The sequence below is a fragment of the Kitasatospora sp. A2-31 genome, from assembly GCF_022288725.1.
In the GTDB taxonomy this organism is placed as follows: Bacteria; Actinomycetota; Actinomycetes; order Streptomycetales; family Streptomycetaceae; genus Kitasatospora.
Genome location: NZ_JAKNTA010000013.1, coordinates 1 through 57671 on the forward strand (window position 1 = coordinate 1; position 57671 = coordinate 57671).

Here is a 57671-nt window from a genome sequence, read left to right on the forward strand (position 1 = left end):
CGGGTCGCCGCCGAGATCCACGTGCCGCCGTTGCTGCCGGGCAGTCCCGTCACCCGCTTCTGGTCGGACACCTGGGAGCGCAGCAGGGACGCGATGCTCGCCACCGGTCTGGTCGACGACGCGGCCCTCGACGCGGCCGTCCGGTACCTGGGCTCCGACGAGTGCGCCGACCTGTCGGCCGGCATGCTCACCGCCTGGGGATGGAAGCCCGGGGGAGCGGTGATGCGGCCCCCGACAGCCGAGGGGGCCGAGGGCGGTCCCCGCGGCCCGGCGTGACCGCCTCGGCGGCCGGGGACGGCCACCACCCCGTCCGGGTGGGCGACGGCGAACTCGAGAGCTGACCTCTGCTCACGGCCCGGCACGGCCCGGCCCGGCAGGGTGCAAGCAGTCCGGTGTTTGTATCGATCCCTTGACTGGCGTCAGCGGAGCGCCATACTGGCCTCACTCCCCGCTCGCCGAAGAGGTGCCGCCGCATGGAGCTCACACCCTCAGCGCATCTGGACACGTTCTGCCGCGACACCCTCCCGCCGCTCGACCAGTGGCCGGAACTTCTCTTCGAACTCCCCGAGCTGGCCTATCCGGACCGGCTCAACTGCGCGCACGTGCTGCTCGACGAGTCGATCGACCGCCTCGGCCCCGACCGGCGCTGCCTGCTCACTCCGACGGAGCAGTGGAGCTACGGCGACCTGCGGGAGAACGCGGATGCGGTGGCCCGGGTCCTGACCGACGACCTGGGCCTCGCCACCGGCAACCGGGTGCTGCTGCGCGGCCCCAACACCCCCTGGCTGGTCGCCTGCTGGCTCGGGGTGCTGAAGGCCGGCATGGTGGCGGTCACCACCATGCCGCTGCTGCGGGCACCCGAACTGACCGCGATGCACGAGATCAGCCTGCCGGCGGCGGCACTGTGCGACCACCGCAGCCTGGCCGAGCTGGAACGGGCCGCGCTGCGGGACCTGACCGTCCTGCCCTACGGCGGCCCCGGACCGGACGACCTGATCGCCCGCTGCGCCGCCCGGCGCGGCCGCTTCACCGCGGTGCCGACCGCCGCCGACGACGTGGCGCTGATCGCCTTCACCTCCGGCACCACCGGCCGTCCCAAGGCCACCCTCCACTTCCACCGCGACGTCCTCGCCAACGCCGACACCTTCTCCCGGCACGTGCTGCGGCCCACCCCGGAGGACCTCTTCGCCGGCACTCCGCCGCTCGGCTTCACCTTCGGCCTCGGCGGCCTCGTGGTCTTCCCGCTGCGGGCCGGCGCCGCCACCCTGCTGCTGGAGCAGGCCGGCCCGGAGGAGCTGACCGAGCAGGTCGCCCGGCACCGGGCCAGCGTGCTGTTCACGGCGCCGACCGCCTACCGGGCGATCCTGGCCGCCGGGCTGGCCGGCCGGCTGTCGGGCGTGCGGTGCTGCGTCTCGGCCGGCGAGCACCTGCCGGCCTCCGTCTGGGAGGCCTTCCACGCGGCCACCGGGCAGCGCCTGGTCGACGGGATCGGGGCCACCGAGCTGTTGCACGTGTTCATCTCGGCCGCCGACGGTGACATCCGCCCCGGCGCGACCGGCCGGCCCGTCCCCGGCTACCGGGCCGCCGTGCTCGACGCGGACGGGGTGCCGGTGCCCGACGGAAGTCCGGGGCTGCTCGCCGTCAAGGGCCCCACCGGGTGCCGCTACCTGCGGGACGAGCGCCAGCTCAGCTACGTGCGCAACGGCTGGAACCTCACCGGCGACACCTACGTGCGCGACCGCGACGGCTACTTCTGGTACCAGGCGCGCACGGACGACATGATCGTCTCGGCCGGCTACAACATCGCCGGGCCCGAGGTCGAACAGGTGCTGTCCGACCACCCGGACGTGCTGGACAGCGCGGTGGTCGGCGTGCCCGACGAGCGGCGTGGCAGCGTGGTCCGGGCGTACGTGGTGCTGCGCGAGGGCGTGCCGGCCGGGGCCGGGACCGTCCGGGCACTCCAGGAGCACGTCAAGCGGACGATCGCGCCGTACAAGTACCCGCGCGAGATCGAGTTCGTCACCGAACTGCCGCGCACCGCCACCGGCAAGCTGCACCGGGCGGAGCTGCGTCGTCGGGCGGCCGTGCACCCGGCCAGCGTGGCGGTGGAGCGGCGGGTGGAGTGGTCGGACACCGACGCGGCCGGGCACTACCACTTCTCGGCGGTGCAGCGCTGGGTCGAGGCGGCGGAGGCGGTGCTACTGCGCCGGCTCGGTCTGGCCGGGCTGTTCGGCCGGATCCCGCGGGTGCACTTCGAGGCCGACTACCGCGAGCGCCTCTGGTTCGGCGACCCGGTCCGCACCGAGCTGCGCGTCCTGCGGGTCGGCGGCTCCTCGCTGCACTACGCCTTCGAGGTGCACGGTCCGCTGGGGCTGGCCGCGACCGGGCGGATGTCGGTGGTGCACGCCGCCGCGCAGGCGAAGGGCGCCGAACCCTGGCCCCCCGAGGTGCGCCGGGCGCTCGCCGAGTCCGGGCCGCAACAGCCGGAGGGCTACCGGTGACCGGCGGGCGGCCGCCGGTCAGCGGCACGGTCGGCCCGGCGAGTGCCGGAGGGCCGCCGGTGAGCGGCGGGGGCGTGCCGGCCGGCTCCGCGGTGCGGCGGATCGCGGTGATCGGCGCCGGGCCCGGCGGGCTCTACTTCGCCGCGCTGGCCAAGAAGCTGGCGCCGCACCGGGAGATCACCGTGTGGGAGCGCGACGCCCGCGACGACGCCTACGGCTTCGGCGTGGTCTTCTCGGACGAGACGCTGGACGGCATCGCCGGGGCCGACCCGCCGGTCTTCGCCGCGCTGTCCGCCGAGTTCGCCCGCTGGAGCGACATCGACGTCCGCTACGCCGGCCAGGTGCGCACGTGCGGCGGGCACGGCTTCGCCGCACTGGACCGCAACCGGCTGCGCGCGATCCTGCAACAGCGCTGCGCCGACCTCGGTGTGGACGTGCGCTACCGCACGCCCGCGCCGCCGGTGACCCGACTGGCGGCCGGCTACGACCTGGTGGTGGCCGCCGACGGCGTGCGCTCGGCCACCAGGGCGGCGCTCGCGGAGGCCTTCCGGCCCGAACTGGACGAGCGGCACTGCCGCTACATCTGGCTCGCCACCGACAAGGTCTTCGAGGCCTTCACCTTCATCGTCGAGCAGCACGACTTCGGCGCACTCCAGGTGCACGCCTATCCGTACAGCCGGCGGCGCTCGACGTTCATCGTGGAGATGGCCGAGGAGGCGTGGCGCAAGGCGGGCTTCGAGGAGCCGGCCGGGCGGGAAACGGGGCGCGGGGAGAGCGACCTGCCGAGCGTGCTGCGGTGCGAGCGGTTGCTCGCCGCGCACCTGGACGGGCACCGGCTGATCCCCAACGCCTCGCGCTGGATCCGCTTCACCACCGTGCGCAATGCGAGCTGGCACCACCGCAACGTGGTGCTGCTCGGGGACGCCGCGCACACCGCCCACTTCTCGATCGGATCGGGCACCAAACTCGCGCTGGAGGACGGCCTGGCACTGGCCGCCGCACTGCATGAACACCCCTTGCTGGAAGGTGCGTTGGTGGCCTACGAGCGTGAGCGGCGTCCGGTGGTGGAGTCCGCGCAGCGGGCCGCGCAGGCGAGCCTGGAGTGGTTCGAGACCGTCGGCCGGCACACCGGCCAGGGCGCCGAGCAGTTCGCCTTCAACCTGCTCACCCGCAGCCGCCGCGTCACGTACGGCAACCTGCGCGCCCGGGACGCCGCCTTCGTGGACGCCGTCGACGCGGCCTTCGGCGGTGCTGCGGACGGCGGTGCGGCGGCCCGGGCCGGAACCGCCCACGGCGCGGCCTCCGCGGCCGGGAGCCCCGATGGCGGCGCGGCGGGCGTTCCGCCGATGTTCCGGCCGCTGCGGCTGGGCCGGCTGCGGCTGCGCAACCGGATCGTGGTGCCGCCGCTGGCCACCTTCACCGCCGTCGACGGGATGCCCAGCGGATTCGACCGGGCCCAACTCGGCGCGCAGGTCCTCGGCGGCGCCGGCCTGGTCTTCACCGGCATGACCGCGGTCAGCGCGCAGGGCCGGGCCACCGAGCGGTGTCCGGGGCTGTGGACGGACGCCCAGGAGGCCGCCTGGCGTTCGGTGGTGCGCGCGGCCCGGGAGCTCGGCGACACCCCGTTGGGAATCCAGCTGACCCACGCCGGACGGCGTGCGGCGAGCACCGTCCCCGGCCCGGACGGGATCGGGCACCCCCTCGCGGACGGTTGGCCGACGCTGGCGGCCTCGCCGCTGCCCTGGGAGCCGGGGGCCCCGCCGCCGCGCGCCGCCGGCGCGGCGGAACTGGCCGGTGTGGTGGCAGACTTCGCGGCGGCCGCGGCCCGCGCCGACCGGGCCGGATTCGACGTGCTGGGGCTGCAGTTCGGCCACGGGCACCTGGTCTCCGGGTTCCTGTCGCCGCTCACCAACCACCGCACCGACCGCTACGGCGGGCCGCTCGAGCACCGGTTGCGGCTGGCCCTGGAGGTCCTCACCGCCGTGCGGGCCGCCTGGCCGGCCGGCAAGCCGATCGTGGTCCGGATCTCGGCCGCCGACTGGGCGCCGGGCGGCACCACCGAGGCGGAGGCGGTGGCGATCTGCCGGGCACTGGCCGGCGCGGGCGCGGACGCCCTGGACGTCTCCACGGGCGAGGTGGTCGCGCACCAGGAAGTGCCCTACGGGCGGGGCTACCAGGTGCCGTTCGCCGACCTGGTCCGCAACGCGACCGGGATCCCGACCGTCGCGGTCGGCGCGATCTCCGGCCACGACGACGCCAACTCGGTGCTGCTGGCCGGCCGGGCGGACCTGGTAGCGGTCGGCCGGGCCCACCTGTACGACCCGCTGTGGACGCTGCACGCCGCGGCCGAGCAGGGCTACGCGGGCCCCGGGGCGCGCTGGCCGGAGCCCTGGCAGCCGGGCAGCAGTCGGCCGCCCGGGCCCGGCGCGGACCGCGTCGCGCCCCGGCTGCGACTGCTGCCGGAGGCGGCCGCGCCGGTGCACCGCCGCTGGCTGCCGGCGGACGGCCCGGCCGCCGGCAGCCGGGACGAGGACGCCGGCCGACGGGACGAGGACGCCGGCAGCCAGGACCAGGACGCCGGCAGCCAGGACCAGGACACCGGCCGGAAGCCCCGCACCGAGCCCGTGTCGGACTGAGGGAGGACCGGATGCCCCACCTGCCCCGCTTCACCGCCGCCGCCGTCCAGACCGCCCCCGTCTACCTGGACGCGGACGCCACCGTCGACAAGGCCGCGGCCCTGATCGCCGAGGCGGCCGCGCACGGCGCCGAACTGGTGGTCTTCCCCGAGGTCTTCGTGCCCGGCTACCCCTACTGGAACTGGACGATGAACCCGGTCCAGGGCTCGCCCTGGTTCGAACGCCTCTACCTGGCCTCGGTCGACGTCCCCGGCCCGCACGTGGAGCTGCTGTGCGCGGCCGCCCGCCGGGCCGGGGTGGTCCTGGTGATCGGCGTCAACGAGCGCGGCGGGCCCGGCCTGGGCACCCTCTACAACACGCTGCTCACCATCGGCCCGGACGGCAGGCTGCTCGGCGTGCACCGCAAGCTGGTCCCGACCTGGGCCGAGAAGCTGACCTGGGCCCCGGGCGACGGCAGCTCACTGGTGGTGCACCGCACGCCGATCGGCCCGCTCGGAGCGCTCGCCTGCGGCGAGAACACCAACCCGCTGGCCCGCTTCACCCTGCTCGCCCAGGGCGAACTGGTGCACGCCGCAAGCTACATCGCCCTGCCGGTCGCGCCCGACGACTACGACATGGCGGAGGCCGTCGCGCTGCGCGCGGCCGCGCACTGCTTCGAGGGCAAGGTGTTCACCGTGGTGTCCTGCTCGACGATCTCGCCCGAGATCGTCGACCTGGTGGCCGGTGAGGACCAGCGGGTCCGCAAGCAGCTCGCCCGCCCGCGCGCCGCGCTCTCCGGAGTCTTCGGCCCGGACGGGCGCCCGGTCACGGAGCCGCTGGTCGACGAGGAGGGCATCGTCTACGCCGAGATCGACCTCGCGCGCTGCCTCCAGCCCAAGCAGATGCACGACATCGTCGGCCACTACAACCGCTTCGACGTCTTCCGGCTGCACGTCGACACCGACCCGCACCGGCCCGTGCACCTCCACGAGGGCCACCGACCCGACGGATTCCGACCCGACGGATTCCGACCCGACGGACTCCGACCCGACGGACTCCGACCCGACGGACACCGACCCCCGGCGAGCCGGCCCCATCCCGAGCAGGAGAGCGGCACCCACCACCAGGAGGAAGCGTGAACGACTACGACGACACCCGGCTGGGCCGGGCCAGGGTCGGCGACAGCCCCGAACTCGCCGCCTACTACGAGGAGCTGGCCAAGCAGGAGGCCGGCGCGCTGTGGACGGTGGCGAACGAGATCGAGCCCTGGTACCCGCAGCCCAGGTCCGTCCCGGTGCTCTGGCGCTACGCCGACCTGGCACCGCTGGTCCGCAAGGCGCTGCCGCTGGTCCGGGCGGACGACGCCGGCCGCCGGGTGGTGATGCTGGTCAACCCCGGCCGGCGTGAACTGAGCGCTGCCGTCGGCCTGTTGTACACCGGCCTGCAGATCATGGGACCGGGTGAGGCGATGACCGCGCACCGCCACCAGGCAGCCGCGCTGCGCTTCGTCCACGAGGGCACCGGCGCCTGGACGATCGTGGACGGCCAGAAGCTCAAGGTCGGGCCGCGCGACTTCGCGATCACGCCCAACAACACCTGGCACGAGCACGGCAACGAGGCCTCGGACGAACCGGTGATCTGGCAGGACGGACTGGACATCCCGCTCGTCAACGCCCTCGACGCGGGCTTCTACGAAGTCCACCCCGAGCTCTACCAGCAGCCCGGCACGGTGGTGAACTCCTCGCTGCTCAGCTACGCCGGCACCCTGCTGCCGTACGGGGTCGAGAAGTGGAGCCGCCCGTACTCCCCGCTGCTCGGCTGGCCCTGGGAGCCCAGCTACGAGGCGCTCCGCCGGCTGGCCCGCGCGGGCGAGGGATCCCCGTACGACGGCGTGATCATGGAGTACGCCAACCCGGTCACCGGCGGTTCGGTGATGCCGACCATGAGCGCCCACCTGCAACTGCTGCGCCCGGGCCAGGCCACGCTGGCGCACCGGCACACCGGCTCGGTCGTCTACACGGCGGCCAAGGGGCGCGGCGTCTCGGTGATCGCCGGGCAGCGCTTCGCGTGGCAGCAGGGCGACGTCTTCGTGGTCCCGTCCTGGGCCTGGCACGAGCACGCGAACGCCGACCAGGGCGAGGACGCCTGCCTCTTCTCGTTCAACGACTTCCCGGTGATGCGCTCGCTCGGCATGTACCGCGAGGAGGCCCACCCGGACAACGGCGGCCACCAGGTCGTCCTCTCGTAAGGAGCCCTTCGATGCACCTGCTCAGCTTCCGTACGGGCGGCGGCGGCACGCCCCGCCTCGGCGCACGCAGCGGTGAGCGCGTGGCCGACCTGGTGGCGCTCGCCACCGCGGCCGGCGCCCACCTGCCCGGCGATCTGGCCGCGCTGATCCGGGCCGGCGAACCCGCCCTGGCCACCGCCCGAGCGCTGCTGGCCACTGCTCCGGCCGACGCCTGGCTACCGCTCTCCCGGGTCACACTCTGTGCGCCGCTGCGCCCCGGCAAGATCATCGGCGTCGGCCTCAACTACGTCGAGCACGTCGAGGAGTCGCACCGCTCGCTCGACACCGAGCGCGAACTGCCGGACCGGCCGGTGCTGTTCGGCAAACCGGCCACCGCCGTCACCGGCCCCGGCGGGCCGATCCTGCACAACGCCGACCTGACCAAGCAGCTCGACTGGGAGTGCGAACTGGCCGTGGTGATCGGCCGGACGGCTCGCCGGGTCACCGAGGCCGACGCGCTGCGGCACGTCTTCGGCTACAGCATCGTGAACGACGTCAGTGCGCGTGACCAGCGTCGCTCCGGGCAGTGGTTCTTCTCCAAGGGCCAGGACTCCTACTGCCCGTTCGGACCGGTCGTGGTCACCGCCGAGGAGATCCCGGACCCGCAGAACCTCGACCTCTCGCTCAAGGTCAACGGCGTGACCAAGCAGGACTCCAACACCCGCCACATGCTCTTCGGCGTCGCCCGGCTGATCGCCGACATCTCCTCCGGCATGACCCTGGAGCCCGGCGACGTGATCGCCACCGGTTCGCCGTCCGGCGTCGGGGCCGGCCTCGTCCCGCCGCAGTTCCTGCAGCCCGGCGACGTGGTCGAGGCCACCGTCGAACGGATCGGCACGCTCGCCAACCCGGTCGTCGACGCCCGTGACCACGACCCCCGTGACCACGGCGATGGGGCGGGTGCATGACCACCCACCGGGCCACCCACCGGACCACCCACCGGACCACCTACCGGATCGGCCAGATCGTCCCGAGCTCCAACGTCACCATGGAGACCGAGGTGCCGGCCCTGCTGCGGGCGAGGGAGCGGGTCGCCCCCGAGCGCTTCACCTTCCACTCCAGCCGGATGCGGATGACCAGGGTCACGCCCGAGCAACTGCGCACGATGGACGCCGACTCGGACCGCTGCGCGCTCGAACTCTCCGACGCCCGGGTCGACGTGCTCGGCTACGCCTGCCTGGTGGCCGTCATGAGCAACGGGCCCGGCTACCACCGGGAGTCCGAGCGGCGGCTGCACCGGCGCACCGTCGAGAACGGCGCACCGGCGCCGGTGGTGACCAGCGCGGGCGCCCTGGTGGCCGGGCTGCACGTCCTCGGGGCGAAGAAGGTCGCGCTGGTCGCGCCCTACCTGCGACCGCTCGCCCGGACGGTGGTGGACTACCTCGCGCACGAGGGCATCACGGTGACCGACCACGCTGCCCTGGAGATCCCCGACAACCTGGCGGTCGCCGCCCACGACCCGGCCCGGCTGCCCGGGATCGCCGCCCGCCTGGCGCACGCCGAGGCGGACGCCGTGGTGCTCTCCGCCTGCGTGCAGATGCCCTCGCTGGCGGCCGTCGAGGAGGCCGAGCAGCGGCTCGGCAAACCGGTGGTCTCCGCCGCGATCTGCACCGTCCACCAGCTGCTGCGCGCGCTCGGGCTGCCCGCCTTCGCCCCCGGCGCGGGGGCGCTGCTCTCCGGCGCCTACCAGGCGAGCACGTCACCGGCCCCGGCTCCGGCGCCCACCGCGCCGTTCCGGCCCCCACCGGCCGTACCGCAGCCGTCCGCCGTCCCGCCGTCCGGACCACCTGGCGGCGCTCCGACAGTATGATCACGCCGGACGGCCGCGGTCGCCGGCGCCGCCGCGCGCCCCGCGAGGCCACGACGGGAGGAGGGCCGCCATGCCGGAGAACACGCCACGCCCCAGCTCCCTGATCCACACGATCTACGGCGAGTTCGTGCGGCGGCTCGGCGGCTGGATCTCGATAGCCGACCTGATCGCGCTGATGGCCGAACTGGACGTCGACGCACCCGCCGTCCGGTCGGCGATCTCGCGGCTGAAGAAGGCCGGCACCCTGCTGCAGGAGCGGCGCGCGGGCACCGGCTACCGGCTGAGCCCGGCGATGGGCCCCGTCTTCGACGAGGGCGACCGCCGGATCTTCCACAGCCTGGCGCCCGCCGAGCTCGCCGACGGCTGGGTGGTCGCGGTCTTCTCCGTCCCCGAGTCGGAGCGGGCCAGCCGCCACCAGCTGCGGTCGCGGCTGGGCTGGCTCGGCTTCGGCAACGCCGCCCCCGGTGTCTGGCTGGCGCCCGCCCGGGTGCTGCCGGACGCCCGGCGGCTGCTGGAACGGCTCGGGCTGAGCGCGTACGTCCACCTCTTCCTGTCCGAGTACGCGGGGTTCGCCGAACTGCGTTCGGCGGTCGGCTCCTGGTGGGACTTCCCGGCGATCGAGGCGCAGTACGCCGAGTTCACCGCGGCCTGGGGGCAGGTGGCCGACGGCCTGCGCCACGCGCGGATCGAGCCGGTCGAGGCGTTCCGCGCGTACGTCCCGATGCTCACCCAGTGGCGCCGGCTGCCCTACCTCGACCCGGGGCTGCCGGCGCCGCTGCTGCCGCCGGAGTGGAACGCCGTCGCGGCCCGCGCGGTCTTCACCGAACTGCACGGGCTGCTCGCCGAACCCGGTCTCCGGCACGTCGAGCAGCTCACCGGCCTGTCGCGCCCGGCGCTCGACGCCCGGCCGTAGCGCCGCGTCCCCGCCCGCCGGCCCGATCCCGCTGCCCGACCAGACGCCGTGACCGAGGAACTGCCGCCGTGACCGACCACGCCCCCGCCGACCTGCTGATCCGGTCCGGCGCCGTCCACACGCTCGTCCCCGGCGAGGCGCCGCGCCGTGCGCTGGCCGTCACCGGCGACCGGATCACCGCGCTGTCCGCCTCGGCGGCCGGCCTGGACCACCTGATCGGCCCGGGGACGGAGGTGCTGGACCTGCCCGGCGCCACCGTGCTGCCCGCCTTCGACGACACCCACACCCACCTGATCCTGGCCGCGCACAGCGTCCACGACGTGCCGGTCCACCGGGCCGGGGACCTCGGCGAGTTCCTCGGCCTGATCCGTGAGCGGGCGGCCCGCACGCCCGCAGGTCAGTGGATCCGCACGACGATCAACTGGCAGGAGGTCAACCTCGCCGAACAGCGCCTGCCCCGCACCGAGGAGCTGGACGCGGCCACCGACCGGCACCCGGTGCTGGTGCGGCGCGGCGCCTACAACATGGTCCTCAACACGCCTGCGCTGCGGCTGGCCGGCATCACCGCCGCCACCGAACCCCCGCCCGGCGGCGTGATCGAGCGGGACGATCAGGGCCGGCTGACCGGCCGGCTGGTCGACAAGGCGGTCGCACTGGCCGAACGGGTCCTGCCGCGCCCCGCGCTCGCCGATCGCATCGACGGCCTGCGAGCCGCGTCCGCCGACTACGCCGCGACCGGGATCGGTACCGTCCGCGACTGCCTCGTCCCGGTGGAGGACCTCGACGTGCTCCGCGGGGCCCGGCAGGCCGGTGCGCTGAGCGTGCGGGTGCGTGCCCTGGTCTCCGGCTTCGGGGCCCGTACGCCGGCGCAGGTGGACGAACTGCTCGACCGGATGGAGCCCTGGCGCGCCGAGGGCGATGCGTGGCTGAGCGTCTGGGGCGTCAAGTTCGGCATCGACGGCGGCATCGAGGCGGGTGCGCTGGACGAGCCGTACGAAGGCCGCCCGTGCTACCACGGCACCCTGCTCTGGGAGCCGGAGGAGCTGGCCGCGGCGGTCGACCGGGTGGTCGCGCGCGGCTGGCGGGTCGGCGTGCACGCCTGGGGGGACCGCGGCCTCCGCACGTTGCTGGACGTCTTCGAGCAGGTGCTCGGGGGGCGCCCCGGCCTGGCTCCGGGCACCCTGGTGGTCGAACACGGCGGCCTGGCCCGGCCCGACCAGCGAGCGCGTGCGATCGCGCTCGGCATCCCGGTCACCGTCCAGCATCCGCTGCTGCACGATGCGGCGACGGCCCAGATCCGGGCCTGGGGCGCCGAGCGGGTGCGCGGGATCTTCCCGCTGCGCGAGTGGCTGGACGAGGGCGCGCTGCTGGCGGCCGGCTCGGACTTCCCCGTCGGGCCCTACGGGGCGATGGTCTCGGTCTGGGGCATGACGACCCGGCAGACCGTGGCCGGCGCACAGGGCGCCGAGCACGCGATCACCCGGGCCGAGGCGATCGCGCTGCACACCGTCGACGCCGCCCGCCTGCTCGGCGAGAGCGGCACGCGCGGGAGCCTGCGCCCCGGCGCGCTGGCCGACCTCACCCTCTGGCCCGCCGACCCGCTGACCTGCCCGCCCGACGAGCTGGCGGAGCTGAGGCCGCTGCGCACCGTCCTGGGCGGCCGGACGGTCCACCGGGCCTGACACCCGCCAGGCCACGGCCGGGCCGCCCTCCGGCGCTGCGGCTCCGCCCCGGAGGGCCGCATCCCGGACGGGTGCTTCATCGGGTTGTCATCGGGCACTGGCACGGTCGTCCCGTGACCTCGGCCGAGCGCGTGCCGCACCCGAGAGCGGGCGCGCGGGCCGACTGCATGGGGAGGAACGAATGCGAGCACGACGGATCGCGGCCGCGGCAGCCGGAATCCTGCTGACGGTCGGGCTGACAGCGGCACAGGGGGCCACGGCACAGGGGGCGCCCGCGCGCGTGACGGCTCCGTGCGAGGGCACCTACACGATCGTGGTCGGGGGCACCGGCAGCTCGTGGAACAACGACGGGTTCACCGGCAACATCCAGCAGCACGTCGGGTATCCCACCCAGATCCCCAACGGTGCCAGCACGCGGGCCGGCGTCAACGAGCTGAACCGGCTGGTCCGCGACCAGCGCGCCGCGTGCCCGGGCCAGCACGTCAAGATGGCCGGGTACTCGCTGGGAGCCGGTGTGGTGCACGTCTGGGTCACCGAGAACTGGCAGACCTTCGACAACGTCAACGCCATCCTCGTCTCGGACCCCAAGCGCCAGGGCCCGCCCGGGGCCAACGGCGGGGCCGTGCCGTTCGGCGGCATCATCGGAGCTCCGCTCGCGGGTGCCGACAGGTTCTTCGGCAACGTGCCCGTCAAGACGATCTGCCACTGGGACTACGTCTGCGACGAGTCCGCCGGGATCTGGACCTACCCGTACAACCACGTCCACAACTACCCCGAAGACTTCAACATGGATCACCACAACGACAGCGCCAACGAGGTCTGGTACAACGGCGCCTGGTACCCCGCGTAGGCAAGAGGACGCCCGTCGGCCGGGTCCGTGGCCGCGCACCTTCACCGCCCGTCGGCGACCGGGAACGTCCGGCCGCCGACGGGCGGTGAGCCGTTTCCGCCGCCCGGCGGCTAAGGAGCCCGGCGGCTCCGGAGCCCCGGCCCGCGACGCTTCATCGGGATGTCATCGACCCTTCCTAGCCTGGCCGTGTTCAGCCAAACGACCGGACCGCAGGGGGAAGGACGACTCGATGGCACGGAGCAGACTCAAGGCGAGGCTGCCGATCGCGGTCATGGCCGCGACGGCACTGATGGGCACGGTGGCGGCAGCCGGGACACCGGGCACCGGGACCCCGGACGACAGGCGCCCGGCCGCCGTACGGGTGCCGGCGCCGGACCGACCGACGATCCGGTACACCGAGTACGGGATCCCGCACATCATCGCCTCGACCATGGAGGGACTGGGCGAGGGGTACGGCTACGCGGCGGCCAAGGACAACATCTGCACCCTGGCCGACACCTACCTGATGGTCAACGCCCAGCGGTCCCGCTACCTGGGGCCCGACGGCAGGGCGAGCCCCGGCCAGAACCAGAACAGCACCAGCAATCTCAACAGCGACCTCTACTTCCAGCGGATGAACGACAACCGGGTGGTGGAGCGGCTGCTCGACCAGCCCGCCCCCAACGGGCCGGAGCCGGAGGTCAAGGAGGGCATCCGCGGCTACGTCCGGGGGTACAACCGCTACCTGGCCGAGACCGGCGTGAACAACCTCTCCGACCCGGCCTGCCGGGGCGCGGCCTGGGTGCGGCCGATCACCGAGCTGGACGTCTACCGGCACGCGCACGCCGAGATCGTCATGGGCAGCGCCGATCCGCTGCTGGACGGCGAGGTGACCGCCGCACCCCCGGGGGCGCCGGGCGCCGCGCCGTCCCCCGCCGCGGCGCCGGCGGTCTCCCCCGAGGAGACCGCGGCGAAGATCCGCGAGGCGATGGCCGCGAGCCGGCAGCAGGGCAGCATGGGCAGCAACGCCCTGGCGGTCGGGTCGCAGGGGGTGGCCCCGGGCACCGGCACCAGCATGCTGCTGGCCAACCCGCACTTCCCGTGGCAGGGCAAGAACCGGATGTGGCAGAGCCAGCTGACGATCCCGGGGAGGATCAACGTCTCCGGGGCCAGCCTGCTCGGACTCCCGGCGGTGAACATCGGGCACACCGACGACGTCGCCTGGAGCCACACCGTCGCCACGGTGGCCCCGTTCGGGCTGTTCGACGTGCAGGTGGACCCGCTGCACCCGACCAGCTACCTGGTGGACGGCGGCTGGCAGCAGATGACCTCGCAGCAGGTCGGTGTCGACGTGCTGCAGCCGGACGGCTCCGTCGGCAGGGTCACCAGGACGCTGTGGTCCACCCGCTACGGCCCGATCACCACCTCGGTGCTCGGCGTCGCCCTGCCCTGGGTGGTGAGCGCCCACGCGGTGCGCGACGCGAACATGGACAACCTGCGGGCGTTGAACACCTGGTTCCACCTCGACCAGGCCAAGGACGTCGGCGACGTGGTGAGCACCCTGGAGACCACGCAGGGCGTGCCGTTCTTCAACACGGTCGCCTCCGACCGCAAGGGCAACGCGCTGTACGCGGACATCCAGGCCGCCCCGAACATCACCGATGCGCACGCGCAGTCCTGCCTGACCCTGACCGGCCAGGTGCTGTTCAACCAGCAGCTGCGGCTGCCCAACGTGCCGCCGGTCTCCGTCTTCGACGGCAAGCGCAGCGAGTGCGACTGGCCAAACGACCCGAACGCCGTCGCGCCGGGACTGCTGGACCCGCACAAGCAGCCGCGCCTGATCCGGTCCGACTTCGTGGGCAACGCCAACGACAGCCCCTGGCTGGCCAACCCCGAGCAGCCGCTGTCCTTCCCCCGGGTGATGGGCGACAGTGCGGCGCCCCGCTCGCTGCGCACCCAGGAGCTGGTCCTGACCGCGCAGAACCGGATCAGCGGCAGTGACGGTCTGCCGGGCCGCGGCTTCACCCCGGAGACCATGCGGCAGTTGCTGTTCGCCGACGGCAGCAGGGCGGCCGACCTGGCCCTCGACGCCACCGTGACCACGTGCCGCAGCCAGCCCTTCGGGCTCGTCCTGGTGGACGGCAACCTGGTCGACGTGAGCGAGGCCTGCCCGGTCCTGGCCGCCTGGAACCACAAGTACACCGCGGACAGCCGGGGGTCCTGGCTGTTCGAGAACCTCTGGTACCTCCTGACCAACGGCCAGGCGATCGAGAAGCTGCCGTGGCGGGTGCCCTTCGATCCCAAGGACCCGGTGCACACGCCCAACTCGCTGGACCCCGGGAGCTCCGCCGTCCGTGACGCGCTCGGCCGGGCCGTCCTCGCGCTGCGCAAGGCGGGCGTTCCGCTGAACGCGCCGCTGTCGGACGTCCAGAGGATCACCCGCAACGCCGAACGGATCCCGATCCACGGCGCGATCCACGAACTGGGCGTGCTGAACGTGGTCACCCCCGGAACGGTCGACGGAAAGCTGGACATCACCTTCGGCTCCAGCTTCGTCCAGGAGACGCGGTTCACCGCCGACGGCCCGCCGCAGGCCGCCTCGCTGCTGGCCTACTCCCAGTCGGCGAACCCGAACTCGCCCCACTACTCGGACCAGACCAGGCTGTTCTCGGCCGGTCAGTGGGTGACCGAACGCTACACCGAGGAGCAGATCGCGGCCTCACCGGCGCTGGAGATCAAGGTCCTGGACTGATGCTCCCGTTCCGCACGACGACGACACCGACGAGGGGAAACACCGTGACGAGGACATCGAGCCGGTGGCGCAGGGTGGTGGCCCTGGTGGCCGCCGTCCTGGCGACGGCCACCACGGCGGGTGCCGCACGTGCCGCCGCCGGCACGGGGGCGCCGCCGCCGATGGCGAACGGGTTCGGCCTGACCCAGGTCGAACCCGCCGTGGGCGGTCCGACCGACTTCTACCTGACCGTGACCACTCCCGAGGTCACCGGCCGGCACCACATCAAGATCATCCTGCCGAGCGGGTACTACGACGACCCGACCAGGCGCTACCCCGTGCTGTACTTCCTGCACGGCTCACCCGACGACCCCGTCCAGCAGAACTATCCGGCGCTGACCATGTCCCACTCGATGATCACCGTCATCCCGGACGGCGGCGCCCGGGGCTGGTACGCCAACTGGCTCGACCAGAACACCCGGCTGGGAGCCCAGAACTGGGAGAACTTCCACCTCCAGCAGGTGATCCCGTTCATCGACGCCAACCTGCGGACCGTCGCCGCCAAGAAGGCCAGGGCCGTCGCGGGCGTCTCCATGGGCGGCTTCGGCGCCCTCCACTACGCCCAGGACCACCCGGAACTGTTCGGCCAGACCGCGTCCCTGTCGGGCGACATCGATCTGTCGGCCGACTCCATGGACCTGAGGCTGGCCGTCGTCGCCTCCCTCATCGACGCCCAGGGCGCGCTCTGCGGCTCGTCCTCCGGATTCTGCGGCGACCCCGCGAACGACCCGTACAAGCCCGGCGTGGACAGCGACGCCCTGTTCGGCTCGCCCTACCCGGTGTTCAACGTGGACTGGCGTTGGAACGCGGCCGACCCGTCCCAGCACATGGACAGGCTCGCCGGGGTCGGGGTCTCCATCTACGTGGGCAACGGACGCGGCGTGCCCACCGACCTGGAGTTCTGGCTCGAAGGCGCGTCCAAGCACGTCAAGGACCGCATGGACGCCCTGGGCATGTCCTACCACTACGTCGACTACGGCGACGGCTCCGGCTGGGGCACCCAGTGCAACGGCGGCCACAACGCCGGCTGCTGGGAACAGGACCTCCGGGACCTGATCCCCCGGCTCGAACGGGCCTTCGCCTCCTGAGCGTGACCCGGGGCCGTCCCGTGGGTCGGCCCAGGCCTCACCGCGCGGCCGCGGTGAGGCCGGGGCCGACCTCGTCCCCGCTCAGGATCAGCCGGTGCGTCTGCCGCAGCAGCCGGCTCGGCGCAACCCCCAGGTCGTCGGCCAGCCGGCGGCGGGTGCGGTCGAACACGGCCAGGGCGTCGGCCTGTCGGCCGCTGCGGTACAGCGCGCGCATCAGCATCGCGGCCACCGGCTCGTTGAGGGGGTGCTCCGCGGCCAGGGCGAACAGCTCGGCCGCCGCCTCGCAGCACTGGCCCAGACCCAGCTGCCACTCCAACTTCCGCTGGGCGACGGCGATCCTGCGCTCGGCGAGCCGCAGCCGCTCCAACTCTGCCAGCGGGCCGGGCAGTCCGGCCAGGAGCTCGCCGCGGAACAGGTCCAGCGCCCGCGTGCAGAGGCGGACCGCCTCGGTCGGGTCGCCCGCCCGGTGGGCCGCCCCGGCGTCGGTGACCAGGCGCTCCATGCGCGCCAGGTCCACCTCGACCGCACCGGGCACCAGCCGGTATCCGCACCGGTCGTGCTCGATCACCGAGTCCGGGCCGTCCCCGATGCGCAGGGTCTTGCGGAGGCGGTAGATGTGGACCGGTACCACGTTCGTGACCGGCTGATCCGAGCCCCAGACGCCGTCCAGCAGTTCCTGCTGGCTGACGGTCCGCCCCGCGTGCAGCGCCAGTGCCGCCAGCACGGCTTGCTGGCGCAGGTGTCCCAGCTCCAGGGACCGCCCGCCCCATCGGGCCCGCAGCGGGCCGAGTACGGAGATCTGCACCTTCGGTCCTGCCGTCGGGCGGACGGCGCTGCAAGGAAGCGACCCCGCTGCCGCCCGCGTGCGGGGGCCGCGGCCCGGGGCGACCACTCCGCAGTCGAAGGCGTGGACGATGGCGGCGGCCCGGTCGCGCAGCCCGAGCTTCCCGAGGATCCGCGCGACGTGCCCGGCCACGGCCTCCTCGGAGATGGCGAGGACGGCGGCGATCTCGTCGTCCCGCAGGCCGCAGCCGACCGCGTGGAGCACGTCGCGCTCCCGGGGCCCGAGCACGACGGCGCTCGGCCGGCTGGTGGTGGCGTTCGTCGGCATCGCTGCTCCCTGGACTCCGGGCCGGCCGGTCCGGCGGACGCCGTCGACGGTAGTGACGGGGCCCCGGGCCCGGAATCCGGAACGATCCGGAGGAGCACGCGCGGCCGGCCCTGCGTGCACCCGATCAGGAGCAGCGGCAGACCCCTGCGGCCACCCGGTGAGGACCGCCGGCAGACCCCTGCGGCCACCCGGTCAGGAGCAGCGGCCCAGGGTGGGGTGGTCCTTGGTGCGGACGGCGGGGAGCCAGGCGGTGGTGGGGCCGGGGAGGTGGACGCGGTACCAGAGGGTGGAGGTGCGGTCCTCCTCGTCGATGACGGGGAGGCCGGTGGGGAGCTGGCAGTCGGCGTCGAGGAGGTCGCCGTGCCAGACACGGGTGGGAACGACGTTCCCGGCGGTGTAGGCGCGCAGGGGATCGACGGCGAGGCCGAGGCTGCACCGGGGGTCGCGGTCGGTGCGGTCCTGACAGCTGCGTTCGGCGTTGAAGACCCGGATGCGGGTGGGGTGTTCCGCCGGACCGGAGTGCGGCCAGAGCACGGTGGCGGCGACCGCGGCCGTGGCACAGGCGGCGAGGGCGAGCAGGGCGGTGCGCGGTCGTGGGCGACCACGACGGCGGCCGGACCGGTGCGCGCGGATCCGGGTGAGCAGGCTCTCGGCGGTGTGCGGGGCCCGCGCGGCGTGGGTGGGGGCGAGGCAGTCGGCGGCGAGGGCGCGCCAGAACGGTGGGACTTCGGGGGCCAGGCGCAGGGCGGCGCGGCCCTGGGCGTACTGCTGGGCGGCGGCGCTGCGGGCGGTGGGGGTGGCGCCGGGGAAGGGCGGGACACCGGCGGCGAACACCTCGTGGATCACGATGCCGAGCGCCCAGATGTCGGCGGTGGGGCGGATCTTGACGCCGTGTTCGCCGAGCGGCTCCCCCCAGCGCTCCGGCGGGAGGTAGTCGGGGGTGCCCATGGGGGCGGCGTGGCCGTGGGTGCCGGTGAGTTCGATGGCGAGGCCGAAGTCGGAGAGGCGGACCTCGCCGTCCTCGCCGATGAGGACGTTCTCGGGCTTGAGGTCGGTGTGGACCCAGCCGGAGCGGTGCAGGTGGGCCAGGCCCTCGCAGATGCCGGCGACGATCCGGCCGCCCCGGGCCTCGTCGACGCCGGTGGCGAGCAGGTCGCGCAGGGTGCCCCGGGCCCGTTCCATCACCAGCACGATCGCGCCGTCGAGCGCGGGGTGGTCGGGACAGTCCAGGACGAGGGTGTCGAGCAGGCGGACCAGCCGGGGGTGCGGGGCGGTGCGGCCCAACTCGGCTTCGCGGCGAGCGGCTTCGGCGACCTGGCGGGCCTGGCGAGGGGCGAGTCCGGCGATCGGCAGCACCTTGAGCGCCACCGTGCCGTCCACGCCGGCCGTGCTGTCCGAGCCGTCGCAACGAGTGGGGTCGTCCGCCCGGCGGGCGGCGTAGACGGTGGCCCATCCGCCCTCGCCGATGGGCTCGGTGACGATCCAGTCGCCGATCCGGTGACCGGCGGGCAGCAGTTCCTGGCCGGACCCGCGGAAGGCCGGGGCGTGCACCATCGGGCCCTACCTTCGGGGCTCGGCGGCTTCGGGGCGCGGCAGGAGCGCCAGGTGCTCCTCACGAACGATGCCGAACTTCAGGGCGAGGCCCACGACGGCCTCGCGCTTCCCGCTGCGGCGGTCCGCGCGGCCCGCGTCGTCGGGCAGGTCGATGCGGAGCTTCTCGTCGGCGAGGTAGTCGAGGTGCGAGCTGACCGCGCGGGCGGTGAGCCGGGCGCAGGCGGGGTGGTCGCGCAGCCGCGCGACCACCTGGAGAGTGGTGGGTACGGCGGCGGGGGAGCGGTCACGCAGCCACGGCTCGCAGAGCGCGACCAGGACCAGGAAGTAGGTGGCGGTCTCGTCCAGCGAGTACGCCGTCATGGTACGACTCTCCCAGGAGCCGCCACCGCGGGCGTCCGGATCCAGGTAGACGTGGTCGGGCGCGAACACCTGGAAGGACAAAGGCGTTTCACGTCGTGAGGGCAGCACCACCCGGGAGAACTCGAACGGGATCGGCGCGCCGATGCGCCGCGGCGGCACCCGCAGGTACTCGCCGGCGCCCTCCGGGTTCTCCACCAGATAGGCGTGGGTGCTGCTGAGGTTGCTCAACTGCCAGTGGTCGTCGGTCGCGTGGATCTCGCCGGCGAGGCGGGACACCGTCTCGTCGCCGAGTCGGAGCTCCACCGGCGTGCCGGCGGAGCCGCGGCCGAAGCGCGCCCGCTCACCCGGACCGAGCCGCAAGGTCACCGCGTCCTGGCCGTTCCCCTCCGGCAGGTGGACGAGAATCCCGCTCACCGCTCCTCCGTCCCGCGCACCGCTTACCCCGTTTCGCCTGCCGATCGTTGTCGGACGGACGGAACGTTACCTCCTTGAGCATGACAATAAACCGCACGGTGGCGCAGGCCACGTGACGGGGGAGCGGAGGAGCGCGGGAGCGCGGGAAGGGGCGTGCGGGAGGTCAGGGCATCGGCGCCGCCGGGTGCGGCCGCCGCCCGTGGCGGTACGGCCCGCGAGCGGGAGCACGCGGGCTCCCGCTCCGGCCGCCCGCAGCGGGCTGCGCCTGCTGATCGGGGACGTCGTCGCTCTCCGGTGGTTCCGGTGCGGTCAGGGGACGGCGGGTCCGGCGGTGGTGTGGAGCCAGGTCCAGTCGGACCAGGTGGAGAAGCCGGTCTGCCACTTGTGGTGGACGCCGGCGTTGCTGGTGCCGAACACTTCGATCCGGCCGTCGGCGTTGGCGGTGGCGGTGATCTCGGTGCCGGCGCCGCCGAAGGTGTCCCACGGGCCGTAGGGTGCGTTGACGCCGGTCTGCCAGGTGTGTTGGGCGGTGGTGGTGTTGATGGCGAACACTTCGATGCGGCCGTCCGCGGTGGGCTGGCTGGTGAGTTGGGAGTCGGCGGGTCCGCCGGTGGGTTGCCAGTCGGACCAGGTGGTGGGGTTGGTCTGGTACTTGTGGAAGACGCCGGCGGGTCCGGAGGCGAAGACTTCGAGGCGGCCGTCCTGGTTGTGGTCGACGGTGAGGTCGTGGCCGCCGCCGCCGAAGGTCTCCCAGGTGGACCAGGTGCCGTTGGCGGTGGTCTGCCATTGGTGTTGGAAGGTGGTGGTGTTGAGGGCGAAGACTTCGAGTCGGCCGTCGGGGGCTTTGCCGAGTGAGATGCGGCTGTCGGCGGGTCCGCCGGCGGGTTGCCAGTCGGACCAGCCGCTGTTGGGGGCGCTCTGGTACTTGTGGAAGACGCCGGCGGGTCCGGAGGCGAAGACTTCGAGGCGGCCGTCCTGGTTGGAGCCGGTGGCGAGGGAGTGGCCGCCGCCGCCGAAGGTCTCCCAGGTGGACCAGGCGCCGGAGGGCTGGAGCTGGTAGCGGTGTTGGAGGGTGGTGCCGTTGAGGGCGAACATCTCCAGGCGGCCGTCGGGGTTCGGGCCGATCGCCAGCTCGGCACCGCCCGGGCCGCCCAGGGACTCCCAGTCCGACCAGGCACCGCTCACCGCGGTCTGCCAGGCGTGCGAGACGCCGTCGGCACCCGCGGCGAACACCTCCAGCCGGCCGTCCGCCGAACGCGCCGACACCACCCTCCCCGACTGCGCCGGATACACCGGCGGGGTGGGGCGGGGGCCGGTTCCCGGAGTGCAGGGCATGGTGATCCCGCGCTCCGCCAGGTAGGGGATCGGGTCGGTGCGCACGGTCGCGTCCGAGTCGGCCCAGACCCGTAGGTGCAGGTGCGGGCCGCTGGAGGTGCCCTCGCTGCCCATCAGTGCGATCAGCTGACCTGCCGTCACGTGGTCGCCGGCGGCCACGTCCCGCTCGCGCATGTGCCCGTACTCGGTGATGGTCCCGTCCGGGTGCAGGATGCGGATCCACTGGCCGTAGCCCTGCGCCGGGCCGGAGACCAGCACCTGGCCGTCGCCGACCGCGTAGATCGGGGTGCCGTAGTCGTTGGCGATGTCGATGCCGTTGTGCTCGGGGGTGTAACCCTGGGAGATGTAGCCGGCGGCCGGGCAGGACGCGGTGAATCCGGCGGCCGCAGCAGGGGTGGCCGACGCGGGCGCGGCCGGCACGGTGACGGGCAGCAGCAGGGCGACCGCGGCGAGGGCCAGGCGCGCGGCGCGGGAGTACGTTCGACGGCCGAAGGAGGGGAGCACCGGCGCGCCCCTCATGCCGCGCGCAGACGGCCGACGGTGCCGCCGGCCGCCGCCGGGTCGGCGGCGCCCGGTGCCGGGGCGGTGCCGAGCCCGCCGGGGGGCCCGGGGACGTTCCTGCGGGTGCGGTGGTGCGCGGTCAACGTGACCTCCTGAGGGCGCGTGACGGCCATCTGTCCGGACCGCCGGGAGTGGAGCGGTTGGGACGTTAGCCACGCACCGCGCGGCGCAGAACCCGGAACCATCCGGACTGACGGGCGCGGGACCGGCCGAGGAGACTGTCGGGCGGACCGTCTGTCCTGCGGGCGGGGGGTGTGCCGGACAGCGACCGTCATGGGTCGTCAGCAGGAGTCGAGGAGGGGCCGACCGAGCGCGACGAGCCGCGGACGGGGACGGAGAGCACCGCGGCCCGGCCGAGACGGCCGCACACCGGCCGGATCGGGGCAAGCCGCTACGCGGCGTCGCCGGGCTACCCGGCAGGTCGTCCTGCCGAGGGGCCTGTTGAGTGCCCGTCCGGCGCGGCGGGTGGTCGCCGAGGCCGCCGGGTGAGGCGCCGCTGCCGGCCGCTCGGAGGGCGGACGGCAACCGCCTCGCCGGTGGAGCGAGGCTCAGACCTGTCCCTCGCGGCCGGTCGGCAGGGGCTGCTGCTCCTCGGTGGCGGCCTCGGACTGCACGCCGGCACGGAGGCCGACGATCGCCACCACCGCGGCCACGGCCATGATGACCGCCATCCAGTAGAAGACCGTCTGGGTGGCGTGGGCGAAGTCGACCCGGAAGAACTGCGGGATGTCCGCGGTGCCCCCGCTCCCTCCGCTCTGCGCCTGGACCTGGGAGAGGTGGGCGGCCGTGGAGGACGCCTGGGCGGGCGGCAGGCCCTGGGCCACCAGGGAGTCGGTCAGCCGGGAGCGCAGGTCGGTGACCAGGACGGTGCCCAGCACGGCCAGTCCCAGGCTCGCGGCGTAGTTGCGGACCGTCTGGGTGATGCCGGTCGCCTCGCCGTAGGAGAGCCGCGAGGCACGGTTGACGGCGTCCGTGCTGGCGGGCGAGAGCATGAAACCCATGCCGGCGCCGGCCAGCACGACGTCCCACTGCTGCTCGCTGAAGCTCAGCGTAGTCACGTCGCCCGCCCACAGGTAGAAGCCGACCGCGGCCAGCACGCACCCGAGCACCACCGGTCGCTTCGCGCCGCCCCGGTCGAGCATCCGGCCGCCGATCTGCGAGGCGATCACGAACCCGATGAAGAAGTAGAGCAGGAAGACGCCGGCCTCCGAGGAGGAGTCACCCAGCGCGATCTGCGCGTACTCGCTGGAGAAGAAGAACACGGGGACGAAGACCAGCATCGAGATGCCGAGCACGAGGTTCTGCACGAAGAACGCGCGGATGCGGAAGATGTCCACCTGGATCAGCGGCGAGGCGGTGCGTCTCTCGACGACCGCGAAGACGACCAGCAGCGCGGCACCGGCCGCGATGCAGAGCCCGATCGCCGGGTTCGACCAGCCCCAGACCTGCGACTGCTGGAACCCGAAGACGCTCAGTCCGACACCGCCGGCGATCAGGGCCAGGCCCCGGTAGTCCATGGGCGCCGGACGGATCTCCGTCACCGGCTTGGAGACCGCGACCAGCACCAGCGCGACGGCGGCCACCGGCAGGTTCACCCAGAAGATCGCCCGCCAGGTCCATTCGGTCAGGTAGCCGCCGAGGACCGGGCCGATCGCGGTCAGACCGCCCGCGATGCCGAAGAACAGGGCCAGCGCCCGCCCCCGCTCGCGCAGCGCGAAGCTCTGCACCACGATGGCGAGGGCTGCCGGGAACATGATCGCGCCGCCGAAGCCCTGGACGGCACGGAAGGCGATCAGCCATCCCTCGGCCAGGCTCCCGGTGGGGGTGAGGCCGCAACAGGCCGAGGCACCCGCGAACACCACCACCCCGAGGACCACCATCTTGCGGTGACCGACGGTGTCGGCGAGCCGGCCGCCGAACGCGAAGAACGCGGCCAGGGTGAGCAGGTAGGCGTTGACCGCCCACTGCACCCCCGTGCTGGTCAGCTCCAGCTCGTGCTGGATGTTCGGTACGGCGATCGACACGATGGTCTGGTCGATGAAGGTCATCGCAACGGCGAAGATCATCGCCGTCAGCACCAGGTAACGCGAGGATCCGCCGACGGTAGCAGTCTGCATCGTCATCCGTTCGGGGATGCGTCCGCGCGTCACTGCCGGCGGACCACCTGGGGGACGGGCCCGTCGTGGAGCAAGGGGCCCGGATCCCTGCCGTTGGCTCGGCGGCTCCCATGCTAGCGACCGGTCCGCGGCGCACGGCGGAGCCGCGCCCGGAGCCCCCGGCCGCCCTACTTCCCGCCGCGGCTGCTCGCGGCGGCCGCATGCGCCTGACGCGCGCCCCGCACCCGGTCCGGCGCAGCGACGCCACGCGTTCGGCACGGAATCTCCGTGCGGGCGGGACGGTTGATGTTCGGAGAGACGATCCGACGGTTCCGGCACCGATGTGCCGGACCGGCGTCCGGACGAGCCCGCATCGTGAGGTGTGTCCCATGGCTGAAAGCCCTATCCGGGGGATCGATCCCGCGGCCCGGCCGAGCGGGGACGGGTGTGTGGAGTGCCTGGCAGGGGACGGACCGGGGTGGTGGTTCCACCTGCGGCGCTGCGCCGCGTGCGGGCACATCGGGTGCTGCGACTCCTCGCCGTCCCAGCACGGCACACGGCATGCCCGGGAGGCAGGGCATCCGTTCCTGGCCAGCTTCGAGCCCGGTGAGGCGTGGCTGTGGAACATCGAGACCGAGCAGTACTACGAGGGGCCGGAGCTGGCGGCGCCCGTGGCGCACCCGGCCTCGCAGCCGACGCCCGGCCCGCAGGGCAGGGTCCCCGCGGACTGGCAGTCGCACCTGCACTGAGGAGCTCAGAGCGGTGGGACCGGCAGGCGCGGGTCCGTGATGCCGCCCGGGCAGGCGAGAGCGCCGACGTCCCAGCCGGAACGGAGGGCTCCGGCCCGGTACGCGCTCTCGTAGAAGGCGAGTGCGGCCGCTCGCGGATCGGTCTCGCTGCGGGCCGCGTCGTAGCCCAGGACCGCCAGCGGGCTGCCGTTGAGCTCGGTCCACCGCGCGGAGGCGGGTGTCAGCGGGCACTCGGCCAGCCGCTCGGGAGCGGGGGTGGTGTAGGAGTAGAAGGCCGGCTCGCCCAGCTCGGCGTCCCCGAACCAGAACCCGAAGCTGATCAGCTCCCTGGAGTACGCCTCGCGGGTCACCGGGTCCGTCTGCGGCGGCTGGTCGAGGGCGTGGTCGGAGAAGCGGGTGTGGGCGAGGTCGAACGAGTGCCAGAAGAGGTGGACGGGGCTGACCTTGCCCGAGAAGCGCGCCGCGAACTCCTCCAGCACCAGCCCGACCTGGCTGAGCACCTGCCAGTGGCGAGTCGCCCAGGCGGGATCGTAGCCGGCGTGCTCGACGTCCTCCGCGAACGGCCGGTCCGTGTCGGCCAGTCGGTAGGGCCGGGGCACCCGGATCGACACCCGGACGCCCAGTGAGTCCAGCGTCTCCAGGGTCTGCCGGTAGAACGAGGCGACGGACTGGCCGAGGAGCGGGAAGGACCCCTCCCTGCCGTCCACCGTCGCGACGACCAGCCGGTGGTCGACGAAGTCGAAGTCGATGGTGAAGACCGGGTTGCCGTCGACCAGTCCCATGGGCCGTGTGGTGATGCCGCGCCCGGTGAGGTGGAACGGGACGTTCCACCAGTGGTTGCGCCGCACGCTCGCCGCGAGGCGGATCTTGCCCACCACCTGGGAGAAGCGGTGCAGGGTCTCCTTCGTGTCCTGCCACTCGGCGAGTGGCATCGGCGGGAACAGCTCCATCGCGCATCCCTCCTGCCGGGCGGCCGTGGTTCCATGATGGGCGCGACGGTGCGGACGCGCAGACCGGTGGACCTGCTCGGCCCGCCGGGAGGGCGGGGGCGTGGACACCCGGGTGGCTCTCGGCGTCACCAAGGCGTCTCCCCGGTCCGTCCTGTCAGGGCATGGTCGGACGGACCGGGGAGGGGGCGCCGGGCCGGAGCGAGGGGAGGGGGGTCGCTCCGGTCCGGCGGGCTCGCGTGTCAGTCGGCGCAGCGGGTACCGGGGGCGGGCAGCGTGCCGACCACCAGGTAGGCCTCGTACGCCGCGCCGACGCAGGTGTTGCCCCGGCCGAAGGCGCCGTGCCCCTCGCCCTCGCGGGTGAGCAGGGTGGCGTGGGCCAGGCCCTTGGCCAGGTTCTCCGCGGCGGCGTACGGGGTGGCCGGGTCGCCCGTGCTGCCGACGACCAGGATCGGGGCGCTGCCCTCGGCCCGGACGACGTGCGGCTTCTCGGGGGACCGGAAGGGCCAGTTCTCGCACTTGCCGTGCTGGTAGTCCTCGACGGAGACGCCCTGGGTGACCAGCGGGGCCTCGGCCTTGAGCTTGGCCACGACCTGCTGCGCGCGTTCCGGGGACGGCGCGGCGGCGGCCCCGTCGGCGCAGGAGATCGCGTCGCGGGAATCGCTGAAGGCGGTGTAGTGGCCCTTCTCGTCACGGCCGTGGAGGCGGTCGGCGGATGCGAGGAGGAGGTCGCCGCGCCTGCCGACCATGGCCATGGTGAGGGCGGCGCGCAGGGCCGGCCAGGCGTCCGTCTCGTCGCCGTAGAGCAGGGCCTGGGTGCCGGCCCAACCCAGGTCGCTGGTGAGCTTGCGCCCGTCGGCGGTGTCCAGCGGGCCGTCGTGCAGGCTCTCCAGGTAGTCCGAGGCCTTCCTCGCCGCGGTGTCCGGGTCGCTGCCGAGCGGGCACTCGGCGGCGTGGGCGCGGACGCAGTCGTCGGCGAAGCGCCGGAAGGAGGACTCGAACCCGATGGTCTGGTCGATGGACTCGTCCAGGGCGTCGGCGGCGGGGTCGACCGCGCCGTCCAGGATCAGCCGACCGGTCCGGGCGGGGAACTCCTCGGCGTAGAGGGCCCCCAGGTACGTGCCGTAGGAGATGCCCAGGTAGTTGAGCTTCGGGTCGCCGAGCGCCTGGCGCAGGACGTCGAGGTCGCGGGCGGTGTTGCGGGTGCCGACGAAGGGGAGCAGCCTGCCCGACTTCCCCGCGCAGGCGGTGGCGAGCTCCGTGTCCCGCCGGTCGAGCACCACACGACGTTTCGCCGGGTCGACGGGGAGGTCGACCTGGTCGCGGTCGTCCCGCTGCCGGTCGGTCAGACAGATCACCGGGGAGCTCGCCCCGGAGCCCCGCGGGTCGAAGCCCACGACGTCGAAGCGGTTGTGCAGGGCGCCGTCGAAGAGCTTTCGCCCCATCTCGACCATCTCCACGCCGGACCCGCCGGGGCCGCCGGGGTTGACCACCAGGGAGCCGATCCGGTGGGCGGGATCGGCCGCGGGCAGCCGGACCAGCGCGAGGCCGAGCGCGTCGGCGGCCGGGTCGGCGTAGTCCAGCGGAACGCGCAGTTCGCCGCACTGCAGTCCGGTCAGGTCGACCGGTCGGCTCCCGGCGCCCGGCCGGCAGGCGTGCCAGTCGACGTGCTGGCCGTAGAAGGTGCCGAGCCGGGGGTCGGCGGTTCCGGCGGGCTTCGCGGCGCCACCGGCCGGGCCCACGGTCCCGGCGTCGGCCGGTTTGACGGTCGTCAGGTCGTTGCAGGCGGTGGTGAGCAGCAGGTTGCCGACGACGAGTGCCGCCAGCAAGAGGCGGCGGCCGGTCCGGTGGGTGGTCATGGTGGTTCCTGTCGAGCGGGATCGGGTGTGACGGTGGTGCGGTGGGGGAGGGGCCCGGCCGCCGACGGCAGGTGGTCCGGCGGGCTGTCGCGCCGGTCGCCGCCCGCCGGGGGTCAGCGCCATGCGGCGGCCGCTCGGGGTCAGCGCCGTGCGGCGGCCGTGTCCAGGCCGGCGGCGAACCGCGAGAATTCCCTCCGCCAGCCGCGGCGGACGTTCATCCGGGTGGGTGCGTCGTGCCCGGGGAGGGCGAACGGGAAGGAGCTCCAGAGCAGTCGGCGGCGGACCTCGCCCATCCGGCGGACCGCGTCGTCCCGGTCGAAGCTGTAGACGAGGCCGCCCGGCCGCTGCCCCAGCCCCCTGGTGCTGACCCGGTGGAAGTGGACGGACCGCGCGGTGGCGGTGACGAAGTAGGTGTCGGCGTCGAGGCCGCCGCCGAGGCAGGAGAGCCACGGGCTGTCGTCGAGGAACACGCCGAAGACGGTGAGCGGGGGATCGGCCGGATCCATCTCGCGCACCGTCTGCTCGACCTGCTTGATCATGGCGGCCTTGCGCACTGCCATCCGTCCGTCCTCCCGCCCCGGTCGGCCCGGCTTCGGGGCCGGCCCTGTCCGTGACCGATCGGGCGTCGACTGTCGCCCGGGGTGGCCGGGGCGCATCCCGTGCCCCGGCCATGGCCCAACGTAGGCGCGGCGGGAGCCGGAGTGGATGACGGTGGGCACCGAAAGACTTGCGAGGTCCGGGGACCCCTCGGTCCGCAGGAGCCGGGCCGTCCGGCTGTCCCGGCCTCGGCGGAGCTCGGTGTCGCGGCCTCCCATGTGCCCTTCCTCCAGGACGTGTTGGAGGCCGAGCCGGTGTCCTGGGCGGACGGCGGCGTGGTGACGGACGCCGCCCTTGGTCGCCTTCGCCGCCGCTCGTGCGAGTGTGGTGGCGGCCTCGGCGGCCAGGGTCAGGACGGTCGCGGAACCGTGACGACCGGGCTGTGGGCGCGGTGCAGCAGCCCGTGCGGGACGGAGCCGAGCCGCATTCCGGTGAAGCCGCCGCGGCCGCGGCGCCCCACCACGACGGCGAGGGCGTGCTCGGAGGTCTTGGCCAGTTCTTCGACCGGGTGGCCGCGGATCACCTCGTGGGTGAGGTGCAGATCGGGAAAGGACGCGGCACGCCCGGCCGTGGTCTCGGCGAGCTGTCGCCGCAACGTCTGGACGGCCGCCCGCTCGTCGACGTGAGCGATCAGCTGGGACTGCCACACCCATACCGCCCGCAGCGCGGCTCTCCGTCGGGCTGCGAAGTCGAAGGCGACGTCCACGGCGGCCGCGGACGATTCGCTGCCGTCGACCCCGACCACCACGTAGGGCGGGTCCTGGGTGACGTGCTCGGGGCCGCGCACCACCACCACCGGGCAGTTCGCCTGGGCGCTCACCGGGACGGTCACCGAGAAGGCGCTGAGCAGCTCCTCGAGCCGGTTCATCCGGCGTGAGCCCAGGACGACCAGCTCGGCATGAGCGGACTCCCGCCCCAGCACCCGCGCCGCGCTGCCGTCCGTGACGACGGTGGCGATCTCCAGCCCCGGGTGGCGCGTGCGGGCGAGGTCGGCGGCCTTGGCGAGGGCGGCGTCACCGCGTTCGCGCAGCAGTTCGTGATAGCGGTCCTCCTCGGAGCCGCGCCGCTCGTGAACGACCGGCGGTACGGCGTGGAGCAGCCGCAGCGGCAGGCCCCGCCGGTCGGCCTCGTCGGCTGCCCAGGCCAGCGCCATGGGCTCCGGTTCGAGGGCGTCCACGCCGAAGACGACCGTCGGGCGGTCGCCGGCGGACATCATGGCGCTGGCGGACATCATGGCGCTCCTCCACCCGGTCGGCGGGGCCGGCGAGCCGTGGCCGACCGCCGTGCCCACACCGGCACCGTAAGCCCGGCGAAGATCCGCCGCGAGGGCCGACAGTCCCACGACGCACGGGGCCACCCGGCTCTCGGCCCGCCGGGCGGCCTACCGTGAGGGTGGCCGCGGCACGGCAGGCGACACGGTGGAAGCGTCCATCCGGCCCCCGCAGCAGGGGCCGATCGGTCCTAGGAGGGGCCGGGGGCTGCGGCGAGGCTGGAGATCGGGGCATCCGCGCTGTCGGCGAGGAGGCGGCCATGGACATCCGGACGCAGGACGGACGACGCCCGCTGCTGGCCGCCACCGGAGTCCGCAAGGTCTACCGGACCGGAACCGTCGAGGTGACGGCGTTGCGCGACCTCGACCTGACGGTGCAGCCGGGCGAGCTGGTCGGGGTGATGGGGCCGTCGGGCTCCGGCAAGACCACCCTGCTCAACTGCCTCTCCGGCCTGGACGACATCGACGCCGGCCGGGTCGAGGTGGACGGCCGCGACCTGTTCGCCATGTCGGACGCCGCACGCACCGAGCACCGGGCCCACGCGATGGGCTTCGTGTTCCAGGCCTTCAACCTGATCCCGGTCTTCTCCGCCGTCGAGAACGTCGAACTCCCGCTGCTGCTCACCGGCACGCCGCCGCGCGAGGCCCGGGCCCGGGCCGCCGCGATGCTGGAGCGGGTCGGCCTCGGGCACCGGGTGGCACATCGCCCCAGCGAACTGTCCGGCGGCGAGCAGCAGCGTGTCACCATCGCCCGCGCCCTGGTTGCCCGGCCCGCCGTCGTCTGGGCGGACGAGCCCACCGGCAATCTCGACAGCGCCATGGCCGACCAGGTGATGGAGCTGTTGGCCACGCTCAACCGCGACGAGGGCCAGACCATCGTGCTGGTCACCCACGACGAGGCGATCGGCCGCCGGCTGCCCCGCCTGGTGCGGATGCGCGACGGCCGCCTGGTCTCCGACTCCCTCCCCCAGCCTCCGGCCGGGGGTGCCCCCACGGCCGGACTGGTGGGCTGACCGGTGTACCCCGACCTCCTGCTCCCGCTGCTCGGCATCCTCGGCATCGCTTTGCTGACGCTGCTGCTGGTCGCGGCCCGGCAGCCGGTAGTCCGGCGCCTCGCGCTGCGCCAGGTCGCGCGGCGGCGTACCGAGGCCGCCCTGGTGATCGGCGGCTCCGTGCTCGGCACCGCGATCATCGTCGGCGCTCTCGTCGTCGGCGACACCCTGAACTTCTCGGTCCGGCAGGACGCGTACCGCACCCTCGGCCCGGTCGACGAACGCATCGTCAGCACCGACACCGGCGGCCACGACGTGGCCTCCCGCCTCCAGCCGCTCGCCGCCGATCCCGATGTCGACGGGGTGCTGACCGCCCAGGTCACCCAGGCGGCCGCCGTGAACAACCGCGGCGCCCGTCCGGTGGCCGAACCGCGGGTGCTGGCCTGGCAGCTGGACCTGGACGCGGCCGGTCGCTTCGGCACGGTCGGCGGCGACTCCGGGCTGCGCGGTCCGGTGCCCCCGCCCGGGCAGGTGGTGCTCAACGAACCGCTCGCCCACTCGCTGCGCGTCGGCGCCGGCCAGGTCATCACGGTGTACCTCTACGGCCACCCGGTCGACTACACCGTGGCGCGGGTCGTCCCGCAGCAGGGCCTCGCCGGCACCGGACTCGGCGGCCGGGTCAACCGCAACGTCTTCCTGCCGCCCGGCGCACTCGCCGCCGCCGGCGGCCAGGCGGCGTCCGTGACGATGGTGTCCAACCGCGGCGGCGTCGAGGGGGGCGAGAAGCTCACCGACCCCGTCACCGCGAAGATCCGCACCGCACTCGGCCCGGACAGTGCCCGTGCCGCCGTCGACACCCCGAAGCACACCGTGCTCCAGCAGGCCCGAGAGACCGGCGACGCACTCGGTGCGCTGTTCCTGATGATCGGCAGCTTCAGCATCATCGCCGGTGCGCTGCTGCTGGTGAACATCTTCGTGATGCTCGCCGAGGAGCGGAAGGCGCAGCTGGGCATGCTCCGCGCGGTCGGCCTCAAGCGCTCCCGGCTGGTCGGCTCCTTCTCCCTGGAGGGCGCGGTGTACGCGCTGGCCGGGGCACTGCCGGGAGTGGCGATCGGCCTCGGCGTCGGCTGGGGCGTGGCCGTGGTCGCAGCCCAGATCTTCAAGAGCTGGTCCGTGGACGGCAGCGGCCTGGACATCACCTTCGCGGCCACCCCCACCAGCCTGCTCAACGGCGCCGCACTCGGCCTGGCGATCGCCCTGGCGGCGATCGTCGCCACCAGCTTCCGGATCAGCCGCTTCAACATCATCGCCGCCATCCGCGACCTGCCCGCCGACACGGGACGCCGGACACGCCGCCGGCTGCTGATCGTCTGCACGGCGCTCAGCGTGCTGTGCGCGCTGGCCGCCGTCCCCGCGATCGCCCGCAGCCAGGCCGAGCAGACCTACCTGCTGCCCGCCCTCGCGGTCGCCCTCGCCGTGCCGGCCGCCCGCCGGGTGATGCCCCGCCGGGCGGCGGACAGCCTCGCGGCCGGATTCGTCCTGCTGTGGACGCTGGCGGCCAGCGTCGTGCGGCCCCGCGTGTTCGACTCCCCGTCGATGGCGGTGTACGTGATCCTCGGCAGCCTCGCCGCGTTCTCCGCCGTCGTCCTCGTCAGCGAGAACCAGCAGGCGCTGGTGCGCCCGGTGCGCCGCCTGATGGACCGGCCGACCCAGCAGGGGCTGGCCGCCCGGCTCGCCGCCGCCTACCCGCTGGCCAAGCGCTTCCGTACCGGCTCGACCCTGGTGATGTACACCCTCATCACCCTCGTCCTGGTTCTGCTCACCCAGATCTCCGGGATCATGAACGCCAGCGTCGACCGCGCCGTCGCCGACGCCACCGCCGGCTACACCCTGCGCCTCGACTACAACCCCCAGGCCGCCGGTGCCGACCCGCTCGCCGACCTCGGCTCCGCCGCCTACGCCGGGCAGGTCTCGGCCGTCACCCCGCTGCTCAATGCGCGCGGCCAGTCCACCGATCCCGGACACCGCACCACGAAGCCGCTGGAGACGGCCGTGGTCGGCGTCCCCGACGGCGCGGTCACCGCCATCACCTTCCGGGACCGGCTGCCCGGCCTGCCGGACGACCCGGCCGTCTGGACCGCGCTCGCCACGCACCCTGAGTACGTCGTCGTGGACAACTTCTTCGGCCACACCGGCGGCCCCGCCGGCAAGTACTACGCCCCCGGTGACACCCTGACCCTGACCGACCCGGCGAGCGGGCGGGCCGAGCAGAAGACCATCGCCGGTGTGCTGAACAGCGGCCTCGCCTTCTACCCCGCCACCGGCAGCAGCACCACCATCTACCCGCTGGTGGAGGGCTCGGCGAGCGTCACCGGGCAGTTCGGCCCGCAGGCCAGGACCGCGAGCGCCCTCGTCCGCACCGGCCAGGGCACCTCACCCGAGGAACTGGCCGGGCGCCTCCAGGGCTCCCACCTGTCGGCCAGCCTCGTCGCCACCCCGATCGCCTCCGACGTGCACCGCCTGTTCGCCGCCAACACCGCGTTCTTCCGCCTGATGCAGGGCTTCCTCGCCCTCGGCCTGGGGATCGGGATCACCGGGCTCGGCGTCGTCATGGTCCGCGCGGTGCGGGAGCGGCGGCGCACCATCGGCGTGCTGCGAGCGCTGGGCTGCCAGGCCCGTACGGTCGAGCGGTCGTTCCTGTGGGAGAGCGGGTTCGTCGCGCTCGAGGGCGTTCTGCTCGGCAGCCTGCTGGGTGTGCTCACCACCTGGCTGATGTATCTGAAGAGTTCGGCCTTCGCCGGCCTCGAAGGCGGCTTCCCGATCGAGTGGGGTCCCATCGCCACCCTGGCCGGGTGCACCCTGGCCGCCTCCCTCCTGGCCGCCCTCGGCCCCGCCCGCCACGCCGCCCGGATCAGGCCCGCACTCGCCGTCCGCATCCCGGACTGACCCGAGGATCCCGGACTGACCTGAGGGCCGGATGCGCTTCCGCCGCTCGTTTCGCGAGCCGGGCGACACGTGCACAGTTCGCGCACGAGCGGCCTTGGGTGCAGGCACGACGGTGCAGGCACGACGCCTGTACGCCGCCCGGGGTACGACTTCGACCGAAGCCGGTCACCGGGCCGCCGGTTCCTTGACGACCTCCTTGACGACTGTCTCCGTACCCGACAGGACGTGGCGGATGGCCCCGGGCGCCAGGACGAGTGCGCCGAACAGGACCCAGCCACCCGCCCCGCTGGCCGATTCGAGAGTGCGGCGCCCCGATGCGGCGGCGCGGCGCTCCTCGTCCGGCGTGCGCAGCATCTCCTTGGCGATACGCCCGGCACCGGCCATGGCGTGGCCGGCTCCGGCGAGCGCTATCGTGGTGACACCGATGGTGAACCAACCCACTCGACCGATCTCCTCCATCGTTCTCACTCCTCGAGACCTCCGGGAACACGCTTCACCCCTACCTCGATCCTCGGGCGCACCGCGCTCGACCACGAGGGCCGACGAGCCCGTCCCGCAGGGACCGATGGACCCAAGTCGCCCGTGAGCCGATCGACCGGACACTGCGCCGCCCGCAACCCCGAACCCCGGGCTGCCGCACGGCGCCGGTCGCAGGCACGGGCCCGGGCCTGTTGCGCTCCTGCAAGCGCTTCGAGGTCGGATTTCGACGGTCCCCGGCCGCTCCCCTGCCCCCTCGGATCTCCGGGGAGGTTTCGAGCCTGCCCTTCTTCGCCGCGTCCTGGAGTGGGCGGTAGTCGTCCTCGCTCCAGGAACGGCTTCATCGCGACGATGGCGGCGATCGGAATGCAGTAGCGGTGCGACAGGTACGGCCCGAAGGCGAGGGCGACCGCGCCTCGATTCTCGCGAACGGCGGACCGTCGCACGTCGGGCGGCCGTGCCCGGAGGTGGCGCCGGTGCCGCTGCGGGCGGTCAGGCGGTGGCGGCTCGTTCGAGCAGGTCGAGGGCGCTCAGCAGGGTGCGGGGCCCAGCGGTGCCCTCCGGATGGTCGGAGCGGCGCCAGCCGGGGCCGGTGGCCAGGACGAGTGCGTGGTTGCGGGAGCCGCGTGCGCCCCAGGCGGTGCGGACGACCTGTCGGACCAGCTCGGGGTCGGTGGTGTGCGGGCTCTGGGCCCAGAGCATCACGGCGCCGGGGCCGGTGCGGCGGACGGCGTCCAGCAGGGCGCGGGGCGGGACGGCCGCGCCGAGCATCCGGAACGGCAGGGCACGCTCGGTCAGCCCGGCGGCGACGGCGTCCAGCGGGAGCGTGTGCTGCTCGTTCGGCATCGCGGCGAGCAGGACGGGCGGGACGGCCCGCAGAGCGCTGGGGCGGACGGCGGCGGTCCGCAGAGCGGTGGCGACGTGCCAGGAGAGCAGGTGCTCGACCTCGACGTACTGCTCGCCGTCCGAGGCCCACTTGCGGCCGACCGCGCGGAGCGCGGGCAGCATCACCTCCGTCCAGGCGTCGACGGCGCCCAGGCCGGTGACGGCCTCCTGGAGGATCCGGCCGACCTCGGGGGCATCCAGCCGGACGGCGGCCCGGGCCAGTCCCCGGCACTCGGGGCGGACGGAGCCGACGTGCAGGGCGCGGCTGCCGCCCGGGCCCGGGGCACGGGGGCCGGGGGCGAGGGCATCGGTCCCGGCGGCGGGCGCGGGCGGGACGGGCGGGGCGGGCGGGGCGGGCGGGCGGTCGCCGGCGGCGAGTACCGTCCGGGCCGCCTCCGCCGGCGGCACGCCACGTGCGGTGAGACGGCACATGGCCTCCAGGGCGGCGATGTCGGACGGGCTCCACCGCCGGTGGTGGCCGTGCCGGCGATCGGCGGGGCCGATGCCGTAGCGCCGCTCCCAGGAGCGGACGGTGGTGGGGGAGACCCCGAGATGCCGGGCGACGGCTCCGGTGGGCATGCCCGCGCCCTCGGGGTGGTCGTTCGTCTGCGCCGTCGCGGCCGCGCGAGCCGGCGACTCGCCGGCCTGGGCCGTTCGGGCGGCGTCGTGTCCGCTCACGGGTGCCTCCGCTGCCACCGGTGCCTCCATCACGCAGTCCGTGCCGTCGCCGTCGCCGTCGCCGTCGCTGCCGGTTCGCGGTCATCGAGCGCGGCGCGCAGCCGGTGGAGCCCGTCGCGCATCCGGGTCTTCACGGTACCGAGCGGGAGATCCAGGTGCTGGGCGATCTCGCGTTGCGAGTAGCCGCCGTAGTACGCCAGGACCAGCGACTCGCGCTGGGCGCGGGTGAGCTGGGCGAGCGCGCGGCGGACGCGTTGGCCGTCGAGCAGCCGCTCGGCCTGGTCGGCCACGGATTCGCCGACGGTCGGCTCGCGCAGGGCCACCCGGGCCTCGCGGTCGCCGGCCGCCTGGGTCGACCTGACCCGGTCCACGGCGCGGCGGTGGGCCATGGTGAGCACCCAGGCGAGCACCGTGCCCCGGTCGGGCCGGTACGCGGCGGCGGTACGCCAGACCTCCAGCAGCACCTCCTGGGTCACCTCCTCCGCGTGCGAGGGGCTGCGCAGGGTCCGCAGCGCGATGCCGTACACGGGCGGGGCGAGCATGCCGTACAGCGCGGCGAACGCGTCCTGGTCGCCACGCGCCACCGAGGCCATCAGCTCAGCCTGGTCGGCCTGACCGGGCCGGTCGGCCGGGACGGTCGCGGGTGCCCGGCCGCCGGCCTGGACGGCGACCGGGACTTCGGGGGTCCGGACGGGTCGTACGCGGGTGCTCGTAGTCACGCGGCCACCGTGCAGCGTTTCCGCCGCCCCGGACGACTCGCATCCATTGTGCATCGTTTTGCCCGGCCGGCCGCCGGCCGCAGGGCGTCCCCAGGAGCGCCCCGGGAACCTTCACGAGCCTCCACGAGCATGCCCGCCGTGCCCTCGCGAGCGCCCCGTTCCCAGCGCACGCAGGGGGTGCAATCCGGTGCACGGGCGGGCTCCGAAACGGGGTCAGGCGCCCGTGGCCGGGCGCGCCGCACCGAGCCCGAGGGGATCACCCCGTGACCGTCGCCGTCGCGCTGTTCACCCAGGACCTGAGACTGCACGACAATCCGGTCCTGCACGCCGCCCACCGGGCGGCCGACCAGGTCGTGCCGCTGTTCGTCCTGGACCCCGACGTGGCGGCGGTCGGGTTCGCCGCCCCCAACCGGCAGGCGTTCCTGGCCGACTGCCTGGCCGACCTGGACGCCTCGCTGCGCCGGATCGGCTCCCGGCTGGTTCTGCGCCGCGGCGACCCCGCGGAAGAGGCGGCCAGGGTCGCCACCGAGGTGGGGGCCGGCAGCGTGCACGTGGCGGCGGGCGTCAGTGCGTTCGCCCGGCGCCGCGAGGCCCGGCTGCGGACGCTGCTGGGGGGCCGGCTGCACGTCCACGACGCGGTGCTGACCGTGCTGCCGCCGGGACAGGTCACCCCGGCCGGGCGCGACCACTACGCGGTCTTCACCCCCTACCACCGGGCCTGGGCGCTGGCCCCGCACCGCTCGGTCCACGGGGCGCCGCGGCGGCTCGTGACCCCGGACGACATCGGCAGCGCCGAGCTGCCCACCGCCCGTCCGCACTCGCCCGCCCTGCCGCCCGGCGGTGAGACCGCCGCCCGCGAGCAGTGGCGGCGCTGGGACGTCGACTGCTACGCCGACCTGCACGACGACCTCGCCGCCGACGGCACCTCCCGGCTCTCCCCGTACCTGCACTTCGGCTGCCTGTCGGCCGCCGAACTGGCCGCGCGGGCGATCGGGCACGGCGGCGCGGGCGCCGAGGCCTTCGTCCGGCAGCTGGCCTGGCGGGACTTCCACCACCAGCTGCTGGCCGCCCGCCCGGCGGTCGCCCGCCACGACTACCGCACCCGCGAGGGCTCCTGGCACCGGGACGAGCGCGAGGCGGACGCCTGGCGCGAGGGCCGCACCGGCTACCCGATCGTGGACGCGGGGATGCGCCAGCTCGAGCACGAGGGCTGGATGCACAACCGGGCCCGGCTGCTCACCGCGAGCTTCCTCACCAAGACGCTCCACCACGACTGGCGGGAGGGCGCCGCGCACTTCCTGCGGCTGCTGGTCGACGGCGACCTGGCGAACAACCAGCTGAACTGGCAGTGGGTGGCGGGCACCGGCACCGACACCCGGCCCAACCGGGTGCTCAACCCGCTCCGGCAGGCCGACCGGTACGACCCGGACGGCGCGTACGTCCGCCGCTGGGTGCCCGAACTCGCCCACCTCCCCGGCCCGTCGATCCACCGTCCGTGGCTGCTCGTCCCCGGCTACCCGGCGCCGCTGGTGGCGCCGGAGGAACTGTCGGCCAGACTCCGTACCGCCCGAGCCCTCGGCTGACCGGGAGGAAGCCATGCCCGCACCGCTCACCTGCCTGGTCACCGGCGCCACCGGCTACATCGGCGGCCGCCTGGTGCCCGAACTCCTCGCCGCCGGCCACCGGGTGCGCTGCCTGGCCCGTGACCCGGGACGGCTGCGCGACCAGCCCTGGCGGGCCCGGGTGGAGACCGCGCAGGGGGACGTCACTCGGCCCGGGACGCTCACCGAGGCGCTGCGGGGGGCCGACGTCGCCTACTACCTGGTGCACTCGCTCGGGACCGGGCCGGACTTCGAGGCCACCGACCGGCAGGCCGCCCGGGACTTCGGCGCCGCCGCCCGGGCCGCCGGAGTGCGCCGGATCGTCTACCTCGGCGGGCTCGTCCCGCGCGGCGTCCCGGCCGCCCGGCTCTCGCCGCACCTGCGCTCGCGCGCCGAGGTCGGTCGGGAGCTGCGCGACAGCGGCGTGCCCACCGCCGAACTCCGGGCGGCGGTGATCATCGGCTCCGGGTCGGCTTCCTTCGAGATGCTCCGCTACCTCACCGAACGGCTGCCCGTGATGGTCACCCCGCGCTGGGTGAACACCCGCATCCAGCCGATCGCGGTCCGGGACGTGCTGCGCCACCTGGTCGCCGCCGCCGACCTGCCGCCCGAGGTCAGCCGCAGCTTCGACGTCGGCGGCCCCGACGTGCTGACGTACCGGCAGATGATGCAGGGCTACGCGAAGGTGGCCGGGCTGCCGCCGCGCCTGATCCTGCCCACGCCCGTCCTCACGCCCTGGCTCTCCGGCCACTGGATCGGGCTGGTCACCCCGGTGCCGAACTCCATCGCCCGGCCGTTGGTCGAATCCCTGCGCCACGAGGTGGTCTGCACCGAGCACGACATCGCCAAGTGGTCGCCCGACCCGCCGGACGGCCCGATCGGCTTCCACCGGGCCGTCGCCCTCGCCCTGCGCCGGATCCGCGACGCCGAGGTCTCCACCCACTGGTCCTCGGCCAGCCTCCCCGGCGCCCCCAGCGACCCGCTGCCCACCGACCCCGAGTGGGCCGGTGGAAGCCTCTACCAGGACGTGCAGGAACGCGAGGTGCCCACCGCACCGGAAGACGTGTGGCGGGTCGTCGAAGGCATCGGCGGTGACAACGGCTGGTACTCCTTCCCGCTCGCCTGGGCGATCCGCGGCCGGCTCGACCGCCTGGTCGGCGGCATCGGACTGCGGCGCGGTCGCCGCGACCCCGCCCGGCTGCGGGTCGGCGACTCGCTCGACTTCTGGCGGGTCGAGGAGATCGAACCCGGCCGGCTGCTGCGGCTGCGCGCCGAGATGCGCCTGCCCGGCCTCGCCTGGCTGGAGCTGACGGTGGCCCCGGACGGCAACGGCGGCACCCGCTACCGCCAGCGAGCCCTGTTCCACCCGCGCGGACTGGCCGGACACGCCTACTGGTGGTCGGTCGCCCCCTTCCACTCGGTGGTCTTCGGCGACATGGCCCGCAACATCACCGGCCGGGCCCGCACCACCCGCGGACCGGGCGGCCGCCCTCCCGGCCGGGCCGCCACCGCCGACGGACGGAGTCACCGAGGATGAACCGCTCCCTGCTCAGGGCCGTGGGCGCCGCGACCGCCGTGTACGGCGTCGCCGTCGCCGCCCGGCCCGCCGTCCTGGCCCGGCCGTCCGGGCTCACCGGCGCCGACGGCACGGTCCCCCGGTCCGTCGAGACCTGCCTGCGGCCGCTCGGCCTGCGCGACGCGGCCTGCGGCCTGGCGATGGCGTGCGCGCCCGACGACCGCAGCCTGCGAACCGCGACCCTGCTGCGGATCGCCGCCGACTTCGGCGACGCCGCGCTGCTCACCGGCACCCTGCCGGGGCGCCGGCACCGGGCGATGGCGCTGGCCGTGTCGGTCGGCTGGGGCCTGCTCTCGGTCGCCGGACTGGCCGCCGGTGCCGGTCGCGGCGGGGGCCCGGCCCCGGCGGCACGGCGGAAGACCCGGGGCGCGGGCCGACGCCCGTCCGACGGGCCGCCCGCGCCGCGGACGGAGCTCCGCGCCGGCGGACGCTGACCTCCAGCCGCACCGAGCTCGACGAAGGCCGCTCCTGGACCAGGAGCGGCCTTCGGGCGTCCCGCCCGCGGGCGGGGAACGGCCGGACTCAGCCGAACGACAGCAGGACCACCGGTGCGCCGGTCGGACGGGCCGAGCCGCCGGACGGCTCCACGGTCACGCCCACCCCGCTCGCCCCGTTCAACGGCCCGCTCAGCAGCAGGGCACCACTCGCGTCGGACATCAGCCCGGCGGGCCGCATGGTGCCGCCGTCGTCGAACCACAGCTCGTATGTGGTGCCCTGCGCCAGGGCGGGCATCCCGGACGCCAGGAATCCGGCGGTGTCCTGGTCGTGCGACCAGAGCACGGTGGCGACCCCCGGGCCGCCGGCCACCTTGGCGGTCGTGCTCCGCACGTCGGGGGCGGTCAGCAGGTCGGTGATCCGCGCCTGCTGCCGTTGGATCGCGGCGGCACGGTCCCCGGCCCGGTCCGCCCGGTCGTGCTCACGGACGGCCACTGCCCCGGCTGCGGCGGCGAGCGCCAGGCAGGCGGCCAGCGCGTACCGCGGCCACGACCGGCGAAGCCGCCCGCGCAGCGTGCGGGGGGCGGACGGCGGACTGCTGGGCGGGTCCTGCCGGACGGTGTCCAGGGCCGCCATCACCCGGGCCTTGAGCTCCCCGGGGACCGGGACGGCCTGCGCGGCACCCAGCCGGGCGAGGGTGGCCGTGAACTCGGCGACCTCCTGCGCACAGGCGGGGCAGCGGGCCAGGTGGCGTTCGAACTCCTCCCGCTCGGCGGTGTCCAGTGCGTGCGCGGCGTACGCGCCGGTCAGGGTGTGCAGGTCGGCGGTGCTCATGCGGTCACCCCCAGGCAGTCGCGCAGCCGGATCAGGCCGTCCCGGATCCTCGTCTTGACGGTGCCCAGCGGAACGCCGAGGAGGTCGGCGACTTGCGGGTAGGTGCAGCCCCGGAAGTAGGCCAGGGTCACCGACTCGCGCTGGAGTTCGGTGAGGCCCCTGAGACAGCGCCTGACCTGCTCGCGCTCCAGGCGGCCCTCGACCTGCTCGGCGACCTCGTCGTAGGCCGGGCCGTGCGAGGCCGCCGCGATGCGCTGCTCCCGGTCGGCGGCCGCCTGGACCGCGCGGACCCGGTCCACGGCGCGGCGGTGCGCGATGGTCAGGACCCAGGCGAGCACCTCGCCGCGGTCCGGCCGGTACTGGGCGGCCTTGCGCCACACCTCCAGCAGGACCTCCTGCGCGACCTCCTCCGACTGCGCCGGATCGCGCAGCACCCGCCGCACCAGCCCGAGCACCGGCCCGGCCACGGCGTCGTACACGCCGCCGAAGGCCTGCTGATCGCCGAGGGCGACCCGGCCGACGAGCTCCTTGAGGTCGGGCCCGGGCCGCCCCGGAGCCGGCAGGTGGACCACGGCGCTCACCGCGGCACCTCCTCGGCCCGGGGGCCGGCGAACCGGACCGATGGCGCGACGAGCAGCATGGGGGACCCTCCCAAGCGTGGCGGTCGGTGGATCCGCCGCGACGGACGAAGCAGTGTGACACCCCCCCTTCGAAGCCGCGCGCGCGACGGATTGGTCCGCAACCAGCGCAGCGCACGCGCCGCCGCCGGACCGGCCGACCGGCCCGCCGGAAGTCCTCGCCACCGCGCAGGCCCGCGGGCCGTCGGCCTGCTGGACCGCCGTCGCCGCCCGGCCCGAGCCGCGGTGGAACGGGAACGGGGCGACGCTAGGCGGCCGCGAGGTCGGCCAGCACCTCGCGGGCAGCGCGGGCGCCCGAGGCCAGGGCGCCCTGGACGGAGCCGGTCGCGCGGTGGTCGCCGCAGACGTACCGGCCGGGCGCCCAGCGGGTGCTGCGGCTGAGCGGGTGCGGGGCCGCCATGCCCGGCAGCGCCCCGGGGATCGGGTACGCGGCGAGCGGCCGCCAGGCGGAGGTGTCGCACCCGTACAGCTCGGCGAGCCGGGCCCGGACCCCACCCTCGTCGGCGTCCGTGCCCAGGACCGAGGTCGACACCAGGGAGAGCCCGGGCGGCGCGCAGCCCGGCACCACCTCGGACAGGACCACCGAGTTGAGGATCCGCCGGTCCGAGTCGACCAGCAGCATCGGCTCGGCCAGCGGACTGCGTTCGGCCGCGTGGTAGAAGGTCGTCACCGAGCGGAGCACCGGCACCGGGAGGCCCGGCAGGAGCGTCGCGGCCGTGCCCGGGTCGGTGGCGACGACCACGCTGCGCGCCGCGACCTCCCGGCCGTCCGCCAACCGCACGCCCTGCTCGCCGAGGCCCGCGACCCGCGCCCCCAGCTCCAGCGCGCCCGGCGGCAGCCGGTCGGCCAGCGCGGCCGGCACGGCGCCGATCCCCGCCTCGGGCAGGGCGAGCGTGCCGCGCATCATGCTCCGCCAGTAGAGGTGGAAGACCCGGCTGGAGGTGGTCAGCCCGTCCTCCAGGAAGACCCCGGCCAGGAAGGGCCGCACCACCTGGTCGACCGCCGGCCGGGACACCCCCGCACCGCGCAGGGCGACCGCCGTCGACACGTCCCGGCCGCCGCGCAGCACGGACGCGGGCACCAGCCGGTCGCGCGCCCCCAGCAGGCCGAGCGCGACCACGTCCCGGAGCGGCAGCATCCGGCCGGGCAGCAGGTCGGCGGCCAGGTCCGGACGTCGCAGCGGGTCGGCGAACCGGTACCGGCCGCGCGAGCCGGCCAGGAGGAAGCCCGGAGTGAAGCGGTGCAAGCGCAGCGCCCGCAGGTCCAACCGGCGCCGGACCTGCGGGTAGCCGGTGTTGAACACCTGGAACCCGCGGTCCAGCCGGAACCCGTCCACGCGGTCGGTGCGCATCCGCCCGCCGACCCCGTCCGACGCCTCCAGCAGCCGAACCCGCCGCCCGGCCGCCGCGAGGTCCAGCGCGCACGCCAGACCCGCCACGCCCGCACCGACCACGACGACGTCCACCGCACCGTCCGCGCCCATCACGCCTCCTCGGCCACCGTGTCCCGCCCGGCCGGTCCCGCCGGGCTCGACCTGTTCGGAGCCACCCGGTCCTCCGGATCCCGCTCCGGTGGCGCCGGGTGGGAGCCCTCCGGATCCCGGTACGGGTGGCGTGCGGTACGTGCGGTAGGTTCTCCGGCGCCATCCGGCCTCCCGGGTCCGGCCCCGGCCCGATGGCTCCCGCCACGTCCGGTCCCGGTACCGAGCCGACGGGGCCGGGCGTCCGGCCGCTTGCGCCGCGCGGGTGCCGCCTGTTCGGCGGTCACAGCCGTACGCCGAGGGCGGCCGCCGCCTCCGCCGTCGCGCGCGTCGGCGCGGTGCGCAGCAGCTCGCCGACCAGGGGATGGGTGCGGACCACCTGGGAGCCCACCCGGTCCGCGGCCAGGAGCTCGGCGGCGGCGCCCGCCGCATCGCCCGCCCGGGCCAGGGCGCGCGCCCGGTCGATGCCGTGCCGGGCCCGGCGATCCGCGGGCAGCGGGCGCAGGTCCACCCCGTCGATCCGGCCCAGCGCCCCGAGGTCCTCGCCGAGTTCGAGCGCGGCATGGACGGCGTGGACCGCCCATTCGGCCTCGCCGAAGCCGGTCGACCCGGCCGTCGACGGGTCGGTGTGTGCGACGGCTGCCGCGGCCTCCGCCAGGTGCGCCGAGCACTCCGCCTGCCGGCCGCGCTGACCCTCCAGGACGGCCGAGACCAGGTGCAGGGTGCCCCACACCGCCCACGCGTGCCGGTCCGCCCGCCCGAGCAGCCGGTCCGTCGCCGCCAGCCCCGCCTCCAGCAGCACGGCGGCCTCGTCCGTCGCGCCCGAGCTCAGGGCCACTTCCGCCTGCAGCCAGCGGGTGGACGCCACCAGCGCCGGATCCCCGGCCGCCAGCGCGCTGCGCCGGGCTTCGGCCGCCGCCAGCGCCGCCAGGTCGCACGCCCCCAGCCGCTTCGCCAGCAGGGCCGCCTCGTGCAGGGCCTCCGTGAGCAGCCGCGCGGGCTCCGGGCCGGCGCCGTCCTGCTCCGCTCGCGCACCGCCCGGCCGCGGACCGCCCGGACGCAGGCCTTCGGTGCCCCGGTCGCTCCCGTCCCGGCCCTCGTCGGGCAGGCTCTGCAGTCCGTCCGTGGCCCGATCGGCGCCGGGCGGGCTCCGCAGGTCGTCCAGCAGGGCGGGGAGTCCCAGCGCCAGGTCCGTCCAGCGCGCGTCGCGCCGCAGGCCGTTCATCGCCGTCAGGCGGCGGCGGAGCCGGTCGACCCTCTCGGGGGCCGCCTCCACCGCGGCGGGCGACTCGAGCCGCAGCACCGCCCTGCGCAGCGCCGGCAACGCGCGGTGGACGGCGCCCGCCCCGGCGTCCTCGCGTCCGCACGGCACGCCCAGCAGATCCCCGGGCAACACGCCCAGTGCCTCGGCGAGCGCGCCGACCATCGCGTACCGGTCGATCCGCTGCCGGCCGGCCTCGAGGGTCCTCAGCCACTCCGGGTTGCGCCCGACCGCGTCCGCGACCTGTGCCCGGGACAGGCCGAACGTCTCGCGCAGGCGTCCCACGCGCTGCCCCACCGACAGCCCCGCACCTCTCGGTTCCGCACCCATCGCCACCTCGCGTCGTCCCGGTCCGGTGTGACCCACGCTAGCTACTAGGGCCTCTCTGTCGGACCTTGCCCGGCCGGCGCGACCCGCCGACCGGCAGGGCAGGCGCCCGGACCTGCCGGACCCGATCCGGGCCGACCGCCATCCGATCGGCCCGGGACTACGAATGGGGGAGGCAAGAGGAGGCCGGGCCACATCCGAGAGGAACACCACGATGGTCACCGTCGAGCGGAGCATCACCGTCGACCGACCCACCGCCGACGTGCTCGCCTACCTGGCGGACTTCGCCAACGCGGCGGAGTGGGACCCGGGTACCGAGAGCTGCACCCGGATCGACAGCGGTCCGGTCGCGCCGGGCGCGACCTGGCTCAACGTCTCCCGCTTTCGTGGCCGGCGAACCAGGCTCACCTACACCCTGGAGAGCTACCGGCCGGACCGGCTGCTCTTCGTCGGCCGCAACCGCACGGTCACCGCGACCGACGACATGACGCTGCGCCCGGTGGACGGCGGGACGCTGCTGGTCTACCGCGCCCGGCTGCGGTTCCACGGCCTCGCCCGGCTCGCCGCGCCGTTCCTGCGGCCCGCCTTCGACCGGCTGGCCGACCAGGTCGCGGAGCGACTGCCGGCGGTTCTGGAAGCCAGGGAACGGAGGTGACCGTCATGCCCGGACGCGGCCCCGGCCGACCACATGACCTGGTGGACCGGATAGCCCGGGCCGTCGCCGAGAACGACCCGGTCACGCTGGAGATCCTGTTGAGCGCACTGGAGGCGGTGGCCGATCCGCCGATGCTGGCCCGCCTGGACGCCGCGATGGGCCGGGTGACGGTCCCGCGCCAGCAGCGTTCGGCTCGGGCCGGCGGGCGCTGACGGGCCCCCGCCGCCGGTTTGCCCGTCCGCCGCCAGGGCACCCGCCTGTGGCCGCGAGGACTGCCCGTCCGCCCCGGACCTGCCCGCCCCCGGACCTGCCCGCCCCGTCGACCGTCCCCGCCCGAAGAAAGGGTGCACGCCGCATGACCACCCAGGCCGCCCCCGCCGCCCCCGCCGCCCGGCTCGACGTCGACCCCGACCGCTGGCCCGACGTCGCCCGCGTTCCCCACGCCCCGCTGCGCGCCGCTGTCGCCGGGCGTCTGCTGCGCCGCGTGGCCACCCGCCGCGGCCTGCGCGTCGAGCTTCCCGGCGGCCGTACCCTGCGCCCCGCCCCTCCCGGCGCGCCGACCATGCGCCTGAACCACCCCCGCGCGTTCCTGAACCGGGTCGGCGAGAGCGGGCTGATCGGCTTCGGCGAGGCGTACCAGGCGGGGGACTGGGACAGCCCGGACCTGGTCGCCCTGCTCACCGCGCTGGCCACCGCCCCCGAGACCCTGGTGCCGACCGGCGCGCAGTGGCTGCGCCGCCTGTACGTCCAGCGCCCGCCCGACGACGAGCTGTCCACCAGCGCCAACGCCCAGCGCAACATCCACCGGCACTACGACCTGTCGAACGAGCTGTTCTCGCTGTTCCTCGACGACACGATGACCTACTCCTCGGCGGTCTTCCCCACCGACCCGGCAGGAGCCCCGGTCGCGACGTGGTCCGCCCTGCCCGCCGCACAGCACCGCAAGATCGACCACCTGCTGGACCTCGCCCGGGTGGGTCCCGGCACCCGGCTGCTGGAGATCGGCACCGGCTGGGGTGAACTGGCCATCCGCGCCGCCTCCCGGGGCGCCACGGCGGTCAGCCTCACCCTGTCCGAGGAACAGCTGGCCCTCGCCCGGCGCAGGATCGCCGACGCCGGCCTGGAGCACCGGGCCGAGGTCCGGCTCTGCGACTACCGAGCCGCCGACGGCGAGTACGACGCCGTCGTGAGTGTCGAGATGATCGAGGCGGTCGGCCGCCCGTTCTGGCCCGAGTACTTCCCCACGCTGGACCGCGTCCTGGCCCCCGGCGGCCGGGTGGCCCTGCAGGCCATCACCATGCCGCACGACCGCATGCTCGCCAGCAGCCGCACCTACACCTGGATCCTCAAGTACATCTTCCCCGGCGGCCTCATCCCCTCCGTCCAGGCCATTGCCCAGAGCGCCCACCGCCACACCGCCCTGCGGGTCACCGGCGCCCGGGCCTGGGGACCCCACTACGCCGAGACCCTGCGGCTGTGGCGCGAGCGGTTCACCGCCCAGGAGCGGGACGTCGCCGCGCTCGGCTTCGACCAGGTCTTCCGGCGGATGTGGGAGCTCTACCTCGCCTACTCCGAGGCCGGGTTCCGCACCGGCTACCTCGACGTCCGGCAGATCCTCCTGACCCGTGAGGAGTCCGCCCGACGGACGCTCCACCCGGACGGGTGAGAGGAGCACGCCTGAGGATCCGATCGCCCCCGTGTCCAAGAAGGCAGGGGGACGAACCACACCCTGGACCGCTGATCGAGGAGCTCCCTTCCATGACCGCCCTTCTGCCCTCCGCCGGCGCTCCCCGTGCCCACGGCGAAGGCGCCGCCCCCTGCACGAGCTTCCACTGCACGGTGGACCACATCGGGGACGGACTGGTCCTGACGCCCTGTGGAGACCTCGACGTCGCCGCCCTGCCCCACCTGGCGGGGCCGCTGTGCCGGATCGGCCCGGGCACGCGCTGGGTCCATCTCGACCTGAGCGCGGTCGGTTTCATGGACTCCAGCGGGCTGAGCTTCCTCTCCCGCCTGCAGAGCCGATGCGCCCGGGCCAGGGCCCGACTGGAGGTGGCCGGCCTGCGGACCCAGCACCGGCAGTTCCTGGACCGCGCGCGCTTCACCCTGCTGGTCCCGGCCTCCTCCTGAGAGGGGCACGTCGATCCTGCGGCTGTCCCCCGAGGTGCGGTCCCGATCGTGCTCCGACGACCTGCGCAGTGGGCGGGGACGGAGCCTGAGAGGTGCCAACCGGCCAGGCCCCGTCCCGCACGTGTGCGGTCCACTCGGGTCGGACGCACGCGCAGCCGGACTTCGTTGCAGCGGTCCGCCCGGTTTGGTGCAGCCGCCACAGCTCACCCGAACGGCCCCACCGGGCCACCGCAGCCGACGTGCACGGCCCCGACGTGGCGGCTTCCCCGCCCGGGCCCGACGTCCGCCGTCCCGGGGTGGGGCCGGTGGGGCGACAGGGCGGCGACCGGGCCGCGACCGTGCGCGACACGATCGCCGCCGGCGTCGAGTGCGCGCGCCTGCCGCAGGCGCCCGCGGCAGCGGAGCACGTACCGGCTACCCGGCCCCAGGAGACGGGGCGGAGGCGATGAGGCGGTGGTACTCGGCCGCCAGGGACTCCGCCATGGCCGACGCCGAGAAGCGGGTCGCCACGCTTCGGCGGCCCGCGGCCGCGACCCGGGCGAGCTCGGTGTCGGTGAGGTCGGCGAGTGCGCTCAGCCGCTCCGCGAGGGCGGCCGTGGAGCCGGTGGGGAGCAGGAACCCGTTGGCGCCGTCGCGGATGTAGTGGGGGACGCCTCCGCGCTGCGGTCCGGCCGCCGGGAGGCCGGAGTCCATCGCTTCGAGGATCGCGAGGCCGAACTCCTCCTTGGCACTGGGGCAGACGTACAGTGTGCGGCCGGCCCGGTCCGCGGCGGCGAGGGCTCGTTCGAGGATCCGCACCCGGCGGTTGGGCAGGGCGGGCCACAGGGCGATGCGGCGGCGTGCCTGCGGGTGTCCGGACAGGAGCTTGGCGATCCTGGCCCGCATTTCCTGCTCGACGGGCGTGGCGGCGGCGGTCGGCGATCCGCCGATCAGCAGCATCGTCGTCGACCGGTGCAGCTCCGCCTCGAGCCAGGCCTCCACCAGCCGGTCCTGCTGTTTGACGGGATGCAGGCGGCCGACGCTGAGGATGAGGCGCATCCCGCGCGCCGAGGTGTCGATGCTGTCGGGGCGGCCCCCGTCCTGGAAGAGCCGGCCGAGCAGGGCGTCGGCGACCCGCGCGTCGCCGGGTCGCGGGGTGAAGGGCGGGATGCCTTCGGGAGGAGAGGCGATGCGCCGGCTGCCCGGTGCGGGCCGCAGCTGGGGGAAGTGGGCTGACAGGTCGTCGGCGCCGCTACGCCCGGGGATGGTGACCAGCAGATCGGAACGGGCGACGAGGCGGTCGGCGACGAATATCCGGTGCAGGTCCAGGCGCAGGGCCGCCGCCGGTTCGCTCCGCGAGGCCCCCGGCACGCCCTGGTGCCGTTCGGCCATGGTGCGGTGCGGATCGGGCGTGGCGGTGAACACGAAGCGGAAGCCGCACCGTCGTGCGGCGTCGGCGACGGCCAGCGAGTAGTCGTCGGCGAAGCGGGCGTGCACCACGTCCGGTGCGGCGCCGGGCAGCCCCAGAAGGCGAGCTGCCCACCAGGAGATGGCGGGACGCAGACACAGGGCGGTAGCGGGATCGACCGGGTCGCTGCCGGGCACCGGGATCCCCAGCGCCCAGTGACCGGAACCGATCTGTTCGACCAGCTGGCGGCCGCGGCGAAGCCGGGAGGCGTCCAGGAGGACGACGGTGAGGACCCGTGAGACCCGGCGGGTGGCCGCCATGGCGTCTCCGAGGCCGGCGACCAGGACGCTCATCCCGCCGCTGAGGCCCACACCGGGCTCGCTCAGGTGCCCCGTCATCATCGACTGGGCCGTGACCAGGCCGGCCGCCGGCCGGGCCGGCAGGCCTCGAACGGCCCGCCGGAAGTCGGCACCCGGCGAGGCCCCCGGGTCGGCGCGGTTCCAGGCGGCCGACAGCAGCAGCGACTCGTACGGGTCGGAGGTGGCCGGGCGCGTCGGCAGCACGTCGTGGCCGCCCGGCAGGCCGGAGAGGTGACGCAGCGCCGCGTGCCGCTCCCACCGGTCCTCGCTGCGCGCGCGGGCGGCGCATTCGGCGGCGGTGAGCGGCCGGAGACCATGAGCCTCCGCCAGGTCGAGCAGGCACGCCGCCTCCGCCGCGGCGACGGGCAGCAGCAGCCTGCTGCGCAGCGCCGCGCTCGCGCGGTCCCGGTGGCCCGCGGCGACGGTGACCGCCCAGGCCTCGGCGAGAGCGCTGCGCAGCATCGGGTTGCCGCCGGCGGCGGTCACCAAAGCCAGGGGATCGTGCGCCGTGCCGGCCCGCGCCGCTCGGCGCAGCTCGGCCGCCCGCAGGTCGTCGGGAGCGAGCGTGTGGGTTCCGAGGCGGTCCGCGCCGCGGCCGTACTCGGCCCGGGTGAGCAGCGACAGGAGGTCGTCGCCCTCCGGGACCGGCGCACCGGGATTCCACCAGTGGTGCCGCCACCGGGCCACCGTGTCGAGGACGGCCGGGCCTGCGGCGCTGATCCGGTCGGACGGGCTGGGGGTGTCACGCGGCATCGGGGTGGGCCCTTCGTCGGTGGCGCTGACACTCAGCTTCGGAACCGGGGCCCCGAGCGGATGGGACGGGCTCCGAAAGGCCGCTCGGCCGGGCCGGTGGGGGGCACGTGGCATCATCGGGAAGCACCGGCACCTCCGTTCGGTCGTCGCCGGCGTCCGCGCAAACGCGCCGGAACCGGAGGATCCCGTGCCCCGAGTCGTGGTCGTCAGCCCGCCCTTCCGCTCGCACGCCGCACCGCTGGCCGTTCTGGGCGCGGCACTGCGCGACGCCGGGGCCGACGTCACGCTGGCCTGCGCACCGGCCTTCGCCGACCTGGCCCGCGACCACGGCCTGGGCTTCGCCGAGCTCACCGTCACCCGCAACGCCAACAACGGCATCGCGGAACGGACCGAGCAGGCCGGCGGCGAAGCCGAACGGCTCCGGGAGTTCCTGGACGCGACCCGCGACGGCGCCGTCGCGGCCCTGCTCGCCCAGGCGCGGCACCGACGGGCCGACATGCTCGCCGACCCCGACCGGATCCTCGCGGAGATCCGCGACCTCGACCGGAAGGCGCGCCCCGACTGGTACCTCGTGGACCAGCTCAGCTACCCGGTGACGCTGGCGATGCACTGCCTGGACCTGCCCTACGCCACGTTCTGCCCCGGCCACCCCAGCTACATCCCGGCCGGCCCGGAGGCGTACTTCGGACTGCCCTACGCCTGGCCGGACTCGGTCCGTCCCGAGCCGGCGGACCTCGTGCGACTGCGGGACGCGGCGGCCGTGAACGACCGGGCGTTCACCGAGGCGTTCCGCCGCGTGGTCGGGCGGCACTCGCCCGGGCGGCCGCTCCCCGAACGGGCCTTCGCGCTCTGCTCGCCGCACGCCGTGGTGTTCAACTACCTGCCGCTGCCGTGGCTCCCGGCCGCCCCGTCCGGCCCGGTGGCCGTCTACGCCGGTCACTGCACGGCGGAGTCGCCGAGGACCGGGCTCGACGAGGGCTGGCAGGCCACCGTCGCCCGCCTGACCTCCGGCGGACGCCCACTGGTCCTGATCGCGTTCGGTACCTTCCTCTCGGCCCGCCACGACGTCCTGCGGACGGTCACCCGGGCGGCGCTCGACGGCACCGGGGCGTCGGTGATCGTCGCCGCCGGTGACCGGGTCGGCGAGTTCGCCCACGATCGGTGGCCGGCGGCGTCGCCGGAACGGCTGTACGTCGCGGAGTCCGTGCCCCAGCAGGCGCTCCTGGCGCACGCCGCCGTGATGGTCCACCACGGCGGCAACAACTCCTTCACGGAGTGCCTGACGGCAGGCGTTCCGGCGCTCGTCCTGCCCTTCTCCAGCGACCAGTTCGCCATCGCCCACGATCTCGAGCGCGCCGGTCTCGGCCTCTCGCGCGACCCGAACACCCTCGACGCCGAGACCGCCGGCGCTGCCCTGCGGGACCTGCTGGCGACCGGCGGGCACGGCACCGGCGCCCGGCGGGCCGAGGCCCTGGCCGCCGGCCCGCACCGGGCGGCCGACCAACTGCTCCGCGTCATGCGAGGCGCTCCCCGGGCCACCGCACCGTCGTAGCCCCGCCGCCGGGCGGCCTATGGGTGCGCAATCGATGCGACTGCCGGTCCGGCAGCTGCGGTGTGCACCCTGAGGTCCGGGGGGATCTCGACGAAGACAGGGAGTTGATCACCATGATGATCGTCCGCAAGCTTCACGAAGCCGGTGTCACCAGCGAACACGCCTACGCGGCCGCGCTCGGCTCGGTGGGCCTTTCCCTCGCGAGCTGGGTCGTGTCGATGAAGGCGGAGCAGGCCGGCGTCGAACGGGCCGACCGATGGGGGATCTTCGTCGGTGAATGGGCACCGACCTTCTTCGGCCTGGGTCTGGCCCTCGCGCAGTACGAGACCAGGGCGACGGCCGGCGAGGCGGGGGACCACCGCAGCGCCTGGTTCGGCCGCGGCGCGGGTACCGCCGAAGCCGGCTGAGTGCCGGCACCGGCCACGCCCGCCCACCGGTCGGGCAGGCCTGGATCCGACCCCGGCCCGGTGCGCGGAGCACCGGGCCGGGGTGTCTCTCAGCGGGCACCGGCGATGCGGGCGTGGATGCATCGCACGTTGCCTTCCGTACGGCGGTGCCATCGGCCCCGCCCCGCCCCGTCGCACCGGCGCGACACGCCAAACGGTGCGTGATCGCTGCAAGTGTCGGGCCGTTCCGGGGCCTGTGAACGTGGGAATCCGGAGGCACCGGCCTCCGGATACGCGAAGGAGAGCTGTCATGGACTTCCGCGACGAGCTTCCCGTCGACCACCGACTCGCGAGGGTCTACCGGGTGGGTGCGGGCCTGTGCGGCGTTGCCCTGCTGGTGTTCGGCTGCCTCGGCCTGTCCGACGGCCTGGCGTTCTTCAGCACCACCGGAGAGCGCGTGGCGGGCCTGTCGAGCAACGGCCTGCTCAGCCTGATCTCGATCGCCACCGCCGTGGTCCTGATCACCGGAGCCGTGATCGGCGGCAACACCGCCTCGACGATCAACATCGTGGTGGGCGGCCTGTTCGTGCTGAGCGGGTTCGTCAACCTCGCCCTGCTCGACTCCGGCGCCAACGTCCTGGCCTTCAGGATCCCCAACGTCGCCTTCAGCTTCGTCATGGGCCTGATCATCGCCACGTTCGGCATGTACGGTCGCGTCAGCGCCAGGTTGCCGCTCGACAACCCCTACTGGCGCCACCGCCACCCCGAATCGGTGCCCCCCGGCGTGACGGGACAGCTCGCCTCCCCGCCCGGGCGAACAGGCATCGCCGGCCCCGCACACTGACCCGCGAGGTAGGGGGGAGGCCGGCCCTGAAGACGCCTCACTAGCCTCCCGTTCCGGGTGATCCCTTGAACGGACCGCGGATGCGGGAGGTGATCCACCCGCCGTAGAAGTCGCCGGGCTGCGCCGACACCCGCTCGTCGCCGACCAGGCACTCGTCCACCCGTCCGGGGTAGAACGCGAGGGCTCCCCGGATCGGCTCGAAGCCCGGCAGGGGTTCCGGATAGCTCCAGGCGGCTCGGGCACTGACCCGACCGTCGAGCTGCAGGTCCCAGTAGCAGGCCGTGCCCTTCCACTCGCATCGCGTCCGGCCGGCGGCCGGAACCAGCAGATCCGTGCGCACATCCTCGGCGGGCAGGTAGTAGACCGGCGGGTGACTGGTCTCCAGCACCCGTACCGACCGGACGGAGTCGGCCACGACCACGCCGCCGAAGGCGACACGGATCCGCTGGGCGCACGGCACCGCCACCGGAGGGCGGGGGTACTCCCAGACGGATTCGGTGCCGGAGTCCTCGAATCGCATGTCCCTCTCCCTCCGCGGCTGGTGCACTCACCGGCCAGCTTCGCTGCCGCGGACGGCGGACGCCTCCCGCGGCGAATGCGCAGCGTTCCGGCGAGCAGCGCCCGGACGGGGTCCGGACGCCTCGACCGTCCGGGCCGCCGTCGGAGGCCGACCTCCCCGGCACGCTGCACGAGCGATGCGAGAGGAAGCAGGCGAGCGGGCAGTGCCACGCTCGAACCGTCACCGTCCACGGAGGGACGCCATGGCAGTCCACCTCAGCACCGGCGAGCTGCGCGCCCTCGCAGCGCTCGAGGTCTCGCTCAGGACCACTGATCCGGCGCTCGACCGGCTTCTGCGGCGCCGCAGAAGCCTGCTGAACCGGCTCTCCTGCCAGCCCCTGGCCCTCGTCGTGTGGGTCGCGGCCGCCGCCGCCCTGACGGCGTGTTCCCTCATCTGCGCGGCGGCCTTCACCGCCGCCGCTTGCGCGCCGGCGCTCCTCGGCGCCGCCGCGACGGCACTCGGCTTCCTGCGACTCCACCGCCTCGCACGACGCTGATCCACCCGCTCCGAGGGGCACGGCGTTCGCGGATCCCGCACCCGTCGCGCCCCACTGGTCCGTTCCGCCGCTTCCGCCGGAGGGAGGCCAGGAGGGAGGCCAGGAGGGAGGCCAGGAGGGAGGCCACTCACCCGCCCGCCTGTCCGGGCCCCGACCGGGAGCCCGGGAACGACACACCCGAGGAGAGGGAGATGGACATCAGGGGAGCGAGAGTCCTCGTCGTGGGAGCCACGGGGGAGCTCGGGGGCCGACTGGCCGTCCTTGCCGCGGACGGTGGAGCGCGAGTCGTTCCCGCCGGCCGGGACACCGGGCGGCTCGACGCCGTCGCCCGGCGCATCGGCGCGCCGGACACGCTGGCGTTCGACGCCTACGACCTCGACCTGTGCTCCGCCCTCGCCGAGCGGGCGGCCCGGCACCTGGGCGGCCTCGATGCGGTGGCCGTCAGCATCGGCGCGGTGGCGTTCGGACGGTGCGAGGAGCTGCCCGCCGGCATCGAGGAGCATCTGATGACGGTCAACGCGCTGGCCCCGCTGGCGGTGCTGCGCGGCGCGATCCGGGCCATCCGCCCCGGTGGTGCCGTCGGCGGCGTCACCGGGATCGTGGTCGAACGCCCGATCGCCACCGCCGGCGCCTACCGCGCATCCAAGACCGCACTGACCGGATGGCTGGAGACCGCGCGCCTGGAACAGCGCAGGCACCACCTCACCGTCCTGGAGGCGCGACCACCCCACCTTGCGACGGGCTTCGCCGAGCGTGCCGTCGCCGGAACCCCGCCGCGCCTGCCCGCAGGGGCGGACCCGCAGCCGTGGGCGGCCGCGATCCTCGAAGCCCTGTTCTCCGGGGCCGAGCTGCTGCGCCCGGGCCCCGACGGCAGCCCGCTGCCGTCCGCGCTCGCGAGGGCTGCCACCCCGTCGTGAGGTGCGGAAGGTGCCGCCGGGCGGGATCCGGCGGGCCCGTCACCCCGGCAGTCGGGCTCCGGGTGCCCAGCCGAGAGGTCGCCGGGCGAAGGGGCGGCTGCGGGGGTGGCCGCACCGTGCGCGGTGCGGCCACGAGTGCCGGTCGTCAGTAGACGTACAGGTGGGTGGTCAGGTTGGTGAAGGAGACTGCGGTGCCGCTCTTCCACGCCCGGAAGCCGGTGCCCTTGGTGAGGTCGGCCTCGAAGGTCGGGCCGCTCTCGTAGCTGATGCCGTACTGGTGGGTGCTGCGGCCGGCGTTCACCAGCTCGGTGGCCATCCTGACCATCTGGTACGGGTGGCCGGTGGTGGGTGCGGCGGAGGAGAAGACGTCGCTCCAGCGGCTGCCCACGGTGCCGGTGCCGGGCGAGTAGGCGGGCTTGGGGGAGGTGACGGTCCAGGTGGCCGGGTTGTAGCTGTCTCCGCTGGTCAGGTAGGACCAGTTGACGTTGTCGACGGACCAGTAGCCGCTGTGGGTGCCGATGGTGGCCGAGCGCAGGTCGAGGACGGAGACGCCGTTGGTGCCGACGACGGTGTCGGTCTCGCCGGTGGAGCCGGGGTTGGTGACGACGAGGGCGGTGTCCTCGTCGATGCCGAAGGCGCGGGTGTGGCCGGTGTCGGCGGCGAGGCGGGTGATGCGGCCCTCGCGGCCGCGGGCGGCGAAGTGGGTGTCGAGGAGGCCGGAGGTGAAGAAGTCGAAGCCGCCCTCCGGCCGGTAGGTGAGGTCGTCGGGGTAGCCGGCGCTGACGGAGGTGTAGGAGCCGTAGCGCAGGCCGTCCCAGCTCTCGCCGCCGGTGACCATGTCTCGGCCGTTGGCGATGGTGGTGCCGGCGCTGGTGCCCATGATGGCGGCGCCCGCGGCGAACCTGGCCCGGATCGCCGCGAGGGCGGGGGAGTCGCCGTTGTCGCTCCTGAGGAGGGTGGCGACGAGGCGGCTCTGGTCTCCGCCGCCGAAGAAGAAGCCGGTCATGGAGTTGATCTGGTTGACGACGCCCTGGCTGGCGTTGTTGGAGACGTGGTCGAGGTCGATCGGGATCCACTGGGCGTCGGCCGCGCCGTAGGTGTTCTTGAGCAGGTCGACGTAGTACTTGCCGTTGCAGACCGAGTTGTTGCACGTGGCGGGGTCGTCGGCGTTCGGGTCGTCGGTCGGGGTGTCGGAGGCCGCGGTGATGACGCCGATGGGTGCGGTGGCGGTGCCGCCCGCCCTGGTGATGAAGGTGCCGTACACCGCGGAGTTGGTGGCCGCGACCGCGCCGCCCGCCAGGATCAGGCTGCCGGTGGCGGGAGCGGCGGCCTGGGCGCTGGTGGTGGGCGACGCGAGTGCCGCGGCCAGCGCCATGGCGGCGATCGCGGGTCCGGCCGCGCGGCGGCGCGCGGGGCGTGCGGACACGGTCAGGCGTGCGGACATGGTCATGTGTGCTCCTGTGGGGGGAGGCGGGGCCGGCGCCGGTGGCGGGCCCGGCAAGAAGGGCTGCGTCCGCCCGGAGAGGGGCCGGGCAGGACGAGTGGTGCGCTTCCCGAGTGATGGCTGCACTGCTGGGCGCAGCAACGGAACATACAGATCGGCACGTGACGGCGATAGATGTAACGAGCGGCCGAGGTGAAACCTTGACCATCCCCGACCCTCTGGGTGTCCGTCAGGGGTTTTCCAGGGCCTCGCGGGGCGTTACCGATTCGTAGTCTTCATTACATATGGCCATCAAGATGGTTTACCTGTAACGTCCTGGCACGCGGCGCAGCCCCCCTCGGCGCCGCTCAGGTTCTCGAAAGGTTGCTCCGTGAACTCCTCTGCTGCTCGCAGATCGGCCCTGCCGGCCGCCCTCGCCCTGTGCGGCGCCCTCGCCCTGACCGCCTGCGGGAGCAAGGGGTCCGAGACCCCCGCGGGTGCCGGTGCCGCGGTCACCGTCGCCGGCGTCTCCATCAGCCCCGACGCCGCCCTGCACGGAGCGCTCCCCGAGGCCGTCCAGAAGGCCGGCAAGGTCCGGGTCGCCACCGACATCCCGTACCCCCCGTTCGAGATGTACGTGGCCGAGGGCAAGAGCGAGATGACCGGCCTCGACTACGATCTCGGCCAGGCCCTGGCCGCGAAGCTCGGCGTCAGGTTCGAGTTCCAGGCCCAGAAGTTCGACGGCATCGTCCCGGCCATCCAGGCCGGCAGGTACGACGCCGCGATCAGCGCCATCACCGACAACAAGGAACGCGGGAAGGTCGTCGACTTCGTCGACTACTCCGTCTCCGGCACTGGCATCATGGTCGCCAAGGGCAACCCCGACAGGATCGTCACCCTCGACGACCTCTGCGGGAAGAAGGCCGCCGTCCAGACCGCCACCAACCAGCAGAAGCTCCTCGACAGGCACCAGGAGGCCTGCAGGAGCGCGGGCCGGGCGCCGATCGAGATCCAGGCGTTCCCCAAGGACTCCGACGCCCAGCTCGCGTTGCGCTCCGGCAAGGTCTCCGCCGACGTCCTCACCAAGCCGGCGGCCGGCTGGACCGCGAAGACCGCCGACAACGGCGCCGCCTTCGAGGTCGTCGACGATCCCGCCGCACAGGGCGGCTACAACGCCTCCCCGAACGGCATCGCGATCAGCAAGAGCCTGCCGCAGCTCACCGACGCCGTCCAGAAGGCGCTGCAGTCGCTCATCGACGACGGCTCCCTGGCCAAGATCTACGACAAGTACGGCGTCGCCTCCATCGCGGTCAAGTCGGCCACCAGGAACGGCGCGGTGGACTGACATGGCCGCCACCGCACACCGCTCCCCGGGCACCCTCACCGCCAGCGGCGCCGAGGACCTGACCGCCGTGCCCGTGCGCCACTGGGGACGCTGGAGCGCCGCCGCCCTCGCCCTGCTCTCCCTGGTCGGGTTGATCGGCTCCCTCGCCAAGAATCCCAACGTCCACTGGGACGTCGTCGGCCACTACCTCGTCGCCGACCTCATCTTCGACGGCCTGGTCACCACCCTGTGGCTGACCGTCGCCGCCATGGCCGTCGGCCTGGCGCTCGGCACGCTGGTCGCCGTCATGCGTCTGTCCGGCAACCCGGTCCTGTACGGCCTGTCCACCCTCTTCGTGTGGCTCTTCCGCGGCACCCCGCTGTTGGTCCAGATCATCTTCTGGGCTTACGCCGCCGCCCTCTACAAGCACCTGATGATCGGCATCCCGTTCACGACGATCACCTTCGTCGAGTTCGACACCAACCAGCTCCTCACCCCGTCGATCGCCGCCCTCCTCGCGCTCGGCCTCAACGAGGCCGCCTACGCCTCCGAGATCGTCCGTGCCGGCATCCAGTCCGTCGACCCCGGACAGACCGAGGCCGCCCACTCCCTCGGCATGAAGCCCGCCATGACGATGCGCCGCATCGTCCTCCCGCAGGCGATGAAGG

General features: G+C 74.4%; 47 protein-coding genes and 3 pseudogenes (1 of these 50 running past the window's edge). 30 read left to right on the plus strand and 20 right to left on the minus strand.

The window, feature by feature from the left end; all coding sequences use genetic code 11:
• The 13 genes and pseudogenes from MCM47_RS29700 to MCM47_RS29760 all read left to right on the plus strand — a co-directional run.
• Positions 1 to 276, plus strand: a pseudogene (locus MCM47_RS29700) (hypothetical protein); the annotation flags it as partial.
• Positions 277 to 473: 197 nt separating this feature from the next.
• Positions 474 to 2078, plus strand: a pseudogene (locus tag MCM47_RS29705) (AMP-binding protein); the annotation flags it as partial.
• 78 nt (positions 2079 to 2156) lie between these two features.
• Positions 2157 to 2501: pseudogene (locus MCM47_RS29710) on the plus strand (acyl-CoA thioesterase); the annotation flags it as partial.
• A 59-nt stretch (positions 2502 to 2560) separates the two neighbouring features.
• A complete protein-coding gene (locus MCM47_RS29715) occupies positions 2561 to 5137 on the plus strand; it encodes an FAD-dependent monooxygenase (protein WP_238862121.1) in 2577 nt (858 codons plus the stop codon).
• Positions 5138 to 5148: 11 nt separating this feature from the next.
• Positions 5149 to 6255 carry a carbon-nitrogen hydrolase family protein gene (locus tag MCM47_RS29720; protein WP_238862122.1) on the plus strand — a complete coding sequence of 369 codons (1107 nt, stop codon included), beginning with the start codon at positions 5149 to 5151 and terminating at the stop codon, positions 6253 to 6255.
• A complete protein-coding gene (locus MCM47_RS29725) occupies positions 6252 to 7364 on the plus strand; it encodes a cupin domain-containing protein (RefSeq protein ID WP_238864772.1) in 1113 nt (370 codons plus the stop codon). Before MCM47_RS29720 ends, MCM47_RS29725 begins: the two co-directional genes overlap by 4 nt.
• An 11-nt stretch (positions 7365 to 7375) precedes the next feature.
• A complete protein-coding gene (locus MCM47_RS29730) occupies positions 7376 to 8311 on the plus strand; it encodes a fumarylacetoacetate hydrolase family protein (protein WP_238864773.1) in 936 nt (311 codons plus the stop codon).
• On the plus strand, positions 8308 to 9213 hold the full coding sequence (locus MCM47_RS29735) for an Asp/Glu racemase (RefSeq protein WP_238864774.1): 906 nt from the start codon (positions 8308 to 8310) through the stop codon (positions 9211 to 9213). Before MCM47_RS29730 ends, MCM47_RS29735 begins: the two co-directional genes overlap by 4 nt.
• A 70-nt stretch (positions 9214 to 9283) precedes the next feature.
• Positions 9284 to 10126 carry a PaaX family transcriptional regulator C-terminal domain-containing protein gene (locus tag MCM47_RS29740; protein WP_238864775.1) on the plus strand — a complete coding sequence of 281 codons (843 nt, stop codon included), beginning with the start codon at positions 9284 to 9286 and terminating at the stop codon, positions 10124 to 10126.
• Between the two features lie 68 nt (positions 10127 to 10194).
• Entirely contained in the window at positions 10195 to 11808 is a 1614-nt protein-coding gene (locus MCM47_RS29745; RefSeq protein ID WP_238864776.1) for an amidohydrolase, read from the plus strand.
• A gap of 181 nt (positions 11809 to 11989) precedes the next feature.
• The gene (locus MCM47_RS29750; RefSeq protein WP_238864777.1) at positions 11990 to 12658 is read left to right on the plus strand and encodes a cutinase family protein; all 669 of its coding nucleotides are present in this window, start codon (positions 11990 to 11992) and stop codon (positions 12656 to 12658) included.
• A 229-nt stretch (positions 12659 to 12887) separates the two neighbouring features.
• Positions 12888 to 15389, plus strand: a complete 2502-nt coding sequence (locus MCM47_RS29755; RefSeq protein ID WP_238864778.1) for a penicillin acylase family protein — start codon at positions 12888 to 12890, stop codon at positions 15387 to 15389.
• Between the two features lie 44 nt (positions 15390 to 15433).
• Positions 15434 to 16516: an alpha/beta hydrolase family protein gene (locus MCM47_RS29760; protein WP_238864779.1), complete on the plus strand. Its 1083-nt coding sequence runs from the start codon at positions 15434 to 15436 to the stop codon at positions 16514 to 16516.
• 37 nt (positions 16517 to 16553) lie between these two features.
• On the opposite strand, the gene MCM47_RS29765 is transcribed toward MCM47_RS29760, so the two are convergent.
• From MCM47_RS29765 to MCM47_RS29785, 6 genes are all read right to left on the minus strand, one after another.
• Entirely contained in the window at positions 16554 to 17627 is a 1074-nt protein-coding gene (locus MCM47_RS29765) for a BTAD domain-containing putative transcriptional regulator (RefSeq protein ID WP_238864780.1), read from the minus strand.
• A gap of 192 nt (positions 17628 to 17819) precedes the next feature.
• Complete coding sequence (locus tag MCM47_RS29770) at positions 17820 to 19181, minus strand: serine/threonine-protein kinase (protein WP_238864781.1); 1362 nt, start codon at positions 19179 to 19181, stop codon at positions 17820 to 17822.
• A 6-nt stretch (positions 19182 to 19187) separates the two neighbouring features.
• A complete protein-coding gene (locus MCM47_RS29775; RefSeq protein WP_238864782.1) occupies positions 19188 to 19955 on the minus strand; it encodes a serine/threonine protein kinase in 768 nt (255 codons plus the stop codon).
• A gap of 309 nt (positions 19956 to 20264) precedes the next feature.
• Positions 20265 to 21794, minus strand: coding sequence for a peptidoglycan DD-metalloendopeptidase family protein (locus MCM47_RS29780; RefSeq protein ID WP_238864783.1), 1530 nt, complete (start codon positions 21792 to 21794; stop codon positions 20265 to 20267).
• A gap of 11 nt (positions 21795 to 21805) precedes the next feature.
• Positions 21806 to 21934 carry a hypothetical protein gene (locus tag MCM47_RS41980; RefSeq protein WP_255752982.1) on the minus strand — a complete coding sequence of 43 codons (129 nt, stop codon included), beginning with the start codon at positions 21932 to 21934 and terminating at the stop codon, positions 21806 to 21808.
• 465 nt (positions 21935 to 22399) lie between these two features.
• Positions 22400 to 23974 carry an MFS transporter gene (locus MCM47_RS29785; RefSeq protein WP_238864784.1) on the minus strand — a complete coding sequence of 525 codons (1575 nt, stop codon included), beginning with the start codon at positions 23972 to 23974 and terminating at the stop codon, positions 22400 to 22402.
• Between the two features lie 362 nt (positions 23975 to 24336).
• Here MCM47_RS29785 and MCM47_RS29790 point away from each other — a divergent pair, with 362 nt between their 5' ends.
• Positions 24337 to 24696, plus strand: a complete 360-nt coding sequence (locus MCM47_RS29790; RefSeq protein ID WP_238864785.1) for a UBP-type zinc finger domain-containing protein — start codon at positions 24337 to 24339, stop codon at positions 24694 to 24696.
• Between the two features lie 5 nt (positions 24697 to 24701).
• On the opposite strand, the gene MCM47_RS29795 is transcribed toward MCM47_RS29790, so the two are convergent.
• The 4 genes from MCM47_RS29795 to MCM47_RS29810 form a co-directional block, all read right to left on the minus strand.
• On the minus strand, positions 24702 to 25646 hold the full coding sequence (locus MCM47_RS29795) for a DUF5996 family protein (RefSeq protein ID WP_238864786.1): 945 nt from the start codon (positions 25644 to 25646) through the stop codon (positions 24702 to 24704).
• Positions 25647 to 25885: 239 nt separating this feature from the next.
• Entirely contained in the window at positions 25886 to 27502 is a 1617-nt protein-coding gene (locus MCM47_RS29800; RefSeq protein WP_238864787.1) for an alpha/beta hydrolase, read from the minus strand.
• Positions 27503 to 27642: 140 nt separating this feature from the next.
• Entirely contained in the window at positions 27643 to 28062 is a 420-nt protein-coding gene (locus tag MCM47_RS29805) for a hypothetical protein (protein WP_238864788.1), read from the minus strand.
• 386 nt (positions 28063 to 28448) lie between these two features.
• Positions 28449 to 29333 (minus strand): universal stress protein, encoded by an 885-nt coding sequence (locus MCM47_RS29810; protein ID WP_238864789.1) that lies wholly within the window; start codon positions 29331 to 29333, stop codon positions 28449 to 28451.
• 296 nt (positions 29334 to 29629) lie between these two features.
• Between MCM47_RS29810 and MCM47_RS29815 the strand changes: the two genes are divergently transcribed.
• Together MCM47_RS29815 and MCM47_RS29820 are read left to right on the plus strand one after the other, a co-directional pair.
• Positions 29630 to 30382 (plus strand): ABC transporter ATP-binding protein, encoded by a 753-nt coding sequence (locus MCM47_RS29815; RefSeq protein WP_238864790.1) that lies wholly within the window; start codon positions 29630 to 29632, stop codon positions 30380 to 30382.
• Between the two features lie 3 nt (positions 30383 to 30385).
• A complete protein-coding gene (locus MCM47_RS29820; RefSeq protein ID WP_238864791.1) occupies positions 30386 to 33307 on the plus strand; it encodes an FtsX-like permease family protein in 2922 nt (973 codons plus the stop codon).
• A gap of 165 nt (positions 33308 to 33472) precedes the next feature.
• Here the strand turns inward: MCM47_RS29820 and MCM47_RS29825 are convergent, their stop codons facing one another.
• The 3 genes from MCM47_RS29825 to sigK form a co-directional block, all read right to left on the minus strand.
• On the minus strand, positions 33473 to 33766 hold the full coding sequence (locus MCM47_RS29825; RefSeq protein ID WP_238864792.1) for a hypothetical protein: 294 nt from the start codon (positions 33764 to 33766) through the stop codon (positions 33473 to 33475).
• A gap of 510 nt (positions 33767 to 34276) precedes the next feature.
• Positions 34277 to 35248 carry a MerR family transcriptional regulator gene (locus tag MCM47_RS29830; protein ID WP_238865066.1) on the minus strand — a complete coding sequence of 324 codons (972 nt, stop codon included), beginning with the start codon at positions 35246 to 35248 and terminating at the stop codon, positions 34277 to 34279.
• Positions 35249 to 35376: 128 nt separating this feature from the next.
• A complete protein-coding gene (gene sigK, locus MCM47_RS29835; RefSeq protein ID WP_238865069.1) occupies positions 35377 to 35940 on the minus strand; it encodes an ECF RNA polymerase sigma factor SigK in 564 nt (187 codons plus the stop codon).
• A 389-nt stretch (positions 35941 to 36329) separates the two neighbouring features.
• Between sigK and MCM47_RS29840 the strand changes: the two genes are divergently transcribed.
• The 3 genes from MCM47_RS29840 to MCM47_RS29850 are packed head-to-tail and all read left to right on the plus strand — an operon-like array spanning position 36330 to position 39677.
• Positions 36330 to 37649 carry a deoxyribodipyrimidine photo-lyase gene (locus tag MCM47_RS29840; RefSeq protein WP_238864793.1) on the plus strand — a complete coding sequence of 440 codons (1320 nt, stop codon included), beginning with the start codon at positions 36330 to 36332 and terminating at the stop codon, positions 37647 to 37649.
• Between the two features lie 13 nt (positions 37650 to 37662).
• Positions 37663 to 39204: an SDR family oxidoreductase gene (locus MCM47_RS29845; protein WP_238864794.1), complete on the plus strand. Its 1542-nt coding sequence runs from the start codon at positions 37663 to 37665 to the stop codon at positions 39202 to 39204.
• Positions 39201 to 39677 (plus strand): hypothetical protein, encoded by a 477-nt coding sequence (locus tag MCM47_RS29850; RefSeq protein WP_238864795.1) that lies wholly within the window; start codon positions 39201 to 39203, stop codon positions 39675 to 39677. Before MCM47_RS29845 ends, MCM47_RS29850 begins: the two co-directional genes overlap by 4 nt.
• Before the next feature lie 88 nt (positions 39678 to 39765).
• Here the strand turns inward: MCM47_RS29850 and MCM47_RS29855 are convergent, their stop codons facing one another.
• The 4 genes from MCM47_RS29855 to MCM47_RS29870 form a co-directional block, all read right to left on the minus strand.
• A complete protein-coding gene (locus MCM47_RS29855; protein WP_238864796.1) occupies positions 39766 to 40512 on the minus strand; it encodes an anti-sigma factor domain-containing protein in 747 nt (248 codons plus the stop codon).
• Positions 40509 to 41093: a sigma-70 family RNA polymerase sigma factor gene (locus MCM47_RS29860; RefSeq protein ID WP_238864797.1), complete on the minus strand. Its 585-nt coding sequence runs from the start codon at positions 41091 to 41093 to the stop codon at positions 40509 to 40511. The genes MCM47_RS29855 and MCM47_RS29860 overlap by 4 nt, the downstream gene beginning before the upstream one ends.
• 304 nt (positions 41094 to 41397) lie before the next feature.
• Positions 41398 to 42633, minus strand: coding sequence for an NAD(P)/FAD-dependent oxidoreductase (locus MCM47_RS29865; RefSeq protein ID WP_238864798.1), 1236 nt, complete (start codon positions 42631 to 42633; stop codon positions 41398 to 41400).
• A gap of 280 nt (positions 42634 to 42913) precedes the next feature.
• Complete coding sequence (locus tag MCM47_RS29870; RefSeq protein ID WP_238864799.1) at positions 42914 to 44188, minus strand: helix-turn-helix domain-containing protein; 1275 nt, start codon at positions 44186 to 44188, stop codon at positions 42914 to 42916.
• Between the two features lie 244 nt (positions 44189 to 44432).
• Between MCM47_RS29870 and MCM47_RS29875 the strand changes: the two genes are divergently transcribed.
• The 4 genes from MCM47_RS29875 (at position 44433) to MCM47_RS29890 (ending at position 47003) form a co-directional block, all read left to right on the plus strand.
• A complete protein-coding gene (locus tag MCM47_RS29875; protein ID WP_238864800.1) occupies positions 44433 to 44873 on the plus strand; it encodes an SRPBCC family protein in 441 nt (146 codons plus the stop codon).
• A gap of 5 nt (positions 44874 to 44878) precedes the next feature.
• The gene (locus MCM47_RS29880) at positions 44879 to 45085 is read left to right on the plus strand and encodes a hypothetical protein (protein WP_238865109.1); all 207 of its coding nucleotides are present in this window, start codon (positions 44879 to 44881) and stop codon (positions 45083 to 45085) included.
• A gap of 143 nt (positions 45086 to 45228) precedes the next feature.
• Entirely contained in the window at positions 45229 to 46539 is a 1311-nt protein-coding gene (locus tag MCM47_RS29885) for a cyclopropane-fatty-acyl-phospholipid synthase family protein (protein WP_238864801.1), read from the plus strand.
• A 92-nt stretch (positions 46540 to 46631) separates the two neighbouring features.
• Entirely contained in the window at positions 46632 to 47003 is a 372-nt protein-coding gene (locus tag MCM47_RS29890) for an STAS domain-containing protein (RefSeq protein ID WP_238864802.1), read from the plus strand.
• Between the two features lie 414 nt (positions 47004 to 47417).
• Here MCM47_RS29890 and MCM47_RS29895 read toward each other — a convergent pair whose 3' ends face one another.
• Entirely contained in the window at positions 47418 to 49502 is a 2085-nt protein-coding gene (locus tag MCM47_RS29895; protein WP_238864803.1) for a glycosyltransferase family 4 protein, read from the minus strand.
• A 187-nt stretch (positions 49503 to 49689) separates the two neighbouring features.
• On the opposite strand from MCM47_RS29895, the gene MCM47_RS29900 reads away from it, so the two are divergent.
• The 3 genes from MCM47_RS29900 to MCM47_RS29910 all read left to right on the plus strand — a co-directional run bounded on the left by MCM47_RS29900 (position 49690) and on the right by MCM47_RS29910 (position 52284).
• Complete coding sequence (locus tag MCM47_RS29900; RefSeq protein ID WP_238864804.1) at positions 49690 to 51054, plus strand: glycosyltransferase; 1365 nt, start codon at positions 49690 to 49692, stop codon at positions 51052 to 51054.
• A 116-nt stretch (positions 51055 to 51170) separates the two neighbouring features.
• Positions 51171 to 51461 carry a hypothetical protein gene (locus MCM47_RS29905; RefSeq protein ID WP_238865071.1) on the plus strand — a complete coding sequence of 97 codons (291 nt, stop codon included), beginning with the start codon at positions 51171 to 51173 and terminating at the stop codon, positions 51459 to 51461.
• Between the two features lie 289 nt (positions 51462 to 51750).
• Positions 51751 to 52284: a DUF4383 domain-containing protein gene (locus tag MCM47_RS29910; protein WP_238864805.1), complete on the plus strand. Its 534-nt coding sequence runs from the start codon at positions 51751 to 51753 to the stop codon at positions 52282 to 52284.
• Between the two features lie 40 nt (positions 52285 to 52324).
• Here the strand turns inward: MCM47_RS29910 and MCM47_RS29915 are convergent, their stop codons facing one another.
• Positions 52325 to 52804 carry a DUF427 domain-containing protein gene (locus MCM47_RS29915; RefSeq protein WP_238864806.1) on the minus strand — a complete coding sequence of 160 codons (480 nt, stop codon included), beginning with the start codon at positions 52802 to 52804 and terminating at the stop codon, positions 52325 to 52327.
• 241 nt (positions 52805 to 53045) lie between these two features.
• On the opposite strand from MCM47_RS29915, the gene MCM47_RS29920 reads away from it, so the two are divergent.
• On the plus strand, positions 53046 to 53339 hold the full coding sequence (locus tag MCM47_RS29920) for a DUF3040 domain-containing protein (protein WP_238864807.1): 294 nt from the start codon (positions 53046 to 53048) through the stop codon (positions 53337 to 53339).
• Positions 53340 to 53530: 191 nt separating this feature from the next.
• A complete protein-coding gene (locus tag MCM47_RS29925) occupies positions 53531 to 54256 on the plus strand; it encodes an SDR family oxidoreductase (RefSeq protein WP_238864808.1) in 726 nt (241 codons plus the stop codon).
• 145 nt (positions 54257 to 54401) lie between these two features.
• Here the strand turns inward: MCM47_RS29925 and MCM47_RS29930 are convergent, their stop codons facing one another.
• The gene (locus tag MCM47_RS29930; protein ID WP_238864809.1) at positions 54402 to 55706 is read right to left on the minus strand and encodes a cyanophycinase; all 1305 of its coding nucleotides are present in this window, start codon (positions 55704 to 55706) and stop codon (positions 54402 to 54404) included.
• Between the two features lie 364 nt (positions 55707 to 56070).
• Between MCM47_RS29930 and MCM47_RS29935 the strand changes: the two genes are divergently transcribed.
• Both MCM47_RS29935 and MCM47_RS29940 read left to right on the plus strand, forming a co-directional pair.
• A complete protein-coding gene (locus MCM47_RS29935) occupies positions 56071 to 57024 on the plus strand; it encodes an ABC transporter substrate-binding protein (protein WP_238864810.1) in 954 nt (317 codons plus the stop codon).
• Between the two features lies 1 nt (position 57025).
• On the plus strand, positions 57026 to 57671 hold the 5' portion of the coding sequence (locus tag MCM47_RS29940) for an amino acid ABC transporter permease (protein ID WP_238864811.1). Its footprint extends 311 nt past the window's final position; the window shows 646 of its 957 coding nt (coding positions 1–646); its start codon is at positions 57026 to 57028; the stop codon falls past the right edge of the window.

Coding starts and splice junctions, on each gene's coding strand:
- MCM47_RS29720 (WP_238862122.1), top strand. CDS start 5,149: ATGCCCCACCTGCCCCGCTTCACCGCCGCCGCCGTCCAGACCGCCCCC.
- MCM47_RS29730 (WP_238864773.1), top strand. CDS start 7,376: ATGCACCTGCTCAGCTTCCGTACGGGCGGCGGCGGCACGCCCCGCCTC.
- MCM47_RS29735 (WP_238864774.1), top strand. CDS start 8,308: ATGACCACCCACCGGGCCACCCACCGGACCACCCACCGGACCACCTAC.
- MCM47_RS29740 (WP_238864775.1), top strand. CDS start 9,284: ATGCCGGAGAACACGCCACGCCCCAGCTCCCTGATCCACACGATCTAC.
- MCM47_RS29750 (WP_238864777.1), top strand. CDS start 11,990: ATGCGAGCACGACGGATCGCGGCCGCGGCAGCCGGAATCCTGCTGACG.
- MCM47_RS29755 (WP_238864778.1), top strand. CDS start 12,888: ATGGCACGGAGCAGACTCAAGGCGAGGCTGCCGATCGCGGTCATGGCC.
- MCM47_RS29765 (WP_238864780.1), bottom strand. CDS start 17,627: ATGCCGACGAACGCCACCACCAGCCGGCCGAGCGCCGTCGTGCTCGGG.
- MCM47_RS29770 (WP_238864781.1), bottom strand. CDS start 19,181: ATGGTGCACGCCCCGGCCTTCCGCGGGTCCGGCCAGGAACTGCTGCCC.
- MCM47_RS29785 (WP_238864784.1), bottom strand. CDS start 23,974: ATGACGATGCAGACTGCTACCGTCGGCGGATCCTCGCGTTACCTGGTG.
- MCM47_RS29790 (WP_238864785.1), top strand. CDS start 24,337: ATGGCTGAAAGCCCTATCCGGGGGATCGATCCCGCGGCCCGGCCGAGC.
- MCM47_RS29795 (WP_238864786.1), bottom strand. CDS start 25,646: ATGGAGCTGTTCCCGCCGATGCCACTCGCCGAGTGGCAGGACACGAAG.
- MCM47_RS29800 (WP_238864787.1), bottom strand. CDS start 27,502: ATGACCACCCACCGGACCGGCCGCCGCCTCTTGCTGGCGGCACTCGTC.
- MCM47_RS29805 (WP_238864788.1), bottom strand. CDS start 28,062: ATGGCAGTGCGCAAGGCCGCCATGATCAAGCAGGTCGAGCAGACGGTG.
- MCM47_RS29810 (WP_238864789.1), bottom strand. CDS start 29,333: ATGATGTCCGCCAGCGCCATGATGTCCGCCGGCGACCGCCCGACGGTC.
- MCM47_RS29815 (WP_238864790.1), top strand. CDS start 29,630: ATGGACATCCGGACGCAGGACGGACGACGCCCGCTGCTGGCCGCCACC.
- MCM47_RS29825 (WP_238864792.1), bottom strand. CDS start 33,766: ATGGAGGAGATCGGTCGAGTGGGTTGGTTCACCATCGGTGTCACCACG.
- MCM47_RS29830 (WP_238865066.1), bottom strand. CDS start 35,248: ATGCCCACCGGAGCCGTCGCCCGGCATCTCGGGGTCTCCCCCACCACC.
- sigK (WP_238865069.1), bottom strand. CDS start 35,940: ATGGCCTCGGTGGCGCGTGGCGACCAGGACGCGTTCGCCGCGCTGTAC.
- MCM47_RS29845 (WP_238864794.1), top strand. CDS start 37,663: ATGCCCGCACCGCTCACCTGCCTGGTCACCGGCGCCACCGGCTACATC.
- MCM47_RS29850 (WP_238864795.1), top strand. CDS start 39,201: ATGAACCGCTCCCTGCTCAGGGCCGTGGGCGCCGCGACCGCCGTGTAC.
- MCM47_RS29855 (WP_238864796.1), bottom strand. CDS start 40,512: ATGAGCACCGCCGACCTGCACACCCTGACCGGCGCGTACGCCGCGCAC.
- MCM47_RS29865 (WP_238864798.1), bottom strand. CDS start 42,633: ATGGGCGCGGACGGTGCGGTGGACGTCGTCGTGGTCGGTGCGGGCGTG.
- MCM47_RS29875 (WP_238864800.1), top strand. CDS start 44,433: ATGGTCACCGTCGAGCGGAGCATCACCGTCGACCGACCCACCGCCGAC.
- MCM47_RS29880 (WP_238865109.1), top strand. CDS start 44,879: ATGCCCGGACGCGGCCCCGGCCGACCACATGACCTGGTGGACCGGATA.
- MCM47_RS29885 (WP_238864801.1), top strand. CDS start 45,229: ATGACCACCCAGGCCGCCCCCGCCGCCCCCGCCGCCCGGCTCGACGTC.
- MCM47_RS29890 (WP_238864802.1), top strand. CDS start 46,632: ATGACCGCCCTTCTGCCCTCCGCCGGCGCTCCCCGTGCCCACGGCGAA.
- MCM47_RS29895 (WP_238864803.1), bottom strand. CDS start 49,502: ATGCCGCGTGACACCCCCAGCCCGTCCGACCGGATCAGCGCCGCAGGC.
- MCM47_RS29905 (WP_238865071.1), top strand. CDS start 51,171: ATGATCGTCCGCAAGCTTCACGAAGCCGGTGTCACCAGCGAACACGCC.
- MCM47_RS29910 (WP_238864805.1), top strand. CDS start 51,751: ATGGACTTCCGCGACGAGCTTCCCGTCGACCACCGACTCGCGAGGGTC.
- MCM47_RS29915 (WP_238864806.1), bottom strand. CDS start 52,804: ATGCGATTCGAGGACTCCGGCACCGAATCCGTCTGGGAGTACCCCCGC.
- MCM47_RS29920 (WP_238864807.1), top strand. CDS start 53,046: ATGGCAGTCCACCTCAGCACCGGCGAGCTGCGCGCCCTCGCAGCGCTC.
- MCM47_RS29925 (WP_238864808.1), top strand. CDS start 53,531: ATGGACATCAGGGGAGCGAGAGTCCTCGTCGTGGGAGCCACGGGGGAG.
- MCM47_RS29930 (WP_238864809.1), bottom strand. CDS start 55,706: ATGACCATGTCCGCACGCCTGACCGTGTCCGCACGCCCCGCGCGCCGC.